52 protein-coding genes (1 of these 52 cut by a window edge) are annotated in these 57,256 nt (G+C 73.1%); 23 read left to right on the top strand and 29 right to left on the bottom strand.

What is annotated here, in order from left to right:
• On the bottom strand, positions 1-212 hold the 5' portion of the coding sequence (locus tag WFH32_RS16075; protein WP_336708313.1) for a discoidin domain-containing protein. The gene continues 2,791 nt to the left of window position 1, outside the view; 212 of the gene's 3,003 nt are visible here — the first part of the coding sequence; it begins with the start codon at positions 210-212; its stop codon lies off the left edge, out of view.
• Between the two features lie 277 nt (positions 213-489).
• On the opposite strand from WFH32_RS16075, the gene WFH32_RS16070 reads away from it, so the two are divergent.
• Both WFH32_RS16070 and mgrA read left to right on the top strand, forming a co-directional pair.
• Complete coding sequence (locus WFH32_RS16070; RefSeq protein ID WP_191796429.1) at positions 490-1,536, top strand: LacI family DNA-binding transcriptional regulator; 1,047 nt, start codon at positions 490-492, stop codon at positions 1,534-1,536.
• A 47-nt stretch (positions 1,537-1,583) separates the two neighbouring features.
• Positions 1,584-2,627: an L-glyceraldehyde 3-phosphate reductase gene (gene mgrA, locus WFH32_RS16065; protein WP_336708311.1), complete on the top strand. Its 1,044-nt coding sequence runs from the start codon at positions 1,584-1,586 to the stop codon at positions 2,625-2,627.
• Between the two features lie 118 nt (positions 2,628-2,745).
• On the opposite strand, the gene WFH32_RS16060 is transcribed toward mgrA, so the two are convergent.
• Together WFH32_RS16060 and WFH32_RS16055 are read right to left on the bottom strand one after the other, a co-directional pair.
• Positions 2,746-3,519 (bottom strand): ABC transporter ATP-binding protein, encoded by a 774-nt coding sequence (locus tag WFH32_RS16060; protein WP_138825891.1) that lies wholly within the window; start codon positions 3,517-3,519, stop codon positions 2,746-2,748.
• 172 nt (positions 3,520-3,691) lie between these two features.
• The gene (locus WFH32_RS16055; RefSeq protein WP_191796428.1) at positions 3,692-4,951 is read right to left on the bottom strand and encodes an ROK family protein; all 1,260 of its coding nucleotides are present in this window, start codon (positions 4,949-4,951) and stop codon (positions 3,692-3,694) included.
• A 61-nt stretch (positions 4,952-5,012) separates the two neighbouring features.
• Here WFH32_RS16055 and xylA point away from each other — a divergent pair, with 61 nt between their 5' ends.
• Entirely contained in the window at positions 5,013-6,230 is a 1,218-nt protein-coding gene (gene xylA / locus WFH32_RS16050) for a xylose isomerase (protein WP_191796427.1), read from the top strand.
• Entirely contained in the window at positions 6,230-7,726 is a 1,497-nt protein-coding gene (xylB, locus tag WFH32_RS16045; RefSeq protein ID WP_191796426.1) for a xylulokinase, read from the top strand. Before xylA ends, xylB begins: the two co-directional genes overlap by 1 nt.
• A gap of 112 nt (positions 7,727-7,838) precedes the next feature.
• On the opposite strand, the gene WFH32_RS16040 is transcribed toward xylB, so the two are convergent.
• The 17 genes from WFH32_RS16040 to WFH32_RS15960 form a co-directional block, all read right to left on the bottom strand.
• The gene (locus WFH32_RS16040) at positions 7,839-8,528 is read right to left on the bottom strand and encodes a DUF1775 domain-containing protein (protein WP_336708309.1); all 690 of its coding nucleotides are present in this window, start codon (positions 8,526-8,528) and stop codon (positions 7,839-7,841) included.
• Entirely contained in the window at positions 8,525-10,210 is a 1,686-nt protein-coding gene (locus tag WFH32_RS16035; protein ID WP_336708308.1) for a copper resistance CopC/CopD family protein, read from the bottom strand. Before WFH32_RS16035 ends, WFH32_RS16040 begins: the two co-directional genes overlap by 4 nt.
• Positions 10,211-10,218: 8 nt before the next feature.
• On the bottom strand, positions 10,219-10,959 hold the full coding sequence (locus WFH32_RS16030) for a YcnI family copper-binding membrane protein (RefSeq protein WP_336708306.1): 741 nt from the start codon (positions 10,957-10,959) through the stop codon (positions 10,219-10,221).
• A 157-nt stretch (positions 10,960-11,116) separates the two neighbouring features.
• A complete protein-coding gene (locus WFH32_RS16025; protein ID WP_336708305.1) occupies positions 11,117-11,671 on the bottom strand; it encodes a hypothetical protein in 555 nt (184 codons plus the stop codon).
• A 24-nt stretch (positions 11,672-11,695) separates the two neighbouring features.
• Positions 11,696-12,085: a sigma factor gene (locus WFH32_RS16020; protein ID WP_225228135.1), complete on the bottom strand. Its 390-nt coding sequence runs from the start codon at positions 12,083-12,085 to the stop codon at positions 11,696-11,698.
• Positions 12,086-12,268: 183 nt separating this feature from the next.
• Complete coding sequence (locus WFH32_RS16015; RefSeq protein ID WP_191798008.1) at positions 12,269-12,601, bottom strand: hypothetical protein; 333 nt, start codon at positions 12,599-12,601, stop codon at positions 12,269-12,271.
• 127 nt (positions 12,602-12,728) lie between these two features.
• Positions 12,729-13,193: a tRNA (cytidine(34)-2'-O)-methyltransferase gene (locus WFH32_RS16010; RefSeq protein ID WP_336708425.1), complete on the bottom strand. Its 465-nt coding sequence runs from the start codon at positions 13,191-13,193 to the stop codon at positions 12,729-12,731.
• Between the two features lie 154 nt (positions 13,194-13,347).
• On the bottom strand, positions 13,348-14,373 hold the full coding sequence (locus WFH32_RS16005) for a hydroxyacid dehydrogenase (RefSeq protein ID WP_336708304.1): 1,026 nt from the start codon (positions 14,371-14,373) through the stop codon (positions 13,348-13,350).
• Between the two features lie 7 nt (positions 14,374-14,380).
• Positions 14,381-15,535, bottom strand: coding sequence for a dihydrodipicolinate synthase family protein (locus tag WFH32_RS16000; protein WP_225228447.1), 1,155 nt, complete (start codon positions 15,533-15,535; stop codon positions 14,381-14,383).
• Positions 15,535-16,641, bottom strand: a complete 1,107-nt coding sequence (locus tag WFH32_RS15995; protein ID WP_318244262.1) for an NAD-dependent epimerase/dehydratase family protein — start codon at positions 16,639-16,641, stop codon at positions 15,535-15,537. Before WFH32_RS15995 ends, WFH32_RS16000 begins: the two co-directional genes overlap by 1 nt.
• 5 nt (positions 16,642-16,646) lie before the next feature.
• Positions 16,647-17,573, bottom strand: coding sequence for a carbohydrate ABC transporter permease (locus WFH32_RS15990; RefSeq protein ID WP_318244263.1), 927 nt, complete (start codon positions 17,571-17,573; stop codon positions 16,647-16,649).
• Complete coding sequence (locus tag WFH32_RS15985) at positions 17,570-18,583, bottom strand: carbohydrate ABC transporter permease (protein ID WP_225228448.1); 1,014 nt, start codon at positions 18,581-18,583, stop codon at positions 17,570-17,572. The genes WFH32_RS15990 and WFH32_RS15985 overlap by 4 nt, the downstream gene beginning before the upstream one ends.
• A gap of 78 nt (positions 18,584-18,661) precedes the next feature.
• Positions 18,662-19,933, bottom strand: coding sequence for an ABC transporter substrate-binding protein (locus WFH32_RS15980; protein WP_225228449.1), 1,272 nt, complete (start codon positions 19,931-19,933; stop codon positions 18,662-18,664).
• Positions 19,934-20,072: 139 nt separating this feature from the next.
• Positions 20,073-21,365, bottom strand: coding sequence for a Gfo/Idh/MocA family protein (locus tag WFH32_RS15975; protein ID WP_318244264.1), 1,293 nt, complete (start codon positions 21,363-21,365; stop codon positions 20,073-20,075).
• Positions 21,366-21,629: 264 nt separating this feature from the next.
• Entirely contained in the window at positions 21,630-23,885 is a 2,256-nt protein-coding gene (locus tag WFH32_RS15970) for a peptidase C14 (protein WP_336708301.1), read from the bottom strand.
• 56 nt (positions 23,886-23,941) lie between these two features.
• On the bottom strand, positions 23,942-26,206 hold the full coding sequence (locus WFH32_RS15965) for a peptidase C14 (RefSeq protein WP_336708300.1): 2,265 nt from the start codon (positions 26,204-26,206) through the stop codon (positions 23,942-23,944).
• Positions 26,207-26,503: 297 nt separating this feature from the next.
• Positions 26,504-27,562, bottom strand: coding sequence for a GNAT family N-acetyltransferase (locus tag WFH32_RS15960; protein WP_336708298.1), 1,059 nt, complete (start codon positions 27,560-27,562; stop codon positions 26,504-26,506).
• 408 nt (positions 27,563-27,970) lie between these two features.
• On the opposite strand from WFH32_RS15960, the gene WFH32_RS15955 reads away from it, so the two are divergent.
• Positions 27,971-28,183, top strand: coding sequence for an HAD hydrolase-like protein (locus WFH32_RS15955; protein WP_336708296.1), 213 nt, complete (start codon positions 27,971-27,973; stop codon positions 28,181-28,183).
• A 90-nt stretch (positions 28,184-28,273) separates the two neighbouring features.
• Here the strand turns inward: WFH32_RS15955 and WFH32_RS15950 are convergent, their stop codons facing one another.
• Positions 28,274-28,978, bottom strand: coding sequence for a GntR family transcriptional regulator (locus WFH32_RS15950; protein ID WP_336708294.1), 705 nt, complete (start codon positions 28,976-28,978; stop codon positions 28,274-28,276).
• Between the two features lie 219 nt (positions 28,979-29,197).
• On the opposite strand from WFH32_RS15950, the gene WFH32_RS15945 reads away from it, so the two are divergent.
• From WFH32_RS15945 to WFH32_RS15930, 4 genes are read left to right on the top strand one after another with little or no spacing between them, the layout of a single operon-like run.
• Positions 29,198-30,829, top strand: a complete 1,632-nt coding sequence (locus WFH32_RS15945; protein WP_336708292.1) for a hypothetical protein — start codon at positions 29,198-29,200, stop codon at positions 30,827-30,829.
• Entirely contained in the window at positions 30,826-31,638 is an 813-nt protein-coding gene (locus tag WFH32_RS15940; RefSeq protein WP_336708291.1) for an SDR family NAD(P)-dependent oxidoreductase, read from the top strand. The genes WFH32_RS15945 and WFH32_RS15940 overlap by 4 nt, the downstream gene beginning before the upstream one ends.
• On the top strand, positions 31,635-33,062 hold the full coding sequence (locus WFH32_RS15935) for an enolase C-terminal domain-like protein (protein WP_336708290.1): 1,428 nt from the start codon (positions 31,635-31,637) through the stop codon (positions 33,060-33,062). Before WFH32_RS15940 ends, WFH32_RS15935 begins: the two co-directional genes overlap by 4 nt.
• A complete protein-coding gene (locus WFH32_RS15930) occupies positions 33,059-33,982 on the top strand; it encodes an SDR family NAD(P)-dependent oxidoreductase (protein ID WP_336708289.1) in 924 nt (307 codons plus the stop codon). The genes WFH32_RS15935 and WFH32_RS15930 overlap by 4 nt, the downstream gene beginning before the upstream one ends.
• A gap of 30 nt (positions 33,983-34,012) precedes the next feature.
• On the opposite strand, the gene WFH32_RS15925 is transcribed toward WFH32_RS15930, so the two are convergent.
• From WFH32_RS15925 to WFH32_RS15915, 3 genes are all read right to left on the bottom strand, one after another.
• A complete protein-coding gene (locus tag WFH32_RS15925) occupies positions 34,013-34,612 on the bottom strand; it encodes an RNA polymerase sigma factor (RefSeq protein ID WP_336708288.1) in 600 nt (199 codons plus the stop codon).
• Between the two features lie 162 nt (positions 34,613-34,774).
• Positions 34,775-37,942 carry a non-ribosomal peptide synthetase gene (locus WFH32_RS15920; RefSeq protein ID WP_336708286.1) on the bottom strand — a complete coding sequence of 1,056 codons (3,168 nt, stop codon included), beginning with the start codon at positions 37,940-37,942 and terminating at the stop codon, positions 34,775-34,777.
• Positions 37,939-38,346 carry a nuclear transport factor 2 family protein gene (locus tag WFH32_RS15915; protein WP_191797874.1) on the bottom strand — a complete coding sequence of 136 codons (408 nt, stop codon included), beginning with the start codon at positions 38,344-38,346 and terminating at the stop codon, positions 37,939-37,941. Before WFH32_RS15915 ends, WFH32_RS15920 begins: the two co-directional genes overlap by 4 nt.
• A gap of 155 nt (positions 38,347-38,501) precedes the next feature.
• Between WFH32_RS15915 and WFH32_RS15910 the strand changes: the two genes are divergently transcribed.
• The 5 genes from WFH32_RS15910 to WFH32_RS15890 all read left to right on the top strand — a co-directional run bounded on the left by WFH32_RS15910 (position 38,502) and on the right by WFH32_RS15890 (position 42,126).
• Complete coding sequence (locus WFH32_RS15910) at positions 38,502-38,834, top strand: ArsR/SmtB family transcription factor (protein WP_056649628.1); 333 nt, start codon at positions 38,502-38,504, stop codon at positions 38,832-38,834.
• Positions 38,831-39,622, top strand: a complete 792-nt coding sequence (locus WFH32_RS15905) for a cation transporter (RefSeq protein WP_336708423.1) — start codon at positions 38,831-38,833, stop codon at positions 39,620-39,622. The genes WFH32_RS15910 and WFH32_RS15905 overlap by 4 nt, the downstream gene beginning before the upstream one ends.
• 114 nt (positions 39,623-39,736) lie before the next feature.
• Positions 39,737-40,234 (top strand): DUF1269 domain-containing protein, encoded by a 498-nt coding sequence (locus WFH32_RS15900; protein WP_138825844.1) that lies wholly within the window; start codon positions 39,737-39,739, stop codon positions 40,232-40,234.
• Positions 40,235-40,385: 151 nt separating this feature from the next.
• The gene (locus tag WFH32_RS15895) at positions 40,386-41,015 is read left to right on the top strand and encodes a hypothetical protein (protein ID WP_336708284.1); all 630 of its coding nucleotides are present in this window, start codon (positions 40,386-40,388) and stop codon (positions 41,013-41,015) included.
• Positions 41,016-41,046: 31 nt separating this feature from the next.
• A complete protein-coding gene (locus WFH32_RS15890; RefSeq protein WP_336708283.1) occupies positions 41,047-42,126 on the top strand; it encodes a fatty acid desaturase family protein in 1,080 nt (359 codons plus the stop codon).
• Between the two features lie 101 nt (positions 42,127-42,227).
• Here WFH32_RS15890 and WFH32_RS15885 read toward each other — a convergent pair whose 3' ends face one another.
• Together WFH32_RS15885 and WFH32_RS15880 are read right to left on the bottom strand one after the other, a co-directional pair.
• Positions 42,228-42,566: a nuclear transport factor 2 family protein gene (locus WFH32_RS15885; protein ID WP_336708282.1), complete on the bottom strand. Its 339-nt coding sequence runs from the start codon at positions 42,564-42,566 to the stop codon at positions 42,228-42,230.
• A gap of 117 nt (positions 42,567-42,683) precedes the next feature.
• A complete protein-coding gene (locus tag WFH32_RS15880; protein ID WP_191797883.1) occupies positions 42,684-43,451 on the bottom strand; it encodes an SDR family NAD(P)-dependent oxidoreductase in 768 nt (255 codons plus the stop codon).
• A 91-nt stretch (positions 43,452-43,542) separates the two neighbouring features.
• Between WFH32_RS15880 and WFH32_RS15875 the strand changes: the two genes are divergently transcribed.
• On the top strand, positions 43,543-44,547 hold the full coding sequence (locus tag WFH32_RS15875) for a C-terminal binding protein (protein ID WP_336708281.1): 1,005 nt from the start codon (positions 43,543-43,545) through the stop codon (positions 44,545-44,547).
• 61 nt (positions 44,548-44,608) lie between these two features.
• Complete coding sequence (locus WFH32_RS15870) at positions 44,609-45,466, top strand: fumarylacetoacetate hydrolase family protein (protein ID WP_336708422.1); 858 nt, start codon at positions 44,609-44,611, stop codon at positions 45,464-45,466.
• Positions 45,467-45,550: 84 nt separating this feature from the next.
• Here WFH32_RS15870 and WFH32_RS15865 read toward each other — a convergent pair whose 3' ends face one another.
• On the bottom strand, positions 45,551-46,420 hold the full coding sequence (locus WFH32_RS15865; RefSeq protein ID WP_336708280.1) for an SMP-30/gluconolactonase/LRE family protein: 870 nt from the start codon (positions 46,418-46,420) through the stop codon (positions 45,551-45,553).
• A 153-nt stretch (positions 46,421-46,573) separates the two neighbouring features.
• Positions 46,574-48,421 (bottom strand): phosphoenolpyruvate carboxykinase (GTP), encoded by a 1,848-nt coding sequence (locus tag WFH32_RS15860; RefSeq protein ID WP_336708420.1) that lies wholly within the window; start codon positions 48,419-48,421, stop codon positions 46,574-46,576.
• A 216-nt stretch (positions 48,422-48,637) separates the two neighbouring features.
• On the opposite strand from WFH32_RS15860, the gene WFH32_RS15855 reads away from it, so the two are divergent.
• The gene (locus tag WFH32_RS15855; protein WP_138825834.1) at positions 48,638-50,131 is read left to right on the top strand and encodes an XRE family transcriptional regulator; all 1,494 of its coding nucleotides are present in this window, start codon (positions 48,638-48,640) and stop codon (positions 50,129-50,131) included.
• On the opposite strand, the gene WFH32_RS15850 is transcribed toward WFH32_RS15855, so the two are convergent.
• A complete protein-coding gene (locus WFH32_RS15850) occupies positions 50,092-51,231 on the bottom strand; it encodes a hypothetical protein (RefSeq protein WP_336708279.1) in 1,140 nt (379 codons plus the stop codon). The two genes, WFH32_RS15855 and WFH32_RS15850, sit on opposite strands and share 40 nt — an antisense overlap.
• Positions 51,232-51,395: 164 nt before the next feature.
• On the opposite strand from WFH32_RS15850, the gene WFH32_RS15845 reads away from it, so the two are divergent.
• The 6 genes from WFH32_RS15845 to WFH32_RS15820 all read left to right on the top strand — a co-directional run.
• The gene (locus tag WFH32_RS15845) at positions 51,396-52,670 is read left to right on the top strand and encodes a hypothetical protein (protein ID WP_191797894.1); all 1,275 of its coding nucleotides are present in this window, start codon (positions 51,396-51,398) and stop codon (positions 52,668-52,670) included.
• 95 nt (positions 52,671-52,765) lie between these two features.
• Positions 52,766-52,987: a hypothetical protein gene (locus WFH32_RS15840; protein WP_030152901.1), complete on the top strand. Its 222-nt coding sequence runs from the start codon at positions 52,766-52,768 to the stop codon at positions 52,985-52,987.
• Positions 52,984-53,256, top strand: a complete 273-nt coding sequence (locus tag WFH32_RS15835) for a DUF7455 domain-containing protein (RefSeq protein ID WP_225228433.1) — start codon at positions 52,984-52,986, stop codon at positions 53,254-53,256. Before WFH32_RS15840 ends, WFH32_RS15835 begins: the two co-directional genes overlap by 4 nt.
• A gap of 187 nt (positions 53,257-53,443) precedes the next feature.
• Entirely contained in the window at positions 53,444-55,771 is a 2,328-nt protein-coding gene (locus WFH32_RS15830; RefSeq protein WP_336708419.1) for a chemotaxis protein CheA, read from the top strand.
• Positions 55,768-56,178: a chemotaxis protein CheW gene (locus WFH32_RS15825; protein WP_191797898.1), complete on the top strand. Its 411-nt coding sequence runs from the start codon at positions 55,768-55,770 to the stop codon at positions 56,176-56,178. The genes WFH32_RS15830 and WFH32_RS15825 overlap by 4 nt, the downstream gene beginning before the upstream one ends.
• 84 nt (positions 56,179-56,262) lie before the next feature.
• The coding region (locus WFH32_RS15820) for a methyl-accepting chemotaxis protein (protein ID WP_336708278.1) at positions 56,263-57,256 on the top strand (994 nt) is incomplete at its 3' end.

The raw sequence follows: 57,256 nt of genomic DNA, 5'->3' as shown, positions 1-57,256 counted from the left end.
TTGGGCGACTGTGTCGAGGAGGCCGTCGCGGGCTTGCCCTGGGACAGCAGGGCGGGTCCGTCGGCCGCGGAGGCGGGCACGAGCGGGACGGTGAGGCCTGCGGCCGCGACCGCCAGGGCCAGGGCGGCTCCGGCGCCACGACGGGTGCGTGCTCTCCCGCGGTGCGGGACGGGTGCCGGTGGCGGCACGGTGGGAAGGGGCGAGAAGGGCATCGGTTCTCTCCTAGGTCGTCGTCGACCGCGTCCTGGCTCTACGTCGAGCGGGACGCACGGCGTGAGAGAGCGCTCTCTCACGATGTCGGTCAGTATTCAGGTGAGCGGGACCCTCGTCAAGAGAGCGCTCTCCCAGATGCGTTGCAGGCTCCGCGCGGAGCCCCGTCGCCCGCACCCCAAGCCCCACGCCCGACGGTGAGGCGCCCACCCGGGCCGCGCGCCGCCGTCGGGCACCGCGATGCACCAGGACCCTCGCCCGCGCTGCTAGCCTCGCCCCATGCGTGAGGACGGCCGAGTCTCGACGCCCCCGACGCTCGAGGACGTCGCCCGGGTGGCGGGAGTCTCGCGCGCCACGGTGTCCCGGGTGATCAACCAGCAGCGCCGCGTCGCCCCGGACCTGCGGGCCGTCGTCGAGAAGGCCATCGCCCAGACCGGGTACGTGCCCAACCGGGCGGCCCGCTCGCTCGTCACGGGACGCACCGGGACGGTCGCGGTCGTGATCTCGGGCGTCGACCCCGAGATCGAGGGCAACCAGATGACGGGACAGGTCTTCGCGGACCCGTTCTTCGGGCGGATCGTCGCCGCGTTCGTGCGCGCCCTGCGGCCCCACGACCTGCACCCCGTGCTCATGCTCGCCGAGACCGACGACGCCCGCGCCCAGGTCATGTCCTACCTGCGCCAGGGCAACGCCGACGGTGCGCTGCTCGTCGCCGCGCAGGCCGACGACCCCCTGCCCGGCATGCTCGTCGAGGCCGGCCAGCGCGCGGTCCTGTTCGCCCGCCCCGAGCCCGCGCTGCCCATCAGCTTCGTGGACGTCGCCAACCGCGACGGCGCGCGACTGGCCGCCCGGCACCTCATCGAGCGCGGGTGCGACGAGCTCGCCGTCATCTCCGGCCCGGTCGGCCTGCACGCCGCCGAGGAGCGCCTCGCAGGCTTCCGCGACGAGGTGTCCCGGCACGGTCGCGCGTACGTCCCCGCCGAGCCCGGGGAGTTCACGCTCGAGGGCGGCGAGGCCGCGATGGAACGCCTGCTCGACGCCGTCCCCGGCCTCGACGGCGTGTTCGCCGCGAACGACTACATGGCCCAGGGGGCAGTGCACGCGATCACGGCCCGCGGGCTGCGCGTCCCCGAGGACGTCGCCGTCGTCGGGTTCGACGACAGCTCGATCGCCCCGCTGTGCCGCCCGGCGCTCACCAGCGTGCGGCAGCCCGTCGAGGAGATGGCGGCCGAGATGGCGCGCCTGCTCGTCGGCCAGATCGCGGGCGAGCGGCAGGTGCGGTCGGTCGTGTTCGACCCGACGCTCGTGGTGCGCGACTCGGCCTGAGCACAATCCCGGTGACCGGGCCCGGACCCCGGGTGCAGAATGGCAGCATGCCTCTCGCAACCCGCTACCTCGCCGCCGACGACCGCTACGAGTCCATGACGTACCGGCGATCCGGTCGCAGCGGCCTCGCCCTGCCCGCACTGTCGCTGGGCCTCTGGCACAACTTCGGCGACGTGAACCCGTTCGACAACCAGCGCGCGATCCTGCGCCGGGCGTTCGACCTCGGGATCACGCACTTCGACCTCGCCAACAACTACGGCCCGCCCTACGGCTCGGCCGAGGAGAACTTCGGGCGCCACCTCGCGCGCGACCTGCGGCCCTACCGCGACGAGCTCGTGATCTCGAGCAAGGCCGGGTACGACATGTGGCCCGGCCCCTACGGTGACGGCGGCTCGCGCAAGTACCTGCTGTCCTCGCTCGACCAGTCGCTCGCTCGCATGGGCCTCGACTACGTCGACATCTTCTACTCGCACCGGTTCGACCCCACGGTCCCGCTCGAGGAGACCATGGGTGCGCTCCACACGGCCGTGGTGAGCGGGCGGGCGCTGTACGTCGGCGTCTCCAACTACTCGCCGTCGCAGACCCGCGAGGCCGCGCAGATCCTCGCCGACCTCGGCACGCCGCTGCTCATCCACCAGCCCAGCTACTCGATGTTCAACCGGCACGTCGAGCTGCCCGAGGCCGGGCACGACGACGGCGAGAACCTGCTCGACGTCGTCGAGGACCTCGGCGTCGGCACCATCGTCTTCTCGCCGCTCCAGCAGGGCCTGCTCACGGACCGTTACCTCTCGGGCGAGGTGCCCGCGGACTCGCGCGCCGCCGTCGGGCACTTCCTCAAGCCCACCGCCATCTCCGAGACCTACCTCGAGCGCGCCCGTGCGCTGAACGAGATCGCGGCCGGGCGTGGGCAGTCGCTCGCGCAGCTCGCACTGAGCTGGGTCCTGCGCGACGAGCGCATCACGTCGGCGCTCGTGGGGGCGAGCAGCGTCGCGCAGCTCGAGAACAACGTCGCCGCGCTCGACGCTCCCGCGCTCACGGCCGAGGAGATCGCGGCGATCGAGCCGTTCGCGGTCGACGGCACGACGCGCTGAGCCCACCCGCTCGACCCGGCAGCCGGACCCGAGGTTCGTCGGTCCGCGACGGTACGTCGCCCGACGGACCTCGGTCTCGGTCACCACGCAGCAGAGGACGCCGCGCACGTCGCGGCGTTCAGCTCCAGCGCTGGACCGCGAGCGGCGCGGCCTCCGCGAGCTCGCGGACCACGGGGTGCTCGCTCTCCGCGAGGACCTGCTGCAGCGGGCCGGACTCGACGAACTCGCCGTCGACCAGGAGGTGCGCGGACGACGTCATGCGGTGCACGAGCTCGAGGTCGTGCGACACCAGGAGCACACCCGTGCCGAGGCGCGTGGCCGTCTCCTTGACCCGCCCGGCGATCTCGCCGCGCATGGTCGGGTCGAGCGCCGTGAGCGGCTCGTCGAGGAGCAGCACGTCCGGCCGCGTCGCGAGCGCACGGGCCATGGCCACGCGCTGGCGCTCGCCGCCCGACAGCGTGCGCAGCGGGCGGTCCGCGTACCGGTGCTCGAGGGCGACGAGGTCCAGCAGGTCCTCGATCGACTGCCCCGAGGGGCGCCCGCCCTTGCGTGCGTCGGTCAGCCCGGACTTGAGCACGTGCGTCACGGTGCTCGCGGGGTCGATGCCCGGCAGGCCGTCCTGCGACACGCGCCGCACCGCAGCCTTGAACGTCTTCTTGTCGCGCCGACCGAGGCGCGTCACGGTCCGCCCGCCCCACGTCACGGTCCCGCTCGACGGCTTGACCTCGCCCAGCAGCGCGCTCACGAGCGTCGACTTCCCGACGCCCGACGGGCCGACGATCCCCACGGGCTCCTGCCCCGCCGCGAGCTCGATCGAGACGCCGCGCAGGACGTCCTCGCCGCCGTGCCCGGCCCAGAGGTCGCGCGCCTGCAGGATGTGGCTGGTCGTCATGCCCGGTCCTTCCGAGGGTGGGTCAACCGATACGGGGGCATGGGTGTCCCCGGTGGTCCAACGAACGACGGTACCCGCGTTCTCCCGGTGGGCGGTGCGTCGCGGGTCACACCGTCCACCGGGGGCGCTGCCAGCCGCGACCGGTGCCCCGCGACGCCTCGGGGTGCCCCGGTCAGTCGCTCGTCGTCCACGCCGACGGCGCCGCGACCACGTCCCGCAGCACGGTGCGTGCGCCGCCGATCATGGCCGCGTGCCCCGCGACGAGCGCGGGCCGCAGGTCGAGCTCGGTCCAGGGCGACGCGAGCACGCGGGTCGTGAGCTCGGTCGTCAGGGCCTCGCGCAGGTAGGGCAGCAGGTCGGTGTAGATGCCGCCCAGCAGCACGGTCTCGATGTCGACGAGGTTGACGAAGTTCGCGAGCGCGCGCCCCAGCGCGGTCCCTGCCGAGGTCGCGGCCTCGCGGGCCGACGGCGTGCCCTCCGCGAGCGCGTCGAGGAACGTCTCGACGGGCTCGTCCACGGGGATGCCGGCCGCGCGCAGCATCGCGTCCTTGCCCGCGTACTGCTCGAGGCAGCCCGTGGCCCCGCACAGGCAGCGCGGTCCGTGCGGGTCGACCACGACGTGCCCGATCTCGCCGCTCCAGCCCCGGTTCCCGAGGAAGAGCTCGCGGTCGATCACGATCGCGGAGCCGATGCCCACCTCGCCCGAGACGTAGAGGAACGACGACGGCACGGGGGGAGCGGCGTCGTCGGGCCTGCGGCCCTGCGTGCCCGCGACGAGCTGCGCGAGGCCCGCGAGGTTGGCCTCGTTGGCGATCTCGACGGGCAGGCGGTCGGGCAGGCCGAGCAGCGGCAGGGGCAGGAACGAGGACCAGCCGAGGTTGGGGGCGACCTGGAGGCGGCCCGCGCGGGCGTCGACCAGGCCGGGCAGCGCGAGGCGTGCGCCCGCGACCTGCATGTCCTGGGCCTCGACGTCCTCGACGAGGCGGCGTGCGAGCGCGCCGAGGCGCCCGAGGACCTCGGCGGGGTCGCTGCCGTGGAGGTCGCCCGGCACGACCTCCTGCGCGACGACCTGCCCCGTGAGGTCGAGGACGGTGCCGCCCAGGTAGTCGACGTTGACCTCGAGGCCCAGCCCGACGATGGTCCGCTCGGCGGGCGTGAGGGGGACGGCGGGGCGTCCGGCGCGCAGCGGAGTCACCGGTGGGAGCTCGCGGACGAGGCGGGCCTCGATGAGCTGGTCGACGAGCACGGACACCGTGGCGCGCGTGAGCCCGGTGGCGGCGGCGATGTCGGCGCGCGAGCGGGGGCGTGGCGCGTCGAAGAGCGCCTGGGAGACCAGGGCGAGGTTGTACTCGCGCAGGGTGTGCTGGCGGGCGGCCGTGGGGCGCGCCCGGGTGGGCGTCCTGACGCCGGTCGAGGACTCGTCGCGGTTCACGTCTTGACCTTACCGACAGGACCGCATAAGTTCATCCGTACAACAAATGACGGCCTGCTCGATGACGGAGCCGGCCCATCTCGACGAGGAGACTGTCGTGGCTGACGCGATCGACCAGAACATCAACTTTTCCTTCGGCCTGTGGACCGTGGGCTGGACCGGCCAGGACCAGTTCGGCGGAGCCAGCCGCCCCCACCTCGACCCGGCCGAGTCCGTGCGCAAGCTCGCTGACCTGGGCGCGTGGGGCTTCACGTTCCACGACGACGACGTCGTGCCCTTCGGCTCCGACGACGCGACCCGCGAGCAGCTCCTCGGCGAGGTCAAGAAGGCCGCCGACGAGACCGGCCTGACCATCGAGATGGTCACGACCAACCTCTTCTCCCACCCCGTCTTCAAGGACGGCGGCCTCACCTCGAACGACCGCGGCGTCCGCCGCTACGCGCTGCGCAAGGTCCTGCGCAACGTCGACCTCACCGCGTCGCTCGGCGCCAAGACGTTCGTCATGTGGGGTGGCCGCGAGGGCACCGAGTACGACGGTGCCAAGGACCTCCACTCCGCGCACGAGCGCTACGCCGAGGGCCTCGACCTCACGGCCGCGTACATCAAGGACCAGGGCTACGACATCAAGATCGCGCTCGAGCCCAAGCCCAACGAGCCCCGCGGCGACATCTTCCTCCCGACCATCGGCCACGCCCTCGCGCTCATCGCGAAGCTCGAGCACGGCGACATCGTGGGTCTCAACCCCGAGACGGGCCACGAGCAGATGGCCGGTCTGAACTACACGCACGGCCTCGCGCAGGCGCTGTGGGCCGGCAAGCTCTTCCACATCGACCTCAACGGCCAGCGGTCCATCAAGTTCGACCAGGACCTCGTGTTCGGCCACGGCGACCTGCTCTCCGCGTTCTTCACGGTCGACCTCATCGAGAGCGGCTTCCCCAACGGCGGACCCCGCTACGAGGGCCCCCGCCACTTCGACTACAAGCCCTCGCGCACCGAGAACGAGGTCGGCGTCTGGGACTCGGCCAAGGCCAACATGGAGACCTACTCGATGCTCGCGCGCAAGTCCGCCGAGTACCGGGCCGACCCCGAGGTCCAGGCCGCGTTCAGGCACGCAGGCGTGTTCGAGCTCGGCGAGAGCACCCTGGGTGCGGGCGAGACCGTCGCCGACCTGATCGCGGACCGTGCCGCCTACGAGGAGTTCGACGTCGAGGCCGCCGCCGAGCGTGACTTCGGCTTCGTGCGCCTCAACCAGCTCGCGCTCAAGCACCTGATCGGCTGATGGGCGGCTCTCCCGGGTCGCCCGCCGTCGTCCTCGTCGCAGGGGTCGACTCGTCGACGCAGTCGTGCAAGGTCGTCGTCCGTGACGCGCGCACCGGGGCGTTGGTGCGCTCGGGCTCGGCGTCGCACCCCGACGGCACCGAGGTCTCGCCCGACGCCTGGTGGGCGGCGTTCCGCACCGCGGCCGAGGTCGTGGGCGGGCTCGACGACGTCGCGGCCCTGGCCGTGGGCGGTCAGCAGCACGGCATGGTCGTGCTCGACGCCGACGGCGAGGTGATCCGCCCCGCGCTCCTGTGGAACGACACCCGCTCGGCCGGCGCCGCGCAGGACCTGATCAGTGAGCTCGGCGCCGGGGACCCCGGCGCCGGGGCCAAGGCGTGGGCCGAGGCCGTCGGGTCCGTGCCCGTCGCGTCGCTGACCGTGACCAAGCTGCGCTGGCTGCGCGACGCCGAGCCGCACAACGCGGCACGGGTCGCGGCCGTCGCGCTCCCGCACGACTGGCTGACGTGGCGGATCGCCGGCTACGGGCCGCGGAGCGAGGGCCTCGAGCCCGACCTCGGCGCGCTCGTGACCGACCGGTCCGACGCGTCCGGGACGGGCTACTTCGACGCCTCGGCCGACGGCGGGCGCGGTGCCTACCGCACCGACCTGCTCGAGCTCGCGCTCGGACGGTCGGACGTCGCCCTTCCCCGGGTCCTCGGGCCTGGGGAGTCTGGCGGTGTGGCGGCGGGGACGGCAGCCGGGGCGGGCGTCCCGGACGGGGCCCTGATCGGCCCCGGCGCGGGGGACAACGCGGCCGCGGCCCTGGGCCTCGGCATGCGCGCGGGCGACGTCGCGGTCTCGATCGGGACCTCGGGCGTCGTCTCCGCGATCGCGACGTCCCCCACGGCCGACGCGAGCGGGCTCGTCAACGGCTTCGCCGACGCCACGGGCAACTACCTGCTGCTCGGGGTGACCCTCAACGCGAGCCGCGTCCTCGACGCGACCGCGCGGGTCCTGGGCGTGGACCACGCGGGCCTGTCACGGCTCGCGCTCCAGGCCCCGGCGGGCGCCGACGGCCTCGTGCTCGTCCCCTACCTCGAGGGCGAGCGCACGCCGAACCGGCCGGGCGCCAGCGGCACCCTGCACGGCATGCGTCTCGCGACCATGACGCCCGCGCACCTCGCGCGGGCCGCCGTGGAGGGCATGCTGTGCGGCCTGGCCGACGGGCTCGACGCCCTGCGCGCGCAGGGCGTGCAGGTCGAGCGCCTCCAGCTCATCGGCGGCGGCGCGCAGTCCGAGGCGGTGCGGCGCATCGCACCGCAGGTCCTCGGCCTGCCCGTCACGGTCCCCGAGCCGGGCGAGTACGTGGCCGACGGCGCCGCTCGCCAGGCGGCGTGGGTGCTGTCGGGCGAGGCGGAGGCTCCCCGGTGGGAGACGTCGTCGAGCACGGGGTACGACGCGGACCCGGAGCCCGGGATCCGCGCGGGGTACGCGGCGGTGCGCGACCTGACCTGAGGTCGGGGGTGCTCTCGGCGCACTTCGCGCCGTGGTCCCCGTGACCGCGACGAGGGGCCGCCATTCCTGCGGGAACGGCGGCCCCTTCGCCCTGCACGGCTCGGTGCGCCGCTCAGTGGCGACGGCGGGCGAGGTACCAGGCCCCTGCGGCCGCCGCGGCGAGCGAGGCCGCCGCCACCGCCGCGAGGGTCTGCGCGAGGCTCGCGCCCGCAGGCCCGGAGCCGGTGCCGGGCCCGCCCGGCGCGACCGGCTGAACGGCAGGCGGGGCGAGCGTCGCGGTGGTCGCGACGAAGCTCGGCGCAGGATGTGCGCCTGCCGGGTCGGTGTCGACCCAGTCGTACGAGCCCTCGGTGCACGTCTGCGTCGTGGGGAACCAGAAGGCCTGCCCGGCGGTGCCCGTGACCCTGGCGACGAGCTCGAACCGGGCAGCGGTGCCGTCGGCGACCGGGGTCCCCTCCCAGCGGACCCCTCCCGGTTCCTGGGTCGACACCCATCCTTCCGGCTCGGCGGTCGAGACGGCCTCGACCCCTGCGGGGAGCGTGACGTCGAGGCCCGTCGTCGGGGCGCCGTCGCACCCGTGCTCGAAAGAGAACGTGAGCGTGGTGGTGCCGTCCCCGTTCGGCGTCGCGGTCTCCAGGAGGACGTGGGCCGCCGCGCCCTGCACGCCCGTCACGGTCAGCAGCGCAGCGAGGCCCAGGGCCGCGGCCGCGCGCGCACGACGCCGCCGCGCCGATGTGCGGTGACCGGCGGTGCCGGGGCCGTGGACCGCCGGGCCGGTGCCCGGCCGGGGAGGACGTGTCATGGGGAGACCTCCACGGGAAGCGTGACGACCGGGTTCTCGTACTTCGAGGTGCGGACGCCGACCGTGACGTCCCAGGCCCCGGCCATCGGCAGGTCGATCGAGGCCAGGTAGGTCCCGGGGCCCGTCCGCGTGACGGTGGGCGTGAAGGGACCGATGCCCAGCTCGGGCTGCGTGAGCCCCACCTCGGGGAGCGCGACGGGGTCGAGGGGGGCGCCGTCGGCGTCGAGCACGGTCAGCTCGAGCGAGTTGATCCCGAGCGCGCCCGGGGTGACCCTGGCCCGGAGCGACCCGGACCCGAGGGGTTCGTCGAACTCCTGGGCGGGCACCGTGCTCTGCGCCTGGACAGGGGCCCGGGTCCGCGCCTCGACCGGGCTCTGGGAGACGAGCACCCCGGTCACGACCAGCAGCACCGTGAGGATCGACGCCTCGGCGACGACCGTCCGGCGCAGACGCACGCGCCCCTCGGGGCCTTCCGCGACGTGCGGGACGAGCCCGTACCGGTTCCACGCCGCGATCGCCACGAGGCTCAGGGCCAGGGCGACCTTGACCAGGAGCGTCCGGCCGTACCCGGTGGTCACCAGCGCGTCGAGCGAGCCGAGGATGCGCCAGGCCAGCAGCACGCCGCTCAGGGCGAGCGCGAGGACGAGCCACGCGCCCACGGTCGAGAAGCGCAGGACCGTGCGCGCCGAGCGCTGGGCAGACGCCCCCGACGAGCGCGCGAGCAGGAGGCACAGCCCCACGATCCCACCGAACCAGACGGACCCCGCGGCCACGTGCAGCACGTCGGCGCCGAGCACGAGCCACGCCGGACCGAACGTCCGGGTGTGCCCCACGACCGCCAGCGACGTCGCGGCCAGCGCGGCGGCGCCGAGCGCGAGCGGGACGGGCCACCGCCGGCGTGTAGCCCGCCCCGCCCGGGGGCAGAGCACGGTCGTGACACCCAGCCCCACCAGGCCGAGGAGCGCGGCCAGGGCGGACTCGGACCCGAGGGCCGCGGCCCAGACCTCCGGCTCCAGCAGCGCGTCGGCCCCGCGGCCCGCCTGCCACACGGCAGTGACCGGCACCGAGACGAGCAGCCCCGCCCCGGCGAGGACCGCGAGCCCGCGGCGCGTGCGGTCGAGCCGACGCCGCAGCACGGGCATGGCGCCCGGCGTCGCGTCGAGCAGCAGGAGCTCGAAGACCACGAGGCCGGACACCCCGAGCGTCCCGACGTAGACGAGCGCCTGGGACGCCCGACGCAGCGTCGAGACCGCTGCCGACGTCGACGGCTCAGGGGGTGCGGCAACGGTGTCGCTCGGTGCTCCGACCGAGAACGTGAACGCGCCCGCGACCGGGTGCGTGTCCCCGGACGTGACGCGCCAGCTCACGACGTACGTGCCGTCGTCGAGCACCGCGGGCACCGCGATCTCCACCCGGGAGTCGACCGCCGTGGGCGTGACGGCGACGGCCGTCCCCGCGGCGTCGAGCAGTGCGACGCCACCGGGCGGCACCTGGACGGGTTCGTTGAACGTGAGGGTCAGCAGGGCGGGGGAGTCCTCGACGACGGAGCCGTCCCGAGGATCGCTGTCGACGATCACGGCGTGGGCCGCGGCCGGGGAGGCTGACGCGAGCATCAGCACCACCCCGGCCACGGCCGACACCACGACCGCCGTCACCCCGCGCAGGACGCGGGCGACGTTCATGGGCCGCGTCAGGCCTTCGGGCGACGGGCGAACGCGGCGCCACCCAGGACGAGCCCCGCCGCGCCGAGCACGAGCGCGACCCCGGACAGGACGAGGGGCAGCGTCGACGGCTCGTCCGCCGACCCGGCCGCATCGGCCGTGCCATCGGTACCGTCGGCGCTCGCGGCCTCCGAGGTGGCCTCGTCGGAGACCGTCTCGACGTCCCCGTGCGCCTCCTCGGGCTCGGTGATCGTCAGGGTCGGGGCGGGGAGCTCGAGGTCGTGCGGGTCCTCGCCCTCGGCCGCGACCTGGACCCACGCGGACTCGCCCTCCTGGCACGTCTGGACCGTCGGGAAGACGAGGGTCTCGCCGACGGCGTCCGGGAGCTTGGTCGACAGGACGAGGGCGTCCCGGTAGCCGTCGGGCAGCGGGGTCCTCGCGGTGTAGACGATCTCGCCGACGCGCTCGGTGAGCTGGCCGCCGTGACCGTCGTCGATCGGGGTCGCGAGGGTCACCATGACCTTCTCGACGTCCCAGCCGGGGTTGACCGTGGGGGTCACGCTCGTGATCGGCTCGGGGATCTGGATCGAGACCTTCGTCGTCGACGACTCGCCGCAGCCGTGCGGGACGCCGAACGTCAGGAGGGCGTAGGAGCCCGCGGTGGTCGTGTCGGGGTTGACCGACACGTGGGCAGACGCGCCGCTCGCGCCGAGCGCGAGGAGCAGGGTCGTCGCCGCGGCGACGGTGAGGAGCTTCGGTGAACGCTTCATGATCTTCAGGCACAGGCCTTCCGTGGTCGAACGCAGGGTCGCTCCCGCCGCGGGCACGGCGGTCCCGCGGTCGGTGGACGCACGGGGGCGCGGCTCGACGACGTGTGCGCCGTCGAGGCGGGAGGGAGCGGGTCGCGGCGGGGAGCCGCGACCGAGGTCAAGGTGCTGCGTGGACCAGGACGGGCGGGGCACGGCCCATGACCGCACCGCGGCCGGGGGCGGCGGGGGCAGGGTGGGCCGAGGCGAGGACGAGGACGCCCCGCCCCCGGGAGGCAGGGCGACGCAGGAGGCGAGGTACCGAGCGCATGGTCAGCCAGGACCACAGGGCCCACAGCGCCCGGTCGGCATGGGTCAGGAGCACCGAGACGACGAGGGTCGCGAGCACGTGCGCGGCGAGCATGGGCACGGGGTTCTCGGCGGCGTGCACGTGCGCGGGCGCCGGGGACGCCGCGAGGAGCGCGCACTGCTCGAACGTGTAGTGCAGGACGACCTGGCCCAGACCGAGGACGCCCAGCAGGAGCGGCAGCGCCAGGCGGCGGCCCAGGACGCCGCGCAGCATCACGGCCGTGAGCATCACGAGGACCACGACCGGGACGGCTCCCGGTGCCGCGCCCCCGGCGAGGCGGTGCGAGACCAGGGACAGCCCGACGACCGCGGTGGCGAGCAACCCTGCTCGAACCCCGCGCAGCAGACCGACCGCCGGCGACAGCACGCGACGACTGTAGCGGTCGGAGCGTCAGAAAAGGACCCCTTGTCCAGGAATGCGTCCGGTGACCGCGGTGGGCCGATCCCCGACGGCCGGTCGGGCTAGCCGTAGAGCCGCGGTGAGTAGCCGTCGAGGCACAGGGCGACCCGGTGGGATCCGCCGCGCGTAGACGAACGGGTCCCCGTCCCGGGCGCGCCCCCAGGCCCGGTAGGTCCGCTCGAGCGTCGCCTGGAACAGTTCCTCGGCGCGGTGGTGGTCCCCGCTGATCAGGAACGCGATGCGCTCGAGCCGCCCGCCGTGCGTCTCGACGAAGTCGACGAACTCGGCGTCCCGCCGGACCCGTCCCGCGGACAGGTATCGCTCAGCGGCATCGTCCGACCAGAGCGCTTCCTCGTCCATGAAGGCCTCAGCGCTGGTCATGTCTGTCTCTGCTCCCCGTCATACCCCTCCACCACGCAGCGGGCGGCCGATCGGTTCCGTCCCGGCGGGACGATTCTCGTGCAGTCGCCGGAGTGCGACGGTGGACGACGAAGGGGCCGCCGTCCCGGAGGAACGGCGGCCCCTTCTCCGCCCCTGACGGCGCGGCCGTGGGGAGGGGGCTCGTCAGAGCACGCGCACCACGGGTCCGGTCACTGCGCCGAGGCGCCCGACGGCGAGCCCCTTGGTGACCGACCAGGCCGGTCCCTCGATCGTGAACGTCGTGACGTCGGTCGTGGAGGCCGACCGGGAGAGGTTGATGCCCCAGGCGTTGGCCGTCACCTCGAGGTGCACCCAGTCGCACGTGCCGGCGTCGAGGCGGAACGTGTTCCCGGTGCGGGTCAGGTCGAACGTGCACGGCCCGGCGTCGTAGGGGGCCGCGCTCGCGGCCGGCGCCAGGGCGAGGGCTGCGGCGACGAGGGCTGAGACTGCCAGGGCGCGCTTTCCGGTGGTTCGCATGGAGCTCCTTCGCTTCAGGTGAGGGGACGTCGTCGTCCCCCGGACCTGTCCAGTCCATCCTGGACGCCGGTGCCAGGACATCCGTGAAAACCCTTCCATGGACATTTCACCCTGTACGGGGAATCCCTCACACGCCGCCCGCGAACCCCGTCTGTCGCCATGCCTCGTAGATCGCGATCGACGCGCTGTTGGTCAGGTTGAGCGACCGGCGCCCGGGCAGCATGGGGATCTTGACGTGGTCGGTGATCCGGGGGTGGGTCAGGACGTCGTCGGGCAGGCCCGTGGGTTCGGGGCCGAACAGCAGCACGTCGCCCGGACGATACTCGACGTCGGTGTGCCGGGTCGTGGCCTTGGTCGTGAACGCGAAGACGCGTGCCTCGGGCATCGAGGCCAGGGCTGCGTCGAGGCCGGCGTGGACCTCCAGCGCGGCGAGGTCGTGGTAGTCGAGGCCTGCGCGGCGGAGCTTGGGCTCGTCGAGGTCGAAGCCCAGGGGTTCGACGAGGTGCAGGCGTGCGCCGGTCACGGCCGCGAGGCGGATCGCGTTGCCCGTGTTGCCGGGGATGCGCGGCTCGAAGAACACGAGGTGGGGCAGCGTCGGGGCCGGGCGCCCGGCGTCGGTGCCGAGGTGCGGCCGCCAGTCTTCAGCGCCGGTGACCCCGGGCGACGATGCGGGCACGGGGGAGGAGGGGACGTCGTCGGGCATGGTCCCGATTCTCCCACCGCCCCGTGGCCGATGTGTCGGGGGCTCAGCCCATCTGCGTGAGCGCGGCCTCGTCGACCTCGTGGAGCAGCGGGTCGCCCGCGAGGAAGCGCCCGACCTCCTCGACCACGATCGACCCCTGCCGCAGCCGCCCCTGGACGGTCGCGGCGGCGTGGTGGGGCGTGAGGAGCACGTTCGGCAGGGTCCGGAAGGGGTGGTCGACGGGCAGCGGCTCGGCGTCGAACACGTCGAGCGCGGCGTCGATCCGTCCGTTCGCGACCTCGCGCAGCAGCGCGTCCTCGTCGGTGAGCCACGACCGGGCGGTGTTGACGAGTCCGGCGCCGTCGGGCATGAGCGCGAGCTCGCGCGCCCCGACCAGGTGGTGCGTCTCGGGCAGCGTGGGCGCGTGGAGCATGGTGATGCGGCTCGTCGCGAGCAGGTCGTCGAGGCTCACGAGCGCGACGCCCAGCGCCTGGGCGTCCGCGGCCGACAGCGTCGGGTCCGCGACCACGACCTCGGCCCCGAGCGCGCGCAGCATCGTGATCGCCGCGCGCCCGGTCCGGGACGCACCGACGACGCCGACGCGCGTGCCCGCGATCTCGTGGCGCGGCGGCGCGTCCTCGGCGACCTCCCACGAGGCGCCCGACGCGAGGCCGTGGTGGAACCGCGGGAGCTGGTGCAGCAGGGCCATGGCGAACACGACCGACACCTCGCCGACCGACTGCGCCATGCCCTGCCCGGCCTGCGTCACGCGCACGCCGCGCGCGAACAGCTCGGGCGTGACGAACGGTTTGACGCTCGCTCCCGTGTGCGCGACGAGGCGCAGGTCCGGCAGGCGGTCGAGCAGCGCGGCGTCGAGGCGCGGGGTACCCCACGAGATGACGAGCACCTGCGCACGCGAGAGGCCCGACGGCGCAGCGCTCGTCCCGGCGTCGAGCGTCGCACCCAGCGTCGCCGGGTCGTCGACGAGGACGACGTCGGTCAGCGCCGTCAGCGTCTCCCACGCCGCGGGCGTGAAGAACTCGGCCCGCAGCGCGGGGGAGACGCTGATGACGCTCGTGGTGCGGCTCATCGCAGGATCATCCCAGCCACGCGTCGAGGTGCTCCGCGATGAACGCGTCGTCCGACGCACCGAGCCACGGGTACGCGGCCGTGACGCGCGTGAGCTCGTCGGCCTGACCGGGGGAGAGCGTCTCGGCGGGGTCGAGGCACCAGATGCCCTCGAGGAGTCCCTGGCGGCGCAGGACCTCGTGCACCCCCGCGATGACGCCCGCGAAGTCGTTCGCGGAGTCGAACACCGCGGCGTTGGCGTCGGTGAGCCCGGTCTGACGGGCGACCAGGAGGCGCAGGGCCGCGTCGTCGGGCACGGTGAGCGTGCCGTCGGCCGTGACGCCCCGGGCGGCCTGCGCGAGGCGCAGGGTCTCGACCGCACCCCGCGTCCACACGGCCCACTGGCCGAGCAGACCACCGACGAAGCGCGCCGTGTACGGGCTCGCGCTGCCCGCGACCGGCACGTCGACCTCGGAGACCAGGTCCGCGATGATCGCGTCGTCGTTGCCCGTGTAGAGCGAGATCTGCTCGGCGCGGCCGGACTCGGCCACGCCGCGCAGCACGTCGATCGTCCGGTACCGGTCGAACGGCGCGGCCTTGACGGCCACCACGGCCTCGATCGACGCGAACTCGCGCCAGAAGTCGACCGAGAGCCGCGGCCCGCCGATCGCCTCCTGGAGGTAGAAGCCGATCACGGGCAGGACCTCGCCCACGGCCCGGGCGCGGTCGAGCAGGTGGCGCTCGACCTCCTCGCGCGTGCCGCCCAGCCCGGCCACGCGCGGCGCGAGGAGCACCGCGTCGTAGCCGAGGTCTGCCGCGACCTGCGCCTCGGCCACGGCCTGGGCCGTGGGGCCCGAGGCCCCGGCGACCTGGACGAGCGGGCGCGGGCCGGTGACCGTGGACCCCGCGGGGGCGTGCCCGCCCAGCGTCTCGCGCGAGACCTCGGCCGCCATCTCGAGCACGGGCCGGTAGAGCCCGACGTCGCGGATCTCGAACTGCGTCGTGTGCACGCCCACGGCCACGCCGCCCGCCCCGGCGGCGTGGTAGTACCGCGTCAGGGCGCGCTGGCGGCGCTCGTCGAACCGGCGGTCCGCGGTCAGCGCGAGCGGCTGGGCCGGGATGACCGTGCCGGCGCGCAGGAGCGCGAGCGAGTCGGGCTTCATGGCGTCGATCACCGAGCCCATCAGAACTTCCCGTCGCGCACGGTGAACTTGGTGGCCTTGCCGCTCGTCGGCAGGCCCGCGGCGAGCCACTGCGCCTGCCAGTCGACGAGCGTGCGCAGCGAGACGTCGGGGTACCCGAACAGCTCGTGGCACAGGCTCGCGTCGTTGAGCAGGGCGGTCCCGGCCTCGGCGCCCGTGAACGACACGTCGCGGCCCAGGCCCGCGCCGAGCAGCCCCGCGAGGCGGCGCACCGACGCGGTCTCCGGGCCCGTGAGGTTGACCGTGAACGCGGGCGAGGACGCGTGGCCGAGCGCGCGCAGCGCGACCTCGTTCGCGTAGCCCTGCCACACGACGTTGACGTGGCTCGTGGTCAGGTCGACCGGCTCGCCTGCGAGGATCGGCGCCGCGACGTCGCACAGCACGCCGTAGCGCAGGTCGACCGCGTAGTTGAGGCGGATGTTCGCGACCTTGGTGCCGCGCGTGAGGGCCGCGTGCTGGAACAGGCGCTCGCGCCCGAGGCAGCTCATGGCGTACTCGCCGACCGGCCCCGTCGGGTCGTCCTCGGAGCAGCCGCCCGAGGACACGGGCACGAGCGGGTAGACGTTCCCGGTCGAGAACGCGGCGATGGTCGAGTCCGCGTAGCGGCGCGCGACGTCGCTCACGAGCGCGGCGTTCGCGGCCCACGCGAGCGAGGGGGCCGACGACGTGCCGAACTTGGCGCCGACCATGTAGACGACGTCGGCGCCGTCGGGCAGCCCGGCCAGGACGGCCGGGTCGCCCGTCATGAGGTCGGCCGTCACGACGTGCACGCCCGCGTCGCGCAGGTGGTCGGCCTGGGCCGGGTCCGACCAGCGCGAGACCGCGTGGACCGCGTCGCCCGAGCGCCCTGCGGCGTCGAGCGCGCGTCGGGCGAGGACCGTGAGGCTCGGGCCCATCTTGCCGCCCGCGCCGAGGACGACCAGGTCGCCCGAGCGGGCGGCCATGTCCGCGACGAGCGCGGGGGAGGGCGTGGTGAGCAGGTCCTCGAGCTCGGCGAGCGACGAGGGACCGGCGGAGCGCCCGACGGCGCAGGCACCGGCAGGAGCGACGGCGGCAGCGTGAAGGGGTCTGGGTGAGGTCGAAGACACGAGTGCTATCCCTTGATTCCGGACATGGTGACGCCCTCCTGGAAGTAGCGCTGGGCCACGAGGTAGGCGGCGAAGATCGGCACGAAGGAGATGGTCGCGCCGGCGAGGATCATGTTGAGCGGCACGTCCTGCTGCTGCAGCGACGCGATACCCACGGTCAGGGTCCAGTGGTCGGTGCCCTGGCCCATGATGAGCGGCCACAGGAAGTCGTTCCAGTGCCACAGGAAGACGAACGTGCCGAGCGTCGCGAGGATCGGCTTGCACAGCGGCAGCACGATGCGCGTGAAGATGCGCCACTCGGACGCGCCGTCGAGCTTGGCCGCCTCGAAGAGGTCGTCGGGCATGTCCATGATGAACTGCCGCATGAGGAACACCGCCTGGGCGTTCGCGAGCGTCGGCAGGATCAGGCCCCAGTAGGTGTCCAGGCCGCCGACCTGCGCCATGAGGATGAAGGTCGGGATCAGGGTCACGTGGTACGGGACCATGACCATCGCGAGGAACGACCAGAACATGGCCTCGCGGCCCGGGAACTTCTTCTTCGCGAACGCGTAGCCGGCCATCGCGGAGAACGCCAGGACCAGGACCACGGACACGACCGAGTAGATGAGCGTGTTCCCGAACCAGGTCCAGATGTTCCCCGCGCCGAGCACGCGGTCGTACGCCGCGAAGCCCAGGTTCGTGGGGATCAGGCTCTGCGGGAACTGGATCGCCGCGGCAGGCTTGAGCGAGAGGACGACCATCGCGTAGAACGGGAAGATCGTCACGACGGCCGCGAGGCTCAGGACGACGTAGCGCACGACCTTGCCGCGCCACGTCAGGTCCATGCCCGAGCTCTTGCTGCGCCGACGGCGTGGTGTCAGGCCGGTCGAGCTGGTGGTGCCGGCAGCGGTCCCGGGGTGCCCCGGGGTGCCGGGGGTGGCGAGCGTGGTCACTTGTCCCTCCCGATGAGGCGACGCTGCACCAACGCAACGACGATGGTGATGATGAACAGCGCAACGCCGAGCGTGCTGGCGTAGCCGAGGTCGAAGTACTTGAAGCCCTGGTCGTAGATCTGGTAGACGAGGCTGTAGCTCGCGCGGGCGGGCCCGCCGCCCGTCATGGTGTAGACCAGGTCGAAGATCTGGAACGACGCCGTGGTCTCGATGACCGCCAGGAAGAACAGCGTCGGCTTGAGCTGCGGCATGATGATGTGCCAGAACCGGTGCCAGGCGTTCGCGCCGTCGAGCGCCGCGGCCTCCTCGAGCTCACGCGGCAGGTCCTGCATGCGGGCCAGGAGGATGAGCATCCCGTACCCGAAGCGCGACCAGATCGACACGAGCGCCAGGGCCGGCAGGACCAGGGTCGTGCTCCCCAGCCACGAGTCCGTCGACAGGCCGATGAGCCCCATGAGCTGCGACCACGGGCCGCCCGTCGAGAAGACCCACGTGAACACCGTCGCGGCGAGCACCAGGCTCGTGACGACCGGCAGGAAGAACACCGAGCGGTAGAAGCCCGAGCCGCGGAACGAGCGACGGACCAGCAGCGCCATGAACGTCGAGATCGCGAGCGACAACGGCACGATCAGGACGCTGAGGATCAGGGTCACACGCATCGCGGACCAGAAGATCGGGTCGTTGACCATGCGCTCGAAGTTGTCGAGGCCGGTCCACTCGGCGGTGCCGCCGATCGTGTACTCGAAGAAGCTGAGCCCCACGCCCGCGATCGCCGGTCCGAACCGGAAGGCGAGGAAGAGCAGGAAGGCCGGGAGAGCGAAGAGCAGGCCGATCCGAGCCTCGCGGCGGGCCATGGTGCGGCGGAATGCTGACGGTCCTGTCGGTCCGTTCCCGCGCGACGGGCCCGAGGGCCCACCGGACGTGGACCGCGCGACGGGCGCGGCGCCGTCGGGCACGGAGCCCTCGAGGCCTGGCCCGAGGACGTCTCCGGACGGGGTGGTTGCTGTCATGGGGTTCTTCTCCTTCGCCTCACCGGGCCGAGGGCCGCCTCAGCGGCGGCCACCCGGCCCGGTGGGTGTGGTGCGAGATCAGCCGAGGAGCGGGTTCGCGGCAGCGGCCGCGTCCTTCATGGCCTGCTCAGGGGTCTTCTGGCCGATGAGCGCGGCCTGGATCTCCGGGGCGAGGATGCCCATGACCTCACGCGACTTCTCGTTGAGGTCGCCGGAGGTGGTCGCGTCGAGCGTGGCCTCGAGCGCGGCCATGGTCGCGTCGTCGCCGTACAGGCCCGTCTGCGAGGTGTACGGCGTGAACCAGCCCGCGGCCTTCGCGTACTCGGCCGACGCCTCGGGGCGCGTCGCGAACGCGAGCCACTTGCCCGCAGCGTCCAGGTTCTCGGCCTTCTTCATGAGGGCCAGCGAACCGACCGTGCCGTAGCCGATCGACTCGGCCTGCTTGAGGGAGGGGAGCACGACCGTGTTCTCCTCGCCCCAGAAGGTCGCGACGTCGCCGGGGCCCTGCTGCCACGTGCAGGCGATCTTGCCCTGCGCCGTGCGGGTCTGCTCGAACGCCGGGATGGTCGTCAGCAGGTCCTTCTCGACGAAGCCGCCCTCGGCCAGGTCCGTGACGAACTGGAGCGCCTCGACGCCCTCGGGCGAGTCGAACGCGACCTTCGTGCCGTCCTCGGAGAACACCGAGCCGCCCGCCTGCCACAGCAGCGGGTAGAACGACTCGTTGAGCGTCGCGTCGACCGCGCCCCAGTAGTTCGTGACGTCGTAGCCCGCGTCCTTGAACTTCGGGGCCAGCGTCATCAGGTCGTCCCAGGTCTCGGGGTAGTTGCCCGACTCCCCGATCGCGTCGAAGGCCGCGGCGTTGCACACGAGCGGCTTCGAGTTCATGATCAGCGGCGCGCCCATCATGGCGCCGTCGATACTCACGGACTTCGCGGCGTTCTCCCGCAGGTCGCCCGTGTTGTCGGTGACGTAGTTGTCGACCGCGGCGAGGGACTTCGCGTACTTCGGGAGCTGGTCCGGGATGAGGTAGACGACGTCGGGGCCCTTGCCGCCCGCGATGCCGGTCGCGAGCGTCTCGTCGCGACCCGCCCACGGGTAGATCTCGACCTTGACGTCGACGTCCGGGTTCTCCTTGGTGAACTCGGCGATCTGCTTGTCCCAGAAGGCCTTGTGGGCTGCCTCGTCGGCGATGACGGGGTAGGTCCACATGGTGACGGAGCCCGAGGCCGCGCCGTCCGAGGGGACGGGCGTCGATCCGCCGGCCGCGTCGCCGCCGCCGCAGGCGGTCAGGGCGCCGAGGGTGGCGATCGCCGCGATGGCGGTCGCCACGTGCTTCTTCGGCATGGTCATTTTCGTGCTCCTTTGACGTCGAATGATGACTACCGTGCTGGTTGATCCGTGTGCTGTTGAGCCCGCCCGGCGCATCGTCGCGCCTGCGGGGTGCTGCTCTGCCCGGACGGCCGGAGGGCCGCACGGACGGGACGTGCTGCTAACGGGCCGGGACCTCGACGACGGTGCGCGAGTGCCGCGACTCCTCGGCCGCGAACACGGCGAGGTGGCTCTGGAGGGACTCGACGGCGCCCGACCGGACGTGCCTCGGGTCGCCCGTCGCGACGGCGCGCACGAACGCGTCCATGACGCCCGAGTCGCCGCCGCCGTGGTCGTCGGCCGCGTTGGTCGCGCCGTGGTGACCCGAGTCGTGGACCGTGACCGAGCCGTCCCGGAAGTCCGTGACCCGGATCTTCTCGCCGTCGCCGTCGAGGCAGCCGTGCGTCCCGAAGATCTGCGTCTTGCGGTGGTCCTGCTCCGAGAAGGCCGTCATGGTGAACGTCGCCGCGCCGCCGCCCTCGAGCTCCATCGCGACCACCTGGTGGTCGACCACGTCGTTGTCCGACGCGTACACGCACCGGCCGTAGTCCCCCGTGCGCAGCGCCTCGATCACCGACGCCTCGTCGGTGCCGTCCGTGACGACCGTGACCGGCCAGATCGCGCCCTTCTCGCGCAGCGTGCCCAGGTACAGGCGCGGCGCAGAGTACGGGCACGTCGGTTCGAGCGGGCAGTCCAGGCAGCGGTCCGCGGCGCCTGCCGGGCGCTCCTCCGGACGGAAGTGCTTGAGCGAGCCGAAGCTCGCGACGGTCTGGATGCGCTTGCCCGTGACGTAGCGGATCCAGTCCAGGTCGTGGCTCGACTTCGCGAGCAGCATGGGGCTCGACGTCTTCTCCGAGCGCCACGGGCCGCGCACGTACGAGTGCGCGTCGTGCCACCAGCCGACCGGCTCCAGGTGCTGCACGTTGACGATCTCGCCCAGCACGCCCGAGTCCACGACCGACTTCATGAGGTCCGTGTACGGCATGTACCGCATGACGTGGCACACGCCGAACAGGACGCCCGATGCCTCGACCGCGTCGACCACGTCGCGGCACTCCTCGGCGCTCGGGGCGAGCGGCTTCTCGACGAGGATCGCGTAGCCCTGCGCAGCGAGGGCCACGACCGGGTCGCGGTGCTCACGGTCCTGTGTCGCGACGATGACCATGTCCGCGAGGGGGGCCGAGGCGCCCGCCGCGACCAGGTCCTCCCAGCCCGCGAACCGTGCGACGGGGGCGGCGTCGGGGTTCGCCGAGGCCGCGCCGTCGCTCACGAGGGACTGCTGGAACGGGCGCGGGTCTGCGACAGCGACCAGGCGCGCACGGTCGGGGTGCGCGGCGATCCAGCGTGCGTAGGTCTGACCCCGGTTGCCGGCGCCCACGAGGGCGACGGTCACGGGTGCATCATTGCGGGTCACGAGCGGTCCTTGCGTCGTTGCGGGGGCTGCGGGGGTGGTGCTGGTGGTGCTGGTCGAACGGTCGGTGCGGGCGGAGAGCCGGGCGAGTACGGCCTCATTTGCTATTTGCTATAGCAACTATGCCAGATGATCCTGCGCCCTGACAGCCCGCGAGGTCAACTTGCGACCGAGTCGTTATCTTCGGTCGGTGCCGAGAACGGGGTTGAGGCCGTCAGGTCACGATTGACGACCTCAACCCCGTGGTCGAGGCGGGGCTACGCCGTGTCAGAGCACCAGCGTGCCCGCCGTCGAGACCGTCGGGCCGTCGGCCGGGATCGCGACGCGCTGCACGCCGGACTCGACGTTGCCGGTGTGCAGGAGGTAGGAGCCCGCGCCGAACGCGCCGTCGGCGAGCTGGAGGCGGCCACCCGTGAAGGTGGACCCCACGGCCGACCAGCGATTGATACCTGTGTCTAGCTTCACGTGACCAGTGTCGCCCGACGCGGCCACCGATCGTGCACCGTCCAGGTTCCAGGTGACCGGCTTGTCAGCCTTCGCCCGGCTCAGGAACGTGCCACCCGCGGGCGAGCCCTCGAGCCGCGCCCCGTCGCCGACCCGGACGGTCTGCTCGGTGGTGCCCGCCGCGACGACCGCGACGTTGCGCACCACGCCGCCACGGATCGTCAGGTCTCCCGACGCCGTCACGGTGCCCTTGCCCTCGGCGGCCTCGAGCGTGCACTGGTCCAGGACAACGGGCCCCGAGCCCGCGAACGACGCACCCTCCAGCCCGTTCAAGGTCGTGCGGACCAGGTGCACGGGGGTGGTCACGTTGGCCTGCGTGATCGGCGTCCCCGGCAGGACGTCGAAGCGGGAGCCCTCGATGACGTTGGGGCGCTTCGAGCGGCTCGACGCCTGCGACACGATCAGGGTGTCGTCGGCCTGGCAGCCGCGCAGCTGGACGCCGTCGGCGTTGACCCACAGCATGCCCGAGCCCGCGAGGCCCTCCTTGCGGATGACCTGGACGTCCTCGAGCGTCAGGTCGGTGACCTTGACCCGCGCGACGAACCACGAGCACACGTGCTTGCTGACCGTGATGCGCTTGGCCGACGAGCCCCACGCCGCACCCGAGTTGGCGAACGTCATGAGCCCCGAGTTCCCGACGTACGTCAGGTCGTGCTCGTACTGGCCGTGCGTGACGAACGGCCCCTGGTCGTCGCCGTCGCCGTGGCAGTTCTCCACGAGGCCGTACGCCGAGGCCGTCCAGTCGTTGAGGTGGCGGCAGTTCGAGGTGTGGCAGTCGGACACGTGCCCGTACAGGCAGTAGATCTGCTGCGTCAGGTAGCCCGCGCCGCCCCACGTGATCGAGGCCGGGTTGGCGAGCGAGCAGCGCGTCGTCGTGAAGTGCGTCGACCAGCGGCGCATGACCAGGGGCCAGAACGTCGCCACCCCGTGCACGTTCTCGACGTCGCAGCTGACCGCGTACTCGAACGCGAGCGGGTGCGAGCCCGTGTACTGGTCGCCGCCCGCGACACCCACGAACGACAGGTTGCGCACGTGCACCTGCTGCACGGGCTCGACCTTGGTCCACGTGAGCGTGCGCCCCGCGGCGAGCTCCCAGCCGTTGAGGTAGTTGACGCGCACGTGCGTCGCGTCGACGATCTGCGTGACCTGGACCTGGAGCTGCAGCTCGCGCTCCCACTTGCCCGCGAGCGCGTTGACCTCGAGCGCGTACCACTCGCCCACGGCGTACTTCGAGGAGTCGGCGACCTCGAAGTCGTCGCGCAGCTCGGGCATGACGGCCGTGAGCTTGTTCGTGCGGACGTCGTCGGTGACGGTGCCGCGGAAGAACAGGACGGCCGCGAACGGGTCGTCCTGCCCGGCCTTCTCGATGCCCTCGGTCGTCATGGTGTGCCCGCCGAAGTCGAGCTCGAGGTGCGAGCGCGTGAACCGGTGGCGACGCACGAAGTTGAGGTCGGAGTGCGCCTCGATGCGGCTCACGGTCGGGTCGTTGACGAGCGCGTCGAGCGCGTCGTCGGCCGGGGTGTCCTTCCCGAAGAGCCCGAACCAGCGGAAGTCGGCGGTGCCCGTGTGGAGCGTGTGCCACCTTCCCTTGCCCTGGACGTCCTTCGGCGCCAGCACCGTGCCGCCGTTGGCCGCCGCCTCGCTCTTCGCGTCGTAGCGAACCAGGCGTGCGGCGCCGTCTCCGGGGGTCGCGTGGCCGAGGAGCTGGACGACGGTCCCGTCGTCGATCTTCTTCGCGCGCCAGCCCACGAGCTGGGCGACGGACGCCGCGACCAGGACCTCGTCGTCGGGCTCGTCCTTCTTCAGGGGCAGCACGCCCGACGGCGCAGCGGCAGCGGGCGTGGCGGCTGCGGCCGAGTGCGTGCCCATCAGGGCGCCGGCGGCCACGAGGCCGCCGATCCCGGCGACGCGCAGCAGGTTGCGGCGCGAGGGGGCCTCGACCGTGGGGGCCTGGCGGGGCGAGGTCGGCGTCGTCGCCGGCTCGCCGGGGGTCTGTCCGGACGTGATGAGGTTCGTCATCTGCAGGGGCCTTTCATCAGGGGTTCTTCCGGGTGGGCAGGGGGAGCTCGTGCGGTTCACAGCGCGAGGGAGTCGGTGACGAGGACGTGGTCGCCCTCGGGGAAGCCGGTGCGGTCGACGCCCTGCTCGACGCAGCCGGACTGGAGCACGCGCGTGGTCGGTGCCAGGTCGTACCGGCCGCCGCTGAAGCGCGTGCCGACCGCGGTCAGCGCGTCGGTGCCCGCGAGGGCGACGTGCGCAGTGGTCCCGCTCGCGGCGAGCGTCGCGCCGCGCAGGTCCACCTGGACCGTCCCGGGGCCCGCGGCCCGCGAGACCAGGGCGCCGGCCGTCGTCGTGCCGGAGATCTTCGCCCCGCGGACCGTGAGCCGCTGGTCGCGGACGCCGCTGAGCCGGATGCCCGTGCCGGTGAGGGTCCCGCCGCTGATCGTGACGTCGGCCGACCCGACGAGCGCGGGGGCGGCGGGGGCGGCCTCGTCGGTCGAGCCGACGAACGTGCAGTCGGTGAACGTGACAGGTCCCGCGCCGCGCAGGACCGTGCCGTCGAACCCGGTGAATCCGGTCCGGACGAAGTGGACCGGGTTGGCGACGGGCGTCTGGTGCAGCACGCTGCCGACCGGCAGCGAGAAGTGGCAGTCCTCGATGACGTTGGGCCGCTTCGACAGGCTCGAGCGCTGCGCGACCGCGAAGAACGACGCGGTGCACCCGCGCATCTGCACGCCGTCGGCGTTGACCGTCAGGCTGCCCTGCTGGTCGAACGTCGAGCGCGCGACGACGTGCACGTCCTCCAGGGTCAGGTCCGTGATCTTGGTGCTCACCGTGAACCAGGAGGCCACGTGCCCCTTGACCGTGATGCGCTTGGCGCTGATGCCCCACTGCGCCCCCGAGTTGGCGATGTCCATGAGGCCGCTGTTGCCCTGGAACACGAGGTCGTGCTCGTACTGGCCGTGCGTCGTGAACGGGTTGCCACCCTGGTCGTCGCCGTCACCGTGGCAGTTCTCGACGAGGCAGTAGGCCGAGGCCGTGAGGTCGTTGAGGTGGCGGGCATTGTGCGAGCGGCAGTCCGCTATGCGCCCGTACAGGCAGTAGATCTGCTGCGTGAGGTAGCCCGCACCGCCGTAGAAGACCGTCGGCGGGTTGGCGACCGAGCAGCGCTCGGTCGCGAAGAACGTGTTCCAGCGGCGCATGATGACGGGCCACCACGTCCTGGAGCCGTGCACGTCCGACACGTCGCAGCGCACCGCGAACTCGTAGGCGACCGGGTGCGAGCCGGTGTGCTCGCGGTCGTCGGGCAGCTCGCCGTTGAGCGGGCCGTCGTACGGCCCGGCCCCGATGAAGGTCATGTTCCGTACGTGGACCTGCTCGACGGGCACGACCTTGCGCCACTCGAGCACCCGGCCCGGCGCCAGCTCCCAGCCGTTGCGGTAGTCGACGCGCACGTGCGCCGCGTCGACGACCTCGGTGACCTGCACGAGGCGCTGGAGCTCGCGCTCGTCGCGCCCGCCGCCCGGCCGGGGATCGACCAGCACGGTCCACCAGTCGCCGACCGCGAACGCGGACGAGTCCGCGACCTCGAACACGTCGCGCTGGTCGGGCATGGTCTCGGCGAGCGTGCGCTGCTGGGTCACGTCCGTGACGGTGCCCTGGAAGAACATCACGGCCCCGAACGGGTTGTCGTGCGAGTTGCGCTCGATGCCCTCGGTCGTGATCGTCCGGCCGCCGAAGTCGAGCTCGAGGTGCGAGCGCGTGTAGGTGTGACGGCGCACGAAGTTGAGGTCGGTGTGCGCCTCGATGCGGCTCACGGTCGGGTCGTCGACGAGCGCGTCGAGCGCCTCGTCGGCGCTGCCCGTGGGGGCGTCGGTGCCGAAGATCCCGAACCAGCGGAAGTCGGCCGTGCCCGTGTGGAGGGTGTGCCACCGGCCGGGACCGGCCGCGCCGATGGGGGCCAGCACCGTGCCGCCGTTGGCGGCCGCGGTGCTCTTCGCGTCGAACCGGACGAGGCGTGCGGCGCCGTCGCCGGGGGTCGCGTGGCCGAGGAGCTGGACGACGGTCCCGTCGTCGATCTTCTTCGCGCGCCAGCCCATGAGCTGGGCGACGGACGTCGCGACGGTGAGCTCGTCGTCGGGCTCGCTGTCCTTGCTCAGGCCCAGCGGTGCGGCGAGCGCGGAGGGGGCGAGGCCCGTGGACAGCGCGAACGCGGTCGCGGTCAGCGCGCCCATGCCCGCGACGCGCAGCAGGCTGCGGCGCGAGGGGTCGGTGGGGTCGGGGTCGGGGGAGAGGTCGGGGGCTGTCGCGCTGGCGCGGGCAGTCAGGGGGGTCTTCACGTGGGTCACCCTTCGGACGGGTCGATGAGACGGGTCCGTTCAGGGGTGGCCGACGCGCGGCAACGGGAGTGCGGGTGGAGTCCGGCGGGCCGGGGCTGCGGTGACCGGGGGACGGGGCGAGAGGGACGGTTCAGGCTGGGCGCGGCAGGCCGCGACAGCAGGATGGATGCGCTTCGTTGCGTCCGGATGAACCGGGCATTTCCCGGAGATTAGGCCGGTGCTATAGCAATGTCAAGAGGTTGGTGACGACTCGCCAGGTCCGCCGGGCGCGCCCGGGGAGCCGCGCCGGCGGCCGTCTCACAGGTAGTCGCCGGGCCAGTGGAAGCCCGCCGTGGGGCCGCTCGTCGCGGCGCGCAGGGCATCGATCTCCGCCGTCGAACGCCGGACCGGGCGCAGCATGCCCGTCGCGTCCGACGTCGTCTCGCGACCGCCCGGAGCCAGCAGCGCGTCGGTGAGCACCGCCGCGGCCGGGACACGTGGCAGGCGCACCTCGACGCGGGTCGCCCCGTGCTCGCGGGCCAGCGAACGGACGGCGAGCGCGAGCGCGTCGAGCGCCTCGCGCCGCTCGGGCGCCGTCGCGTCACCAGGCCCGACGGCGAGCTCCCGTACGCGCAGCACCTCGCCCTCGAGCTCCACGACCAGGTAGCCCACGATCGACCCGTCGGGGCGTCGCGCCGTGAGGAGCTCGGCCGCGGAGTACCAGAGGGGGATCCGGCGCTCCCAGTGCTCGACCGTGCGGCGCGTGGTCAGAGGGGCGGCATGGAACGCGTCGTGCAGGGCCGCGAGGTCCTGCCACGGGAGGTCGGTGTCCCAGGCGGGGAAGGTCGTGGGGACAAGGGACTCCGTGCGCGGCGGCCGCTCGTGGCGAGCCACGACCGTGGCACTCGACCGCTCGGGGCGAGCGGCGCCGTCGGGCAGGAGGGGGCCGCGGGTGACGGGGACCTCGAAGGTCTCCCAGCCGCTCGGGCGGTAGACGCCCGGGGTGCCCGTGAACAGCAGCGAGGCGTCCATGCCCGCGGCGTGCATCTGCTCGACCGCCTCGGTGAGCGCGAGGCGGACCAGACCGCGCCCGCGCATGTCCGGCGCCGAGGCGACGTTCGCCACGCCGCCCACGGTGAGCGTGGCGGTCGCCCCGTCGGCGCCCGGGATGCCGACGAGCGTGCGGGGGGTCCAGCAGACCGAGGCGACGACGCGGTCCTCGGCGGGGGTCGGGCCGGGGAGGACCGCGACGACCGTACGGTCGAGCCGGCCGCCGTCGGTCTCGTAGACGGGGACCATGAGGGGCGCGTCGAACGCGGCGGCCCACAGCGCGTACAGCGACGGGACGTCGGCGGGCGTCGCGGTGCGGAAATCCATGGGGCTCCTCGATGAGCGGGTGCGTGTCGGTGCAGGTGGGGCGCGTGCGCAAGGCGCCCGGTAGCTTCGCCTTGACGGTTTGCTATAGCAAGAATAGTCTCGCATCCACGTTCTCGAGTGAACGATGCACGGCAACGAAGCACGTGCGAGGTCGGGCTGGACCTCGCACGAAGTGTCTATCCCTCGACCACCCCCCTCGCTGCCGAACATGTGGCTACGGTCGTGAATCACCCCGATTCCGACGCCCACCGCATGTTCGAGGAGCGCTCTGCGCATGTTCGACGATCGCCGCACCGCCCCTGGGGCGGTGCTCGTCGACCTCGACAACACCCTCGTCGATCGGGCCGGGGCCTTCGCGAAGCGACCGGCGGATCTTCGGCAGCGCTCGCGGTGGCGGGGGTCCCGTTGGTGCCCGGTGCCCCCGGGGTCGGGGCCGCGTGGATGGTCGGCGACCACCCGGTCGCGGACGTCGGTGGGGGCCGGGGTGCGGATCTGCGGACCGGGTGGGTCGCGCACGGCCGGGTCTGGAGCGAGGAGCGGGCGCCGGACGTCGTGCGCGGCTCGACGGTCGAGGTGCTCGACGCGCTCCTCGACGTGTCCCGCGAGGCGCGCCGAGTGTGACGTTCGGGCTGTCAGGACCAGGTTCGTGACGACCCGAACTGCACGCTCGACGCAAGCGACGTCCCGGCACCCACGGCGCCTCCGCCCCGGTCAGACGCCCCCGGCCTCTGCCGCGGGCTCCTCGGCGACGTCACCCTCCTCGGTGTGGCTCTCGAGCCGTGCCGCGGCCTCGCCGATGTGCTCGGCCATGACGGTCCGCGCCCGCTCGGGGTCGCCGCTCGCGATCGCGTCGATGATGAGGTGGTGCGTCTCGGCGTGCGCGACGCGCGCCTCGGGGTCCAGGGCCACGTTCGCGGCGCGCAGGAAGCCTGTGATCCGGGAACGGAGCTGGGACGTGATGGTCATGAGCATGCGGTGGTCGGCGAGCTCCCAGAGCTGCTCGTGGAAGCGTCGGTCGAGCTCGAACACGCGGGCCGAGCTGCCGCGCTCGGCCGCGTCGACCATCTGCTGCACGGTCTTGCGCAGGCGGGCCTCGGTCTTGGCGTCCCACTCGGCCTGCACGCGCACGACGACGAACTGCTCCAGGAGCGTGCGCAGGCTCGAGATCTCCTCGAGGTCGCGGCTCGTGAGCGCGGCGACGCGGGCGCCACGGTGGGGGAGGCGTTCGACGAGCCCTTCCTCGGTGAGGCGGGTGAGGGCCTCGCGCACGGGGATGTGGCTGGTGCCGAGGCGTTCGGCGAGCTTGCGCTCGACGAGGCGCGAGCCGGGCGCGAGGTCGCCGCTGAAGATCGCCTCTCGCAGCTCGACGGTCACGCGGTCGGCGACGTTCAGGTCGGGCACGCTCTTGAGCGCCATGGGTTCTCCGTAGTGTTCTGCGGTCCGATCCGGGAGGTGCCCCGAAGGATAGCGGTCGGCGAACTGGGCCCGGCTCCTCGCCCGCGGTGCGTGCCGGGGGCGAGGTCTGCGCGGGGCGCACCGTTGTGCCACCATCGAGGCGAAGGGCCACCGGACGGCTTGCCCCCTCACTACATGCTATAGCATTCGAGGGTTGACGCACAGGCTCGAGGAGGATCCATGGTGTCCCTGCACGACCGGGTGACGGTGCCCGGTTTCCGCGGACTGGCAGGCGTAGCCCGCCGCGACGTCACGCCGCCCGTGGGCATCCGTGCCCGCAACTGGGGCCCCGCCGACTGGAACGCCTCGCGGGGCACGCACCGCGCGATGACCCTCACCGCGATCGCCCTCGCCGAGGAGCAGGCGCCCGGCTCGGGCGTCTCGCCCGCGCGCCGCACGCCCGACGGCGCCGCTCACCCCGAGCGCACCGGCGCTCCCCGGGGCGAACCGCTGGTCATGATCACCGTGGACGCCACGTGGTGGCGCCGCGTCGACGACGAGCGCAGCGTTCGGGACGCGGTCCTCGCGGGCCTCGGCCTGCCGCCCGAGCGGCTGCTCATCTCGTTGTCCCACACGCACGCGGGCCCGGTGCTGTGCAGCCACGACGCCGACCTCGAGGGCGGCGAGCTCGTCCCTGCCTACCTCGAGCACCTCGCGGCGCAGGCCGTCGACGCCGGACGCGAGGCCGTGGCCTCGGTCGCCCCCGCGACGCTCGAGTGGACGACCGGGTACTGCTCGCTCGCGGCGGACCGCGAGCTGATCCTCGGCGCGGGCGGGTCGCACGGCGAGCCCGTCGACACGCCGTCCGCCAGTTCTGGTGACACGGCGCCCGGCCTGTCCGGCGCCCCGGCGGACGTGACCGAGGACCTCGGGCTCCCCGTGATCGGCTTCAACCCGACGGTTCCGCGGGCCGCCGCCGACGACACGGTCGTGATCGGCCGCCTCAGCCGGGTCGAGCCGGCGGCCCCCGGCAAGCCCCTGCCGACCACGACGCCCCTCGCGACGATCGTCAACTACGCGTGCCACCCCACGACGCTCGCGTGGCAGAACACCCTGGTCTCCCCGGACTACGTGGGCGCGATGCGCGCCCTCGTCGAGGAGGCGACCGGGGCGCCCGTCGCGTTCTTCCAGGGGGCCTCGGGCGAGCTGGCCCCGCGCGAGCAGTACACGGGGGACGTGGCGGTCGCCGACCGGCACGGCACCTCGCTCGGGCACGCGGTCCTCGCGGCGCTCGCCGAGCTGCCGCCCCCCGGCACGGCCCTCGAGCTCACGCACGTCGTGCAGTCCGGCGCGCCGCTGGGCATGTGGGAGCCGCGCCCCGTCGAGGGCTCGCGCGTGCTGCGCGCGGTGAGCGACGCCGTCGTGCTGGACCTGCGGGACCTGCCGACCCTCGCGCAGATGGAGGCCGAGTGGGCCGACATCGACCCGCGCAGCCGCGACGAGCGGCTGCGCCGCGCGCGCAACCTGCGCGACGGCTACGTGACCGGCCCGACCGTCGAGCACCCCACGTGGGTGTGGCAGATCGGGGACGGATTCCTCGTCGCGCACCCGGGCGAGGCGTACTCGCGCTTCCAGCGCACGGTCCGCGAGCACGCGGGCGACCGCCCCGTGGTGGTCGCGAACCTGACCAACGGCCCGGGCTTCGTGTACCTGCCGACCGACCAGGCGTACGTGCGAGGCGCCTACCAGGCGTGGCAGTCGCCGCTCGCGCCCGGCTCGCTCGCACGGCTCGAGCAGCACGCGAACCACCTCGTCGACACCCTGGCGGCGACGACGCCCGCACCAGCGCAGACTTCCACGGAGGACCAGTGAGCACCACGACCACCCCGACCGGCACACCCGCAGGCACCCCGCTCCGCACCGCGATCGTCACGGGCGGCGCGGCGGGCATCGGCCGCCAGATCGCCGAGCGGCTCGCGGCGGACGGCCACCGCGTGGTGTGCGCGGACGTCGTCCAGCACGACCTGCCCGCGCTCGACCTCGCGGCCCTGCCCGCCGAGCCGGGCCTGGTCTGGATGCCCCTCGACGTCACGGACCACGCGGCTGTGGGGGCGGCGTTCGACGCGGTCGCCGCCGCGACGGGCAGCATCGACGTCCTGGTCAACAACGCCGGGATCCAGCGCCACCGCGGCATCGAGGACCTGAGCTGGGACGAGTGGAAGGCCGTGGTCGACGTCAACCTGCACGGCGTCTTCACCTGCCTCCAGGCCGCGGGCCGTCACATGCTCGCCGCGGGCCGTGGCGCGATCGTCAACATCTCCTCGGTCTCGGCGCGCGGCTCCGCGGGTCGGGCCCCGTACTCGACGACCAAGGCGGCCGTGATCGGCCTGACCTCGACGGCTGGGGCCGAGTGGGCCGCGCGCGGGGTGCGGGTCAATGCGGTTGCGCCCGGGTACATCGACACGGGCGTCTTCCGCCAGGGCGTCGCGGCCGGGACGCTCAAGGAGGAGACGATCCTCGCGCGCATCCCCGCGGGCCGCCTCGCCGACGCCTCGGAGATCGCGAACGCCGTGAGCTGGCTCGTGTCCGACCAGTCGCAGTACGTGATCGGCCAGACCCTCTACGTCGACGGCGGGTTCATCGTCGACTACGGCGTCCCGCTCGCGAAGAAGCCGGAATGACGGGCCGAGCCATGAGCCCGGGCGGGATCGCGCGCGTCACCGACGTCCGCACCTCGACGACCGTCGTCGCGCTGCCGCAGCCCCTGCAGCTCGGGGCCATGACGGTCACGCGCCGCGAGTACGTGGGGGTCCAGGTCCGTGCAGTCCTGCCGGACGGCACCGAGATCACGGGCGTCTCCTACGCCCTGACGCGCGAGGCGCCCATGGCGGAGATCGTCGAGCGCCTCGTCGCGCCGCACGTCGTGGGTCGCGACCTCCCGGTCGACGACCCGGCCGCGGGGGTGCGCGCGGCGTGGGACGCCGCGCTGCGCGGGTCGGCGATCGTGGGGCGCGTGGGCCTGGTGCGCCGGGCGATCGGCCTGGTCGACGTCGCGCTGTGGGACGTCGCGGGCAAGGTCGCGGGCGTCCCGGTGTGGCGCCTCCTGGAACCTGCCGTGCCCCCTGTGCCCGTCGTGCCCCCCGTGCCCGACGGCGCCGCTCAGGTCCCGCCGTCGGCCCGCCCTGGTCAGGGGCCGAGCGGGGACCCGGCCGGGCCGGTCGTCCCGGCGCCGCGGCCCGCGATCCTCGTCGCGGCCTACCCGACCCCCGGTCGCACGGCGCGCGCCGTCGCCGACGAGGTGCTCGACCGTGCCCGCGAGGGCTGGTCGCTGCTCAAGATCTCGCGGTCTCCCGACCGCGACCTCATGCGCGACCTGCTCGCGATCCTGCGCGCCGAGCTTCCCGGGGTGACGGGCCGCGAGAGCGAGCCCGGTCGCAGCGGTCTCGTCGTGGACGTGGGCTTCGGCTGGCGCGACGCGGACGAGGCGCTCGCGGACCTCGACGCGTGGGGGATCGGCGCTCCGGCACCGGCCGGGGAGCCGCCCGCGCTCGCGTGGCTCGAGGACCCCGTGCTGCCCGAGGACGCCGCCGGCGCCGCGCGCATCCGCGAGGCCACGGGGCTGCCGCTCGCGATCGGCGACGAGGTCACGGACCCCGAGGTCCTCGCGCGGCTCGATGCGCTCGGAGCGCTCGACGTGGCGCGCGTGGACGTGGTCGGGATCGGCGGCATCACCGCGGCCGAACCCCTGGTCCGGTCCTGGCAGGACGCGGGGCTCGTGACGTCGAGCCACGTGTACCCCGAGGTCAGCGTGCACCTGGGTGGCGCCGCGGGGATCGGGGTCGAGACCTTCGAGCGGTCGCCGCAGGGCAACCCCTACGACCCGGCGCCGCTGCTCGTCGAGGGCGGTCCCGAGTTCTCGTCCGGCACGGCGCTGCCGCCCGAGGCCCCCGGTCTGGGCTTCGCCCTCTCGCCGTCGTACTTCTCGTTCGAGTCCGACCCCTCGCTGCCGAGCATGGGGTTGGCGTCCGAAACGGGCCCCGGAACGACGCCAACCGCATGCTCGACCGACGACAACCGCATGCTCGACGACCAGGAGGACCGATGACCGACCCGACCGGCACGCCCAGGGCGGGCTCCGCCGTCGGGCACGACGACGAGCGAGGACCGGTGTCCGCCCAGAACCCGACCGGACAAGCCCCCGTGCCAGGACCAGCCGCGACCCGCAGCGTCGTGGTGACCGGGAGCGGCAAGGGCATAGGCCGGGCGATCGCGGCGCGGCTGACCGCGGACGGGTGGACCGTCGTCGGGCTCGAACGGAGCGCAGGCTCGGGGACCGTCGAGGAGGGCGTCTGTGCTGCCGTGGTGCTCGCCGACTCGCGCGACCGGGAGTCGCACCGCGAGGCCGCACGCGTCGCCCGGGGCCTCGCGCCGCTCGCGGGCTGGGTCAACAACGCGGGCATCACCCGGACCACGCCGCTGCACGCGCTCGGCGACCCCGCGCGCGCCGAGGAGATCGAGCGCACGGCGCGCGACGTCGTCGAGATCAACGGCCTGGGCTACCTCTGGGGGGCCGCCGCCGCGGTCGAGGCGTTCACCGACCAGGCGAGCGGCGGGTCGATCGTCAACGTCGGGTCGATCCACGGGCGGTCCTCGTTCGTCGACCACGCGGCCTACGAGCTGACCAAGGGCGGGATCGACGCGCTCGCACGCAGCGTCGCCGTCACGTACGGGCGGTACGGCATCCGGGCCAACACGGTCGCACCGGGCGGGGTGCGCACGCCGCACCTCGACGCACAGATCGCGAACGCCGTCGACCCCGAGGCGGAGGAGCGCGGGCTCGCCGAGGGCCCGCCGCTCGGACGCATCGCCGAGTCGGCCGAGATCGCGGCCGTGGTCGCGTTCCTGCTCTCGGACGAGTCCTCGTACGTGTCGGGCCAGTCGATCGCGGCCGACGGCGCGTGGACCGCGTCGTTCGGGACACTGCCGCACGACGCCGGGCTCGACGCGCGGTACGGGCTCGACTGACGGGCGTCCCGGCCGCTGCAGCCGGGCGCCCTAGCGGTCGAGGACAGCCCGGCCCAGGTGGCGTCGCGCCCGGTGCAGCCGCGACTTGACCGTGCCCTCGGGAAGCTCGAGGAACGCGGCCGCGTCGCGCGTCGTGACGTCGTGAAGGATGCAGAGGTCGGCCACCTCGCGCAGCGCGGAGGGAAGGGCCGCGATCTCGCGGCGGGCACGGCCCGCGAGGATCGACGCGAGCACGCTCGCCTCGGCACCGTCCGCCGACGGCGCGGCCCGACCGTGCACCTGCGCGACGCGGGCGATCAGCCAGCGGTGCCGCCGAGCGGCTCGCTGCTCGTTCGAGCAGAGGTTGGCCGCGGTCGCGAGGAGCCACGGGAGCACCGAGTCGTGGACGACCATCTCCCGCCGACGGCGCCACGCCGCCAGGAACACGCCCGAGGTCAGGTCCTCGCACCGCCCCGTGACGTCGTCGTGCAGCCCGCCCGACGTCAGCAGCGCACGGCACAGGCCGTGGACGCGCCGCGAGTAGCGCCGGTAGACGACCGCGAACGCCTGCTCGTCACCCTCCTGGACCCGGCTCCACAGGTCCACCTCGGCCACGGACCCCTCGTCGAACACCGACGACTGCTCACGCATCACTGCCCCCTGGTGCTACCCGCCTGCGGGTACCGCTCCGCCCCTGCCCGCACGGTGGCACCCCTCCGACCATCGTCACCTGCGGGCCCCGCGCAGGCGAGAGGAAGCGGCCCCAGGCGGCGTCCGTGCCCGGGGCCTGGTCCCTCGATCCCGCCAGCCCCGTCAGCGAGCACCCACCCGGGGCCGGTCGATGTACCCGACGGAGTGGAACCACCGGACGTACGAGTCGAGCATCTCGGCGTCGACCGGCGGGCAGACGATGCCGCTCCCGGCGAGGTCCTCGTCCGCCCGCTCCCGTCCGAACCGCGGGAACGTCCCCTCGAAGTACAGCTCCTTGACCGTGAGCGTGCTCGACGACGCGATGTTCGTGAAGATCGGCAGGAACGACACGATGGGGTGCTCCGGGTGCGTCCTGCAGAACTCCGACAGGTCGTGCAGCCAGGTGTCGTAGTCGACGACGTCGATCACGTGACCGTGCTCGCGCAGCCGCTCGACCATGAGCCCCAGCAGCGCGTAGCGCGGGTTCGTGAGGTGGTAGGTCTGCCCCTGCGCGGGCCGGGTCTGCGCGAGGTGCACCACGGCGCGGGCCAGGTGGTCGACCGGCACGAAGTCCAGGGGAAGGTCGACGTCCGGAGCGCGTCCCATCTCGACGATCGCCTTGAAGAACGCGCAGATCGCGGCCTCGGTGTTCCAGTGGCCGTCGACCGTGCTGCCCGTGATCTCGTAGGGCCGGTGGACCACGACCGGCAGTCCGCGCGCCGACGCCGCGCGCAGGATCTGCTCGGCCACCCACTTGCTCTCCGGGTAGCCCATCGACAGCCGTTCGACGTGGTCGAGCGGGGTGGCCTCGGTGACGTGCCGGACGGCCGCGGAGCCCGAGCCCGCCAGCACGGCGATGGTCGAGACGTAGTGCAGCGGGACGCCGCCGCCGGCCTCGGCCAGCTCGACCAGGCTGCGCGTGCCGTCGACGTTCGTCCGCCGCAGCCACTCGTACGGGTAGACGAAGTTCACGTGGGCGCCCGAGTGGTAGATCAGGTCGGTGCGTGCGGCGAGCGCCTCCCACGACGAGTCGTCCAGCCCGAGGCGGTGGGCCGTGAGGTCCCCGGGCACGGCCACGACCCGGTCGGTGTCGAGCGGCCCGTGGCCGTACCTGCGCTGTGCCGCCAGCACGCGAGCCATGGCGGCGTCCTCGTCGGCAGCGCGGACGAGGCAGCGGACCGTGGCGTCCGTGCGGTCGACGAGCTCTCGCAGCAGCGCGGAACCGAAGAACCCCGTGGCGCCCGTGAGCAGCACCTCAGCGGGCGGGGTGGACCGAGGGGGCCGGTCGACCGGGGCCGGCTGGGAGAGCAGGCGGACGTCGGGGCGCCACCGGTCCGTGCCGTCGGCAACCGGATCCTCGGTCGGGCGCACCCGGATCTCGTCGACGACAGCGGCGAAGGCCGCCGGGCGTGGGTCTGACAGCAGGCCACGGATCAGTTCGTGGCCGTGGGCGCCGTCGAGCGACAACGACGACTGGACGCGTGCGATGAGCTGCGCCGCCATGAGCGAGTTGCCGCCCAGCGCGAAGAAGTCGCCGTCCGGGTCGACGTCGTCGAGCGCGAGGGTCACGCGCCAGGCGCGCTCGACGGCGTCGCGGGCGTCCCGTGGAGCGGCCGTCAGGTCCTCCGTGGCGGGGCGGGTCGCGGCGGCCGACGCCCGGCCGGCGAGGACCCGTCGGTCGACCTTGCCGTTCGTGGTGAACGGGAGAGCCTCGACGGGCACGACCTCCGCCGGGAGCATGTAGTGGGGCAGGGAAGCAGCGAGCGCGCGGCGGACCGACGCAAGATCGGGGACCGGTGCCTCGGGCCTCGCGGGAGTGCAGAAGGCGACCAGGACCCGGCTCGTCCCGTCCTCGACGGCCACGACGGCGGCCTCTCCGATGCCCTCGACCCCCGACAGCGCCCTCTCGATCTCGGTGAGCTCGATCCGGTGACCGCGGACCTTGACCTGGTCGTCGAGCCGTCCGCGGAACTCCAGGAGACCGGCCTCGTCCCACCGGACCTGGTCGCCGGTCCGGTAGTACCTGACCGGGGGAGCGCCGTCGATGCTCAGGTGCACGAAGCGTCGGGCGGTCTCCTCCGGGGCGCCCAGGTACCCGGCCGCGAGGCCGTCCCCGGCGATGTGCAGCTCGCCGTCCTCGCCCGGGGCGACCGGGGAGCCGTCCGGGTCCAGTACGGCGACCGAGACGTAGGGGAGCGGGGTGCCGATCGGTACGGGCCCGTCGTCGGCCTCGCCGAGGACGTGCGCCACGGCCACGACCGTCGTCTCCGTCGGCCCGTAGCCGTTGACGACGTGCGTGGCGCGACCCACGGCGCGCGCGGCGAGGGCCGGGTTGAGGACCTCGCCGCCGGCGATCGCGTAGTGCAACCCGTCGAACACCTCCGGGCAGGACCGGGCGACGTGGTGGAAGACCCCTGTCGTGAAGAAGACCGCGTCGATCGCCGCGGCCCGGAGGGTGTCGCGCAGCGCGGCAGGAGCGAGGAGCAGCGACTGGTCGACGATCACGAGGCACGCCCCCGAGAGGAGGGTCGGCCAGATCTCGAGCGTCGACGAGTCGAACGACAGGGAGGCCGCGTGCATGAAGCGGTTCGCGGGGTCGAGGACGAGGAAGCCGTTGTCGGTCGCCAGGCGCAGGACGCCCCGCTGGCGCACGGCCACGGCCTTGGGCGTTCCGGTCGAGCCGGACGTGAACATCACGTACGCCGTGCGGTCGAGGTCGGACGAGTGCTCGCTGGGGACGGGGCCCTCTGCGAGCCCGTCGCCCGGTCGCCAGGCTCGGTCCGGCCCGGTGCGGTCCGGTGCGCGGTCCGCCCCGGTGAGGTTCGGTGCGAGGTCCACGACCTCGACCCCGGCGGGCCCGGCCGCCCGGCTCCCGGCCGGGCGGACCGCGAGGGTCACGCCTGCGGTGTCGAGCATCGCGCGGACGCGCACCGCGGGCAGGTTCGCGTCGACCGGCACGTAGGCGGCCCCTGTGCGCAGGATGCCGAGCATCGTGGCGCAGGTCTCTGCGGACCGGTCACCGAGGACCGCGACGGCAGCACCGGGCGAGACGCCTGCGGACCGGAGCCGGCGCTCGACCTGCCGGGAGGCGTCCTGCAGGTCTCGATAGGTCCAGCGGCCCGTGTCCCACTCGACGGCGCTGCGGTTCGGCCAGGCGTCGGCGACGGCGTCGAAGGCGTGGGGGACGGAAGAGGCGTTGCGGACCCTCTCCAGGGTCGGCCCGCCTGTCGCAGCGCGGGCGTCGGTGGTGCCGGTCAGCGCAGGGCGCGGCTCGTGCTGGCTCGTCGTCATGGTCGGTCTCCTCGTCGCCAGAAGTGGTTCATCGCGATCGGGTCCTCGGGGAAGGGGCGGAGCTCGGTCACGCGTCCCTGCTCGATGCGGTAGACGTCCGCGAACCGGGCGCTCACGTCCTCGCCGTCCCGCCGTGCCGAGTCGACGGCGATCACGACCCCGCCGGTGTCGTCGACCAGGACGCGCTCGACGGCGGCGTGCGAGGTGCCGCCGGTGATCGCAGCCATCTGCGCGAAGGCGCCGAAGACCTCGTCGTGGCCGCGGAAGGTGCCCGAGATCTGGGTCGCTCCCGGGATCACCATGGTCATGTCGTCGGCGAAGAGCTCTTTGAGTCGATCGACGTCGCCGCGGTTGAACGCGCGGTAGACCTCGTCGAGGATCGCTCGGTGCTCGGTCGCTGCCATCTGCTGGCTCCCTGCTCGGTGGACGGACGGGTGCGAGGGGCCCCTCGTCCTGGTCAATGTCCGGCAGGGTGGGCGGGGTTCGCAGGGCTCCGTCATGACGGGCCGCTCTCCATACACGGTTTCCTGGATTCAGGATCGCGTGTACTGTCCGACGCATGGAGACCGTCACCCTCACGCACACGGCCGCGCTCGCACGCCTCGGGCACGCGCTGTCCGACGAGACGCGCACGCGCATCCTGCTCACGCTGCGCGAGGCCCCCGCCTACCCCTCGGACCTGGCCGACGCGCTCGGCGTCTCCCGCCAGGTCATGTCCAACCAGCTCGCGTGCCTGCGCGGCTGCGGGCTCGTCGAGGCGATCCCCGACGGACGCCGTACCTGGTACCGCCTCGCCGACAGCCACCTCGCGCCCGCGCTCGACGACCTGCTCCGCCTCGTCGTCACGGTCGACCCGACGTGCTGCTCGCCCGACGGGTGCACCTGCTCGTGACCGACGTGACGGTGGGCCCTCGCTCCACCCGTGCCCCCCTCGCCCCCGCCCGCAGGGCCCTCCTCGAGCGTCGCGTGCGCTGGATCGTCACGGCGACCATCGCCTACAACGTGGTCGAGGCCGTCGTCGCGATCACCGCCGGGCGCATCGCGTCCTCGGCCGCGCTCGTCGGGTTCGGCCTCGACTCGGTCGTCGAGGTGCTGTCCGCCGCAGCCGTCGCATGGCAGTTCGCGGCCCCCGACCCGCACCGCCGCGAGCGGACCGCGATGCGCCTCATCGCGGTGTCGTTCTTCGGACTCGCGGTCTTCGTGAGCGTCGACGCGGTGCGCACGCTCCTGGGGGCCTCCGAGCCCGACCACTCGACCGTCGGGATCGTGCTCGCGGCCGTGAGCCTCGCGATCATGCCGTTCCTGTCCTGGTTCGAGCGCCGCACGGGTCGCGAGCTGGGCTCGGCGTCGGCCGTCGCGGACTCGCGCCAGACGCTGCTGTGCACCTACCTGTCCGCGGTGCTGCTCGTGGGTCTGGTGCTCAGCTCGACCCTGGGCTGGACATGGGCCGACCCGATCGCGGCCCTCGTCATCGCGGCCGTCGCGGTCAAGGAGGGCGTCGAGGCCTGGCGCGGGGACGCGTGCTGCTCGCCGGTCGCCGGCCTGCACGCCGACGGCGTCGCACCGCACCTCACGCCCGACGCGCGCCACGAGCGTGGGGAGGCTGCGCCGTCGGGCATGGACGCCCGCCCGGGCGGCGCGACGCCCGACGGCGGCGGGTGCACCTGCTGCCCCGACTGACGCCCGACCGGGCCGGCTCCGATGGCGGCCCCGGACGACCCGACCTACGGTCGAGGAGGACCCGCCCGGACCGGACGGCGTCCTCCGAGTACCGACGACGGAACGAGGCGTGTGGTGGCAACACTGACCGTGTGGAAGTTCGAGACTCCCGAGGGTGCGCAGCAGGCGGAGGACGCCCTGCTGGCGTTGCAGAAGCAGGAGCTCATCCAGGTGCAGGACGCGGCGATCGTGTCGTGGGAGGAGGGGAAGAAGAAGCCCAAGACGCACCAGTCGAACAACACGACGGGCATCGGCGCGCTGGGTGGCGCGTTCTGGGGCCTGCTGTTCGGGATCATCTTCTTCATCCCGCTCATCGGCGTCGCGATCGGCGCGGCGTCCGGGGCCCTCGCGGGGTCGCTGACCGACGTGGGCATCGACGACGACTTCATCGACTCGGTGCGGTCCAAGGTGACGCCCGGGACGTCGGCGCTGTTCGTCATGACGTCCGGTGGGGTCATGGACCGCGTGCACGACGCGCTCAAGGCGCAGGGCATCCACGGTGAGCTCATCCAGACGAACCTGTCGTCCGACGAGGAGGCCAAGCTCCGCGCGGCCTTCGACGACGCGGTCTGAGAACCTCCGCAGTCGCGAGACGCACGGCCCCGGTCCATCGCGGACCGGGGCCGTCGTCGTGCCCCCTCGCCGACGGTGACGCGTCCGACCCACACTCAACCTGCACGTCGGCGCACCCGGCGCCCCGCCGGATCGGGCGTAGCGTCGAGACATGTCCGGAAACGAGACGCACGGACCGGCCGGGACGCTTCGCCCCGGGGGACGCGGCGCGCTCGCGGAGTCGACCGGTGCGGCCTGGCGCCCTGTCGAGGAGGACGGTCCGGCCGAGGAGGACGACGCGACCCGCGACTGGGACAACGAAGGCGGGCACGAGCGCGGGCACGTCGCCCACCACCCGCGTGCCGCCGGCCACGACCCGGCTCCGCCTCCCGACCCCGACGCCCTCCGGGTGACCGGCGTCCTGGCGACGGCGCTGCCCCCCGAGCTCGGCACGCCTCACGAGCCCGTCACGTACACCGTCCCGGGGGTCCTCTCCCGGCGGGTCACACGGGAGGAGCAGGACGCGATCGAGGCAGACGCGGTCAGGCGTCGCCTCGCGGACGCCGGCTTCGAGGACGTCGAGCTGACGGTCTCGGACCGTCGGCTGCTCATCGGGCACACGAGTCTCGCCGCACTGAAGGGGGGCCTCGCGCACGAGATCGCGAACGTCCTGCGCGACCTCGGTCGAGATCTCGTCGCCGAGCACGACCGCCTGGCGGCCGAGATCGCGGAGCTGCAGAAGGAGGAGGACCGGCGCGCCGCCGTCGTCCTCGTGGAGGCGGAGCAGATCCGCTTCGAGTGACCGACAGCGGCTGTCGAGTGACGAGGACCCCATGGACACCGTGCCGAGCGTCCCCTCGAGAGCGCGACCAGCAGCCCGCCGGGTGACGAACGAGTACTCGGCGCTGGCCCGGCTCGTCCGGGAGGCGGGCCTGCTCCGCCGACGCTACGGCTACTACTGGACGCGGCTCGTCCTGGCGGTGCTGGCCTTCGGGGGGATCTGGGTCGCGGTCGCGATCGTGGGGAACTCGTGGTGGCAGCTCGTCCTGGCGGCCGCGATGGCCGTGGTCGTGACGCAGATCGCGTTCCTGGGGCACGACAGCGCGCACCGGCAGATCTTCCGGTCCAGGGCCTGGAACGACTGGACGGCCCGTGTCCTCGCGGGCGGGTTCGTCGGCCTGAGCTACGGCTGGTGGCGCACCAAGCACGAGCAGCACCACTCGGCCCCCAACCAGGAGGGCCAGGACCCTGACATCTCGCCCGGCGTCATCGCGTTCACCCCTGCGGCCCTGGCCGCGAGGACGGGGTGGCGGTCGTGGTTCACCCGTCACCAGGGCTGGTTCTTCTTCCCCCTGCTGACGCTCGAAGGTCTGAACCTGCACGTCGCGAGCGTGCGGACCGTGCTGCGCAGGGGATCGGTGCCGCACCGAGGGGTCGAGGCTCCCCTGGTGCTCGGGAGGCTCGTCGTCTACGTGGGTGTGCTCGTGCTGCTCCTGCCTCCGGGGAAGGCCGCGGCCTTCCTGGGGGTGCAGCTCGCCGTGTTCGGGGTGCTGCTCGGCGGGTCCTTCGCCCCGAACCACAAGGGCATGCCGATCGTGCCCCCGGGCGTGACGCTGGACTTCCTGCGGCGCCAGGTCCTCATGTCGCGCAACGTGCGCGGCGGGTACGCGGTCGACGCGGTGATGGGCGGGCTCAACTACCAGATCGAGCACCACCTCTTCCCGAGCATGCCGCGGCCCAACCTCAAGAAGGTGCGACCGATCGTGCACTCCTACTGCGAGGACGTGGGCGTGCCGTACACCGAGGTGGGCCTGTTCCGGTCGTACGGGATCGTCGTGCGCTACCTCAACCGCGTGGGTCTGCGGGCGCAGGAGCCGTTCACGTGCCCGCTCGCGGCGTCGCTCGGGCGGTAGGCCGGGGCGGCCGGGCCGCCCGTCGCCCAGGTGCGTCCGGACAGAGCGAAGCCCGGTCGATCAAGGGGGGTGACCGACCGGGCTCCGCGTCCGTGGGGGCGTCAGGCCTTGAGCATGCTCGCCCGGGTGATGACGCCGTCCTGGACCTCGAAGGTGGCGATGGTCTCGCCCGACCCGTTCGAGGTCGACACGATCTCGCGTGCGACCACCCACCGGTCACCGTACGCCACGGAGGCGTCGATTGTGCAATGCACATCACCGGTTGCAAGGCGAGGGCCGTAGAAGGCGCGCAGCGCGTCCTTGCCGACGATCGGCTCGGGCGTCACGCCCACGACCACGACGTCCTGGGCGTAGGTCGCGAGGAAGCGTTCGAGGTCGTGCGCGTTGAACGCGTCGACCTGCTCGGTGACCACGGCGTGGGCGGTCGGTTGCTGGGTCATGCGGGTCCTCGTCTCGGGGGGGGGAGTCGTGCGCCGTCCAGGCGAAGGTGCCCGACGGCGGAGCGCGTCGCGCGCGCTCGGGTCCTGCCGGCCGGGGTGCGGCCGGGGGCCGGCGGGTCAGTCGATGCGGACGCCTCCGTTGATGTCGTACGTGGCGCCCGTGACGAACCCGGCCCGCGGGGAGGCGAGGGACGCGATGACCCACGCGACGTCGTCGGGGGTGCCGAACTTGCCCAGCGGGATCGAGGACGTGAGGGCCTCGCGGCCCGCGTCGTCGAGCTGGTTCGTGATGTTGCTCGTGACCGGGCCGGGCGTGACCGCGTTGGCGCGGATACCCTCGGCGGCCAGGAGGCGCGCGAAGCTCCGCGTGATCGCGAGGAGCGCGCCCTTGCTCGCGGCGTAGTGGACGCCGGTCTTGAGCGCGCCCTGCTGGCCCGCGATCGAGGCGACGTTGACGATGCTGCGGTCGACCGGCTCCTCGCCCTCGGGGGCCGCGGCCGCCCGCAGGAGGGGGAGCGCGGCCCGCGAGAGGACGAACGTGCCGCGGGCGTTGGTCTCCATGACGGCGTCCCACTCGTCGATCTCGATGTCGTCGAGCGCGCGGTAGGGGCACATGCCGCCGTTGTTGACCAGGACGTGGAGCCTTCCCCAGCGGCGGGTGACCTGGGTGACGAGCCTGTCGACCGACGTGACGTCGCGCAGGTCGAGGCGCGAGACGTGGCAGCTCGCGCCCAGCTCGGTCGCGAGGTCCGCGGTGGTGCGGGCCCCGAGCTCGTCGTGGGCGTAGGTGAGCCAGAGGTCGTATCCGTCGCGGGCGAGCTGGAGAGCGGTCGCGGAACCGATCCCGGAGCTGGCGCCTGTGATCAGCGCAAGTCGTCGAGCCATGACTTGAACGCTATAGCAAATTGCGCCGACTGCAAGCGTCCTGTCCACGGACGCTGGCCGTCGGGTGCTAGATGCTATAGCATTTCGGCTCATGAACCCCGACACCGTCGTCATCACCGACTGCGACCTCCCGGGCACCGCGTGCGAAGACACCGTCACGGCCGCCGGCCTCGGTGTCGTGCGCGGGACGGCCCGCACGGAGGACGACGTCATCGCCCTCGTCCGCGACGCCGCGGCCGCAGGTGCCGCCCCGTCCGCCCTGGTCGTCCAGTGGGCGCCCCTCACCGCCCGCGTCCTCGACGAGATCGAGGGCGTGCGCTTCGTCAGCCGCATGGGCATCGGCTACGACATGGTCGACGTCGCCGCCGCGACCGAGCGCGGCATCGCCGTCGCCAACACCCCGACCTACTGCATCGAGGAGGTCGCGTCCCACACCGTCGCGATGGTCCTCGGCCTCAGCCGCGGGCTCGTCGGCTACGACCGCGCCGTGCGCGACGGCGTCTGGGCCGCGACCGCCCCGCGCCCCATGGCCGCTCGCCTGTCCGCGACCACCGTGTCCGTGATCGGGTACGGCCGGATCGGGTCGCTCGTCGCGCGCAGCTGCGCCGCGCTCGGCTACCGGGTCCTGGTCCACGACCCCTTCGTGCCCGACGTCGAGGTCGCCGCCGCCGGCTACCTGCCCGTGACCCGTGAGCAGGCCGTGGCCGAGGCCGACGTGCTGAGCCTGCACGCGCCGCTCAGCGAGGCCACGCGTCACCTGCTCGACGCGGCGTCGATCGCGACCATGAAGCCCGGCGCGGTCGTGGTCAACACGTGCCGCGGCCCGCTGATCGACGAGGAGGCGCTCGCCGACGCGCTCGAGGGAGGGCACCTGGGCGCCGCGGCCCTCGACGTGTTCTCGCACGAGCCGCTGCCCGCCGACTCGCGCCTGCGCACGCTCGACCAGGTGCTGCTCAGCCCGCACGCCGCGTGGTTCTCGCCCGAGGCCATGGCCGACCTGCCCGTGCACACCGCGCGCAACGCGATCGACTTCCTCGCGGGTCGTCCCGTCGGCTCGATCGTCAACCCGGACTACGCCCGCGCCCTGGCACGCTGACCTTCCCTCGTCTGGGCGCTCAGCGCCGTCCCCCGACACCTGGAGCAACCCCGTGCAGCACCTGCAGCTCATGCGCCTCGGCCTTCCCGGCCAGGAGCGCCCCGTCGTCCGCACCGCCGACGGCACCACGTACTCCCTCGACTCCCTGACGCGTGACGTCGACGGCGCGTTCCTGGCGGACGACGGCGTCTCCCGGGTCCGTGCGGCCCTCGCCGCGGGCGAGCTGCCCGTCGTCGCGGACGCCGACGCGCTGCGCGTCGGCCCCCCGGTCGCCCGTCCCACGGCCGTCGTGTGCGTCGGCATGAACTACGCCGCGCACGCGGCCGAGTCCGGCTCCGAGCCGCCGACCGTCCCGATCATCTTCTGGAAGCACTCCAACACCGTCGTCGGGCCCGACGACGACGTGCTGCTCCCCCCGGGCGCGCAGAAGGTCGACTGGGAGGTCGAGCTCGCGATCGTCATCGGGAAGAAGGCCCGCTACCTCGCGTCGCCCGCGGAATCGGCCGCACACGTCGCCGGGTACACCGTGTCCAACGACGTGTCCGAGCGCGACTACCAGATGGCCGTCTCGGGCGGCCAGTGGTCCAAGGGCAAGAGCTGCGAGACGTTCAACCCGCTGGGTCCGGCGCTCGTCCCGGCCGACCAGGTCGACGCCTCGGACCTGCGCCTGCGCTCGTGGGTCAACGGGGAGATCCGTCAGGACTCCTCGACGGCCGACATGATCTTCGACGTCGACTTCCTCGTGTGGCACCTGTCGCAGTACATGGTCCTCGAGCCGGGGGACGTCATCAACACCGGCACTCCCCAGGGTGTCGCCCTCTCGGGCCGTTTCCCGTACCTGGTCGACGGCGACGTGATGGCCGTCGAGATCGAGGGCCTGGGACGCTGCGAGCAGAAGGTCCGCGACGCGGTCGTGTGATCTTGTCCTGCGCCCGCCGAGATGCTGCTCGTCGTCGCCCCGTCCACCACGACGGCGACGACGCGCAGCATCTCGGCGCGGTGATCAGCCCGCGAACGGCAGGACCGGCAGCCCCGTGACCCCGGGGACGACGCGGAAGACAGACCCCGCGTCGAGCTCGGGCTCGAACGGCTCGCCGATCATGAGCCGCGACGTCGTGATGAACAGCTCGTCGAGGTCCGCGCCGCCGAACGTGCACGCCGTGACGTGCGAGGCGGGCAGCTCGACCACAGCGGTCAGCGTCCCGTCCGGCGCGTAGCGGCGCACCGCGCTGCCGCCCCACAGCGCGACCCACACACCGCCCTCGGCATCGACCGTGAGCCCGTCGGGCAGGCCGTCCTCGCGCGGGATCTCGACCAGGACCCGCCGGTTCGCGAGCGGCTCGTCCGCGCCCGCGTCGTAGTCGAACACGTCGACCCGGCACGTGAGCGTGTCCACGTAGTACGCCAGCGTGCTGTCGGGCGAGAAACCCAGCCCGTTCGAGCACGTGACGCCCGACAGCACGAGGCGAGCGGCGCCGTCGGGCTCGACGCGGTACAGGGCGCCCGCGCCCGACCGGTCGTCGAACGGCATGGACCCCGCGTAGAACGCGCCGTCCGGGGTGGTCGAGCCGTCGTTGAGTCGGACCGTCGGGTCGCTCCACAGCTCGGGGAAGGGACGTACGGGGGAGTCGGGCGCCTCGTCGTCCACGAGCGCGAGCCCACGCTCCAGCCCGACGACGTAGCCCCCCCGGGAGCGCGGGCGCACCATGGTCGCGAGGTCGCCCACGTGGCGGCGGGCCACCGTGGCGTCGGGCTGCAGGGTCAGGAGGTCGCCGGCCATCATGTCGACGAACCGCAGACCGCCCCAGGTCGGGGACCACACGGGCCCCTCGCCGTGGTGGGCGACGGGACCGGTGATGTTCTCGGCACGCATGGGGCCTATTGTCCCGGATTGCCGAGGGTGACGTGCGCTGCCGCCGAGGGTGACGCAACAGCCCGCCGAGGGTGACATCAGATGTCACCGTCGGCGGGCGTGTCGGTCACCGTCGGCGGCCGGGGTGACCGCCCCGGTTCTCGGGGCAGGGGCTCACTCGGCCCCGAGTCGCGAACGCAGGCGCGCGAGCTGTGCCCACAGCTGGTCCGGGACGCGGTTGCCGAAGGTGTCGAAGAACTGGCTCGTCAGCTCGGTCTCCGCGAGCCACGAGGCGGCGTCGACCTCGAAGAGCGCCTCCAGGTCGCCCTCGGGGAGGTCCAGGCCGTCGACGTCCAGCGCACCGGGTGCGGGCAGCAGACCCACGGGGCTCGTGACGGCCCCCGCATCGGTCCGCAGGCCGCGCGAGCGGTCGACCTGCTGCGCGATCCACTCGACCACGCGAGAGTTCTCCCCGAAACCGGGCCACAGGAACGAGCCCTCGGCGTCCTTGCGGAACCAGTTGACCTGGAAGATCTTGGGCCGCTTCTCCGGGTCGAGGCCCGCGCCGACGCTCAGCCAGTGCGCCCAGTGGTCGGCCATGTTGTAGCCGCAGAACGGGAGCATCGCGAACGGGTCGCGGCGCAGCTCGCCCAGTGCGCCCTCGGCGGCCGCGGTGCGCTCCGACGAGATCGTCGCGCCCATGAACACGCCGTGCTCCCAGCCGTACGCCTGCGCGACGAGCGGCACGTTGGTCGCACGGCGACCGCCGAAGACGATCGCGTCGATCGGGACGCCCGCAGGGTCCTCCCAGGTGTCGGCGATCGTCGGGCACTGCGCGGCCGCGACCGTGAAGCGCGAGTTGGGGTGCGCTGCGGGTGTCTGGGCCCCCGGGGTCCAGTCGTTGCCGAGCCAGTCCGTGAGGTGGGCCGGCGCCTCGGGCGTCAGGCCCTCCCACCAGACGTCGCCGTCGTCGGTCAGGGCGACGTTGGTGAAGATCGTGTCGCGGTCGAACGTCGCGACCGCGACGGGGTTGGTGTCGATCCCCGTGCCGGGGGCGACGCCGAAGAACCCGGCCTCGGGGTTGATCGCGCGCAGCGTCCCGTCGGGTCCCGGTCGCAGCCAGGCGATGTCGTCCCCGATGGTCTCGACCTTCCACCCGGGGACGGTCGGCTGGAGCATCGCGAGGTTCGTCTTGCCGCACGCCGAGGGGAAGGCCGCGGCCAGGTGGTAGGCGCGCCCCTCGGGGGACGTGGCCCGGATGAGCAGCATGTGCTCGGCGAGCCAGCCCTCGTCGCGGGCCATGGCCGAGGCGATGCGCAGCGCGAAGCACTTCTTGCCGAGCAGCGCGTTGCCGCCGTAGCCGGAGCCGAAGGACCAGATCTCGCGGGTCTCGGGGAAGTGCGCGATGTACTTGGTGTCGTTGCAGGGCCAGGGCACGTCCTGCGTGACGGCGCCCGAGTCGTCGACGAGCGGCGCGCCCACGCTGTGCACGGCGGGCACGAACGGCGCCCCCGCGTCGATCAGCGCGAGCACGTCGCTGCCGACCCGCGTCATGACGCCCATGCTGACGACGACGTAGGGCGAGTCGGTGACCTGGATGCCGACCTGGGAGATGGGGCCGCCGACGGGACCCATCGAGAACGGCACGACGTACATCGTGCGACCGCGCATCGACCCGTCGAACACGTCCCGGAGCTCGGCGCGCATGGCGTCCGGCTCGCGCCAGTTGTTGGTGGGGCCAGCGTCGGCCTCGTCGCGCGAGCAGATGAACGTGCGGGACTCGACGCGGGCCACGTCGCTCGGGTTCGAGCGGGCGAGGTAGCTGCCGGGGCGCAGCTCGGGGTTCAGGGGCAGGAGCGTGCCGGCGTCGACCATGAGGTCGACGAGCCGCTGCTTCTCCGCCGCGGAGCCGTCGCACCACACGACCGCGTCGGGCTCGGTGAGTTCGGCGATCTCCCGGACCCAGGCGCGCGGGTCGCGTGCGGCGCGCCGGCCCCCGGGACCGAACGCGGCACCGGCCATCGCGGTGGTGAGGACGTCGGGCAGCTCCTCCGTGAGGGCGGCGTGTCGGGTGCGGCGGGGATTGGCGGTCGCGGTCATGAGGGTCTCCGGTCCTGGGCGGTCGTCGGGTCCACCCGGTGGGTGTCGGTGCTGCTGTTTCCACCTTCGACCCGGAACACGCCGGTTTTCCACCTGGAGCACTGTCAAGAATCGCTGATCTTGACATAGAGTCAAGGAATGGCCGTCGACGAAGACCGCAAGATCCCCACGAGCCCCGAGGTCCACACCCCGGCGAGCACCGACCTCATCACCCTGGGGCGCCGGATCCGGTACTTCCGGACCGGTCGCGGGCTCACGCTCGATGCGCTCGGCGCGCAGGTGGGAACCACCGCGAGCCTCCTGTCGCTCATCGAGAACGGGAAGCGCGAACCGCGACTCTCGCTGCTCCAGGCGCTCGCGGGCGCGCTCGACGTCGCGGTGGGGGACCTGCTCGCGGACGAGCCGCCGTCGCGCCGGGCCGCGCTCGAGATCGAGCTGGACCGCGCCCAGCGCGGCCCGCTGTTCGCGACCCTCGGACTGCCCTCGGTCAAGGCGTCGCAGAAGCTTCCGATGCCGGTCCTGGAGAACCTGGTCGGTCTGCACGGCGAGCTGGCCCGTCGCGCGTCAGAGGCCATCGCGACGCCCGAGGAGGCCCGCCGAGCCAACACCGAGCTCCGCCTGGAACGTCAGTCGCGCAACAACTACATCCCCGAGCTCGAGGACCTCGCGGAGGAGATGACGCGCCGCGCGGGCTACACGTCGGGCGCCCTGACGCACCGCACGGTCGCGCGCATGGCCGAGCAGCTCGGCTTCACGCTGCTGCACGTCGACGACCTGCCGCACTCGACGCGCACGGTCACGGACCTGCGCAACGGCCGGATCTACCTTCCGCCCGCCTCGATCCCGGGCAGCCACGGCCTGCGCTCGCTCGGTCTCCAGGCGATCGCGCACCGCGTGCTGGGGCACCAGCGCCCGACGTCGTACGCGAACTTCCTGCGCCAGCGCGTCGAGATCACCTACTTCGCGGCGTGCTGCCTCATGCCGCAGTCGGCGGCCGTCGAGTTCCTGGAGCAGCGCAAGAAGGACAAGGACCTCGCGGTCGAGGACTTCCGCGACGCGTTCGGGGTCTCGCACGAGGCCGCGTCGCAGCGCTTCACCAACCTCGCGACGTCCCGCCTGGGCATCCCGGTGCACTTCATGCGCGTGGGGGACGACGGCGCCCTGTACCGCGGGTACGCGAACGACGGCCTGCCGTTCCCGGCAGACGTCACGGGGGCCATCGAGGGGCAGCTCGTGTGCCGCCGGTGGGCCGCGCGCGAGGCCTTCACGCGCCGCGACCGCGCGACGGAGTCCTACCAGTACACGGACACGCCTGCGGGCACGTTCTGGTGCAGCACCCAGACGGGTACGACGACGACGGGCGAGTTCTCGATCACGGTCGGGGTCCCGTTCGCCTCGGCCAAGTGGTTCCGGGGCCGTGAGACGACCGCGCGCCGTGCCTCGACCTGCCCGGACGAGGCATGCTGCCGCAGGCCCGCGGCCCAGCTCGCGCGGCACTGGGAGGAGGTCGCCTGGCCGAGCGCGCGCATGCACCAGTACGTGCTGTCCGCGCTGCCCTCCGGCGCGTTCCCGGGCGTGGACGCCTCGGAGGTCTACGCGTTCCTCGAGAAGCACGCACCGCGCGAGGGCTGACCGGCTCCCGTCGGGCGCGCGGCGTCGTCGGGCGGTCCGGCGGGCCGGGTGAGCTGGGCGACCTGTCCCAGCACCTCGGCGGTCTCGATCTCGACGCGCAGCTCGATGCGGTCGAGGCCCAAGGACGCGGCGTCGGCAACCGTGCCGAGCAGCACGCGCAGGTCGGCCACGGCGGCCGACGCCGCCTCGACCGTCGTGGCGCGGTCGGCCCGGGCGGTGACGAGCCCGAGGCTCAGGCCGAGGTCCTCGACGACGTCGGGGCCCGCCGACAGGAGCGTGGACGCGGCCCGGGCGAGGGCGCCGACGTGCTGCCCGAGCTCACGGGCCGGCAGGCGGGCGGACGCGAGGTCGGTCACGCGGTCGTCGAGCTCGCGCGCGACGAGCGTCGAGGACGCGTCGCGCAGGTCCTCGACGTAGGTGCGGTACCCGGTGCCCTCGGCGAGGGGCCGCTGCGTCCGGTCGAGGGCCCAGGCCGGGTCGCGGTCGGCGGCCTGCAGGAACACGTCGAGGTCGACGGCGTCGAGCGCCTCGTCGTCGTCGCCCGCGAGCCACCTCTCGACCCGGGCGAGGTGATCGGGGTCGTCGACGTCGAGCCCGACGGTCGAGAGCACGTCGAGCCAGGTGCCGGTGATCGGGTCGTACAGCGGGACGAGGTTCGCGTCGTCGGGGCCGAGGGGCCGGACGTGCCGCCCGTGGTGCGGGTCGTGCAGGAGCACCCACTGCTCGCCGTCGATGACCACGGGACCGGACTCGGTCATCTCGAGGGCGACCCGGGTGGCCCACTCGTCGTAGGTCTCGCCCCAGGTCTCGCCCGTCAGGGGGTCGCGGAGCGTGATCGGAGACCGCAGCCGCGCGGGCAGCCACAGGAGGGGGTGCCACATGGCGGCGGGTCGCAGGCCGGGCCACCGGCGGTGTCCGGCGGGGACGGTCCACGGCATCGGCAGCGGGCTGGCCGTGAGCGGGGAGAGCAGGAGCTCGCCGTCGTACAGCCCCGAGAAGGCGCGCCACAGATGCAGCCGCCCCGTCGTGTCGAGCGTCGACGCGGGCAGGAGGAGGTGTTCCCCCGGTCCGACGTCGAGCGCTCGGCGCCTGTGCTCCACGTTCGTCCTCTCCTCGCTGACCGTCTGGGGCTGCCTATGCCGGGTGAGCATGCGCCAGCCTGCGTGGCGGGGAGGCGCGCCCTTGAGCAGGTTGTGACGGACGTCACATCACCAGAGCTGCCCGGAGGCCCGAATTTCGCGAGCGCGCCGCACACACACGTGCCATGCAGACCATCACCGTCACCGCCGACGTCGACGTCGATGTCACCGCCGCTGCCCGCACGTCCGTCCACGACCGCGCGAGCGACGAGCTCGACCGCACCACGACCGACGTCGCTCGTCGCGTGCGCGCAGGCGACCTCACCGAGCGTGAGGCCCGCATGATCATCTTCGAAGCGGTCTTCCGCACGGGCATCGTGCGCTCCGAGACCACGCGCTACTGCCACCGCCACGGCATCGCGCGCTTCCTGCACGACGACATGGTCGATGCGGCCGTCGACTTCTACACCCGCAAGATCCTCGACCTGCCCAGCACCGACGGTGCCGAGGGGGACTCCCGTGGGCGCAACGGCACCAAGTTCTTCGACCTCGAGGTCTTCGCGGGCGGTGCGAGCGCGGCGGGATCGATCCGCCAGGCGCTCGGGGACTACACGCTCATGCACCGGACCCTGCTGCGCAGCGTCCGGTCGGCCCGCAAGGTCGGCCAGATCGTCTCGACGGACCTCCTCGAGGGCACGATCGACGCCGAGGGGCGCCTCGCGGGGCTCGTGCACGAGCTCCCCGTGGTCCCCGACCTGGCCGTCCAGGTCCTCGACGCGGGGCGCGACGAGGAGCTCGACCGCCTCTACGCTGCCCACGAGAGCGCTGCCACCCGCCAGCGTGGAGTCCTGCGCATGCACGTCGACGCCGCGGCGATCCGCGACGCGTTCGCCCTGCCCACCCTCGAGCGTCCTCTCGACCCGGACGTGCGGGCACGCATGCTCGCGTGGATCGAGGAGGACGAGGGGCTCGCCCTGCGCTCGGTCCTCGCGTTCACCGCGTCGCCGTCGGACCCGCGCGTGGCGACCCTCGCCGGACTGTGGACGACCTACGAGGACGAGCACCTCGAGACCGTCGCCTCGCACGAGTACGGGCAGAAGATCGCCCACCTCCTCGTGCACGACGTCCTCGCAGACCGTGCACGCCCGGGACGGCCCGCCCTGTCCCGCACCCGGGTCGCGGTCAAGCAGGCCGTCGCCGGCTGCGGGGTCGACGCCGCCTGGATCACCGAGCTCACCGCGGTGTTCGTCGAGCACGAGCACGAGGCACGCTCCGCCTGGGACCCGGACCGTGGGACCGGTGAGTCGACGCGCGACACCGCGCGCTACCTGGGGGCCCTCGCGGCAGCCGTCGCGCTGCCCGGCGCACCGCTCGGACGCACGCCCCTCGAGGTGCGCAGCACCCTCGCGGACGTCGTCGCCGCGGCGCGCCAGACGACGAGGGTCGCCGAGGCGGGCTGACCGACCTTCGCAGCCAGGCCGGACGACGGCCGATCCCGCTGCATAGGAAGCAGGACCGTCGACGCCTCGACCAGAGGCACCGAGAGGAGCACCCCATGGCTGCCACCCCCGCACGCCCAAGACCCCAGACGATCGCCGAGCGCTGCGCGCCACTGACCAAGGAGCTCGCGCGCCGACGAGCAGGCGCCCCTCTCTACCCCGGCGACGTGCACGAGCAGATCGCCTCGCTCGTCGACGAGCTCGTCATCCAAGGCCTGACCCGCGCCGAGGCCGCGGGGCTCGTGAACCGCGCGGCCCAGAAGGCCACCGCGGCATGAATCACCTGCGGCGACCGTGGGAGCCCCCGGACGCCGACCCGCACGACGCGATCGACCGGTGCGACCGGTGCGATGCGTGCGGCGCGACGGCCTGCGTCCGGGTGACCGTCGCCCACGAGGGGATCCTCCTCTTCTGCGACCCGCACTACCGCGTGCACGAGAGCGCGATCGTCACCGCCGGGTACGGAGTGCGCGACGAACGGCGCACCCTCGACGAGGACATCGCGCTGGCGCTCGCCCTCGCGCGCGCGCTCGACAGCGCCGCCTGACCGCGAGCGTCGACGGGCCCACCCGAGGCGCGCGGTATCACCCCCACCAACCGCACGAGACGACCGACAGTCACCGACGACAGCCCCGGCGGACGCCAGGGCTGGGGGACCGGTGTCCCTGACGACAGGTCGCTCCGAGCGACGACGACGATGCCAGCGATGGCGTGGAGGTGCGGGCGTGGACGAGATGGACGAGATCGTCCACGAGTTCTTGGTCGAGTCCTACGAGAACCTCGATCAGCTGGACCAGGACCTCGTGGCACTGGAGAGCGACCCTTCGTCGCGCGCGCTGCTCAGCAGCATCTTCCGCACGGTGCACACCATCAAGGGCACGAGCGGCTTCCTCGGGTTCGGCAACCTGGAGAAGGTCTCGCACGTCGGGGAGTCCCTGCTGTCCGAGCTGCGTGACGGCGAGCGTGTGATGGACCCGCAGGTTGCGGACGTGCTGCTCGCGCTGGTCGACACTCTGCGCGCCATCCTCGCCAAGGTCGAGGCCGGCGCGGGGGACGACGTCGACGTCGAGACGATGGTCGCCCAGATCGTGGCGGTGCAGGAGGGGGCCGCGCCCGCCGAGGAGCCGGCGTCCGAGGAGCCTGTGGCCGTGGCGCCTGCGGCTGAGGACCCGGCGCCGCTCGAGCCCGACGCCGTCGTCCTTCCCCAGCCTGAGCCCGAGCGGGCCGAGGCCCACGCGCCCGTGGCCCCCGCCGCCGTCGAACCTGCCCCCGTGCAGGCCCCGCCGGAGCCCGCAGCCCCCGCCTCGACCGTCCCCGCGCCCAAGCACGAGGAGATCGAGCTTCCCGGGCGCAACGCCGCCGACGGGTCGATCCGCGTCGACGTCGACCTCCTCGACTCCCTCGTGCGGCAGGTCGGCGAGCTCGTGCTCGTCCGCAACCAGTTCGACCGCATCGCCGGGGCGGGTGAGGACCAGGAGACCAAGCGGTCCGCGCAGCGCCTGAGCCTCATCGCCTCCGAGCTGCAGGAGGGTGTCATGCGCACCCGCATGCAGCCCATCGAGCACGTGTGGTCGAAGATGCCGCGCATCGTGCGGGACCTCGCGAAGATGCTCGGCCGCGAGGTACGCGTCGAGATGACCGGCGGCGACACCGAGCTCGACCGCTCGCTGCTCGAGGCCGTGAAGGACCCCCTGACGCACCTGGTGCGCAACGCCGTCGACCACGGGATCGAGGCGCCCGACCAGCGTCGCGCCGTGGGCAAGGTGAGCCAGGGCCTCGTGTCGCTGCGCGCCTACCACTCGAACGGCCAGGTCGTCGTCGAGATCACCGACGACGGCGCGGGCATCGACCCCGAGAAGGTGGGACGCTCGGCGGTCTCGAAGGGGCTGCGCAGCGCCAACGAGATCGCGGCGATGTCGTCGTCCGAGGTGCTGGACCTGCTGTTCCTGCCCGGGTTCTCGACCGCGGCCAAGGTCACCAACGTCTCCGGCCGCGGCGTCGGGATGGACGTCGTCCGGACCAACATCGAGGCGATCGGTGGGTCCGTCGACGTCGAGTCGAGCGTCGGCAAGGGCACGACGTGGCGGATGCGCATCCCGCTCACGCTCGCGATCATGCCCGCGCTCACCGTCACGTGCTGCGGCTCGGTCTACGCGATCCCGCAGGTCAGCCTCCTGGAGCTCGTCGCGCTCGGGGGGCAGGACACCCGGATCGAGCACGTCGGCACCGCCCCCGTGTTCCGGTTGCGCGGGACGCTGCTCCCGCTCGTCTCGCTCGCCGAGGTCCTGGACCTCGCCCCCGAGTCCGCCGGCCGCGTCATCGCGGTCGTCGAGGCCGACGACCAGCGGTTCGGCGTGATCGTCGACCGCGTCCTCAACATGGAGGAGATCGTCGTCAAGGGGCTCGCGAGCCGGCTCAAGCAGATCGGGATGTACTCGGGCGCGACGGTGCTCGGCGACGGGGGCGTCGCCCTCATCCTCGACCTTCCCGCGATCGCGCGGCGCGTGCTCAGCACCGAGATCGCCGAGCTCGCCAAGGTGCGTCGGCAGACGACGGTGCAGGCCGCCAAGGCGACGCACCAGGTGCTGGTCGTCGCCGCCGGCGACCGTCGCGTCGCGATCCCGCTGTCCGCGGTCACGCGGCTCGAACGGATCCGCACGGACCGCATCGAGCAGGTCGGGACGCGCGAGGTGCTCCAGTACCGCGGTGCGCTCGTCCCGCTGGTCCGGCTCGACCGGGTGCTGGGCGCCGTCGGCGGCCCGACCGGTGACGAGCTCGACGTCGTCGTGTACACCCGTGGTGGTCGCAGCATCGCGATGGCCGTGTCGGAGATCCTCGACATCGTCGAGGACGACGCCCGGCTGCACAGCGACATCGACGACCACGGCCTCGTGGGGTCGACCGTCCTCGACCAGCGCGTCACCGAGCTGCTCGACGTGCGCAGCGCCGTGCGCGCCGCGGATGCGGGCTTCTTCGACGACGACCCGGACGACCCCGACGCCCCGGACGGCCTCGCCGACCGGGCGGCCTTCGACGACGACCTCCTGGCAGGTGTGCGATGAGCACGAGACTCGTGACCTTCACGCTGGGCGACCGGCTCTGCGGCATCCCCGTCGACCGGGTCCAGGAGGTCCTGCCGAGCCGGCCGCGCACGCGCGTGCCGCTCGCGCCCGACGACGTCGCGGGCCTCGTCAACCTCCGCGGCCAGGTCGTCCTCACGGTCGACCTCCGACGACGGCTCGGCATGCCCGCGCACGACGGCGAGCAGATGATGGCCGTCGTCTTCGTGGGCGACGAGACCGTGAGCCTGCTCGTCGACCGGATCGGCGACGTGCTCGTGGTCGACGAGGACCAGTTCGAACTGCCTCCCCAGACCCTGTCCGAGGCGCTGCGAGCAGTGATCCTCGGCACCTACAAGCTCTCCGGCCAGCTGCTGCTCGCGCTCGACGTCGACGCCGTGGCGTCGTGAGCGCGTCGTGATCGGCACCGTGCGCACGCACGAAGGTCGAGCAGGCAAACCCCTCCCCGTTCATCACACCGCCCAGGAGTACCCATGTCCACGTCCCTGACGTCCGCGACCTCGCGGCCGCGCCGCTCCCGCTTCGGCGACCTCTCCGTCCGGACCCGGATCATCGTCGCGCTCGGCGTCCTCGTCCTCGTGCTCGTGGGGACCGTCGCCGTCGCCCTGCAGGGCCTGCGCTCGACGCTCGAGGACACCGCGACCGTGGCCGACGTGGGGAACACCGCGCTGCGCCTCAACGCCCAGATCGACCACGGTGCGCAGGAAGCGTGGCGACTGACGTACCAGTACGACCTCGTCGAGGGGTCGGCCCGGTCCGCGGTCGTCGCGCAGATGGACGCGACCGACGCTGACCTGGCGGAGGACATCGCCGCGTACGACGCGATGCTCGGCACGATGGCCGAGCCGAACTGGGAGACGTTCAAGACGGCGTGGGCGGACTGGGTCTCCTACCGGGACTCGACGCTCATGCCGGCCGTCGAGGACAAGGCGGTGACCTCCGAGATCCAGTCGCGCAACGACGCTCTCATCGCGGCGCACGTCTCAGCGCTCTCCGCCGCGGGCAAGGCCGCGAACGAGTACGCCGCGTCGGTCTCCGACGAGGCCGCGGCCCACGCCCAGCAGACCGTCGTTACGATGATCGTCCTCGGGCTGGCCGGTCTGGTGGTCGCGCTCGTCGTCGCGCTCGTCGTCGCGAACGGGATCCGCCGGTCGGCCGAGAAGGTGCGTCGCTCGTTGGTCGCGCTCGCCGAGGGCGACCTGACGGTCCGTGCGGACGTGGACAGCCGCGACGAGATCGGTCAGATGGCCGTGGCCCTCGCGACCGCGCAGGCGAGCCTGCGGGCGATCATCTCGACGGTCGCAGGCACGGCCCAGGAGGTGGCCGGAGCGGCCGACCGCCTGTCGTACGCAGGCGCGCAGTTCTCGGCGTCGTCGGAGGAGACGGCGGCGCAGTCGGGGGTGGTGGCTGCGGCTGCGGAGCAGGTGTCGCAGAACGTGCGGACGGTGGCTGCGGGTGCTGAGCAGA

The organism is Oerskovia sp. USHLN155 (assembly GCF_037145535.1).
Lineage (GTDB): Bacteria > Actinomycetota > Actinomycetes > Actinomycetales > Cellulomonadaceae > Oerskovia > Oerskovia rustica.
This window is presented reverse-complemented; position numbering and strand designations above follow the sequence as displayed.

Coding starts and splice junctions, on each gene's coding strand:
- WFH32_RS16070 (WP_191796429.1), top strand. CDS start 490: ATGCGTGAGGACGGCCGAGTCTCGACGCCCCCGACGCTCGAGGACGTC.
- mgrA (WP_336708311.1), top strand. CDS start 1,584: ATGCCTCTCGCAACCCGCTACCTCGCCGCCGACGACCGCTACGAGTCC.
- WFH32_RS16060 (WP_138825891.1), bottom strand. CDS start 3,519: ATGACGACCAGCCACATCCTGCAGGCGCGCGACCTCTGGGCCGGGCAC.
- xylA (WP_191796427.1), top strand. CDS start 5,013: ATGACGGAGCCGGCCCATCTCGACGAGGAGACTGTCGTGGCTGACGCG.
- xylB (WP_191796426.1), top strand. CDS start 6,230: ATGGGCGGCTCTCCCGGGTCGCCCGCCGTCGTCCTCGTCGCAGGGGTC.
- WFH32_RS16040 (WP_336708309.1), bottom strand. CDS start 8,528: ATGACACGTCCTCCCCGGCCGGGCACCGGCCCGGCGGTCCACGGCCCC.
- WFH32_RS16035 (WP_336708308.1), bottom strand. CDS start 10,210: ATGAACGTCGCCCGCGTCCTGCGCGGGGTGACGGCGGTCGTGGTGTCG.
- WFH32_RS16030 (WP_336708306.1), bottom strand. CDS start 10,959: ATGAAGCGTTCACCGAAGCTCCTCACCGTCGCCGCGGCGACGACCCTG.
- WFH32_RS16020 (WP_225228135.1), bottom strand. CDS start 12,085: ATGACCAGCGCTGAGGCCTTCATGGACGAGGAAGCGCTCTGGTCGGAC.
- WFH32_RS16015 (WP_191798008.1), bottom strand. CDS start 12,601: ATGCGAACCACCGGAAAGCGCGCCCTGGCAGTCTCAGCCCTCGTCGCC.
- WFH32_RS16005 (WP_336708304.1), bottom strand. CDS start 14,373: ATGAGCCGCACCACGAGCGTCATCAGCGTCTCCCCCGCGCTGCGGGCC.
- WFH32_RS16000 (WP_225228447.1), bottom strand. CDS start 15,535: ATGGGCTCGGTGATCGACGCCATGAAGCCCGACTCGCTCGCGCTCCTG.
- WFH32_RS15985 (WP_225228448.1), bottom strand. CDS start 18,583: ATGACAGCAACCACCCCGTCCGGAGACGTCCTCGGGCCAGGCCTCGAG.
- WFH32_RS15980 (WP_225228449.1), bottom strand. CDS start 19,933: ATGACCATGCCGAAGAAGCACGTGGCGACCGCCATCGCGGCGATCGCC.
- WFH32_RS15970 (WP_336708301.1), bottom strand. CDS start 23,885: ATGACGAACCTCATCACGTCCGGACAGACCCCCGGCGAGCCGGCGACG.
- WFH32_RS15960 (WP_336708298.1), bottom strand. CDS start 27,562: ATGGATTTCCGCACCGCGACGCCCGCCGACGTCCCGTCGCTGTACGCG.
- WFH32_RS15950 (WP_336708294.1), bottom strand. CDS start 28,978: ATGGCGCTCAAGAGCGTGCCCGACCTGAACGTCGCCGACCGCGTGACC.
- WFH32_RS15945 (WP_336708292.1), top strand. CDS start 29,198: ATGGTGTCCCTGCACGACCGGGTGACGGTGCCCGGTTTCCGCGGACTG.
- WFH32_RS15935 (WP_336708290.1), top strand. CDS start 31,635: ATGACGGGCCGAGCCATGAGCCCGGGCGGGATCGCGCGCGTCACCGAC.
- WFH32_RS15930 (WP_336708289.1), top strand. CDS start 33,059: ATGACCGACCCGACCGGCACGCCCAGGGCGGGCTCCGCCGTCGGGCAC.
- WFH32_RS15925 (WP_336708288.1), bottom strand. CDS start 34,612: ATGCGTGAGCAGTCGTCGGTGTTCGACGAGGGGTCCGTGGCCGAGGTG.
- WFH32_RS15920 (WP_336708286.1), bottom strand. CDS start 37,942: ATGACGACGAGCCAGCACGAGCCGCGCCCTGCGCTGACCGGCACCACC.
- WFH32_RS15915 (WP_191797874.1), bottom strand. CDS start 38,346: ATGGCAGCGACCGAGCACCGAGCGATCCTCGACGAGGTCTACCGCGCG.
- WFH32_RS15910 (WP_056649628.1), top strand. CDS start 38,502: ATGGAGACCGTCACCCTCACGCACACGGCCGCGCTCGCACGCCTCGGG.
- WFH32_RS15895 (WP_336708284.1), top strand. CDS start 40,386: ATGTCCGGAAACGAGACGCACGGACCGGCCGGGACGCTTCGCCCCGGG.
- WFH32_RS15890 (WP_336708283.1), top strand. CDS start 41,047: ATGGACACCGTGCCGAGCGTCCCCTCGAGAGCGCGACCAGCAGCCCGC.
- WFH32_RS15885 (WP_336708282.1), bottom strand. CDS start 42,566: ATGACCCAGCAACCGACCGCCCACGCCGTGGTCACCGAGCAGGTCGAC.
- WFH32_RS15880 (WP_191797883.1), bottom strand. CDS start 43,451: ATGGCTCGACGACTTGCGCTGATCACAGGCGCCAGCTCCGGGATCGGT.
- WFH32_RS15875 (WP_336708281.1), top strand. CDS start 43,543: ATGAACCCCGACACCGTCGTCATCACCGACTGCGACCTCCCGGGCACC.
- WFH32_RS15865 (WP_336708280.1), bottom strand. CDS start 46,420: ATGCGTGCCGAGAACATCACCGGTCCCGTCGCCCACCACGGCGAGGGG.
- WFH32_RS15860 (WP_336708420.1), bottom strand. CDS start 48,421: ATGGCCGGTGCCGCGTTCGGTCCCGGGGGCCGGCGCGCCGCACGCGAC.
- WFH32_RS15855 (WP_138825834.1), top strand. CDS start 48,638: ATGGCCGTCGACGAAGACCGCAAGATCCCCACGAGCCCCGAGGTCCAC.
- WFH32_RS15845 (WP_191797894.1), top strand. CDS start 51,396: ATGCAGACCATCACCGTCACCGCCGACGTCGACGTCGATGTCACCGCC.
- WFH32_RS15840 (WP_030152901.1), top strand. CDS start 52,766: ATGGCTGCCACCCCCGCACGCCCAAGACCCCAGACGATCGCCGAGCGC.
- WFH32_RS15835 (WP_225228433.1), top strand. CDS start 52,984: ATGAATCACCTGCGGCGACCGTGGGAGCCCCCGGACGCCGACCCGCAC.
- WFH32_RS15830 (WP_336708419.1), top strand. CDS start 53,444: ATGGACGAGATCGTCCACGAGTTCTTGGTCGAGTCCTACGAGAACCTC.
- WFH32_RS15825 (WP_191797898.1), top strand. CDS start 55,768: ATGAGCACGAGACTCGTGACCTTCACGCTGGGCGACCGGCTCTGCGGC.